Origin of the sequence: uncultured Neglectibacter sp. (assembly GCA_937958185.1) — a bacterium.
Lineage (GTDB): Bacteria > Bacillota > Clostridia > Oscillospirales > Acutalibacteraceae > Acutalibacter.
The window spans coordinates 55,019-111,843 of the sequence record CALFFN010000027.1 but is presented as its reverse complement, the minus strand read 5'-3'; the positions used below and the strand labels follow the sequence as shown (position 1 = coordinate 111,843).

The 56,825-nt window shown below is 52.9% G+C and carries 54 protein-coding genes and 3 pseudogenes (2 of these 57 running past the window's edge); 26 read left to right on the top strand and 31 right to left on the bottom strand.

Going from position 1 to position 56,825, the window contains the following annotated elements:
- Together purF and asnB are read left to right on the top strand one after the other, a co-directional pair.
- Window positions 1-1,197: the 3' portion of an amidophosphoribosyltransferase gene (gene purF / locus AB8996_RS09130; protein WP_369298665.1), read on the top strand. Its footprint begins 216 nt before the window's first position; only the last 1,197 of its 1,413 coding nucleotides appear in the window; its start codon lies beyond the left edge, outside the window; it ends in the stop codon at window positions 1,195-1,197.
- A 17-nt stretch (window positions 1,198-1,214) separates the two neighbouring features.
- Window positions 1,215-2,798: an asparagine synthase B gene (gene asnB, locus AB8996_RS09125; RefSeq protein ID WP_369298664.1), complete on the top strand. Its 1,584-nt coding sequence runs from the start codon at window positions 1,215-1,217 to the stop codon at window positions 2,796-2,798.
- A 119-nt stretch (window positions 2,799-2,917) separates the two neighbouring features.
- On the opposite strand, the gene AB8996_RS09120 is transcribed toward asnB, so the two are convergent.
- The 14 genes from AB8996_RS09120 to AB8996_RS09055 form a co-directional block, all read right to left on the bottom strand.
- Window positions 2,918-4,807 carry an ABC transporter ATP-binding protein gene (locus tag AB8996_RS09120; protein WP_369298663.1) on the bottom strand — a complete coding sequence of 630 codons (1,890 nt, stop codon included), beginning with the start codon at window positions 4,805-4,807 and terminating at the stop codon, window positions 2,918-2,920.
- The gene (locus AB8996_RS09115; RefSeq protein ID WP_369298662.1) at window positions 4,788-6,602 is read right to left on the bottom strand and encodes an ABC transporter ATP-binding protein; all 1,815 of its coding nucleotides are present in this window, start codon (window positions 6,600-6,602) and stop codon (window positions 4,788-4,790) included. The genes AB8996_RS09120 and AB8996_RS09115 overlap by 20 nt, the downstream gene beginning before the upstream one ends.
- Before the next feature lie 620 nt (window positions 6,603-7,222).
- Entirely contained in the window at window positions 7,223-7,969 is a 747-nt protein-coding gene (locus AB8996_RS09110; RefSeq protein WP_369298661.1) for a sensor histidine kinase, read from the bottom strand.
- Between the two features lie 15 nt (window positions 7,970-7,984).
- Complete coding sequence (locus AB8996_RS09105; RefSeq protein ID WP_369298660.1) at window positions 7,985-8,701, bottom strand: LytR/AlgR family response regulator transcription factor; 717 nt, start codon at window positions 8,699-8,701, stop codon at window positions 7,985-7,987.
- A 144-nt stretch (window positions 8,702-8,845) separates the two neighbouring features.
- A complete protein-coding gene (locus AB8996_RS09100; RefSeq protein WP_369298659.1) occupies window positions 8,846-10,051 on the bottom strand; it encodes a metallophosphoesterase in 1,206 nt (401 codons plus the stop codon).
- A gap of 22 nt (window positions 10,052-10,073) precedes the next feature.
- On the bottom strand, window positions 10,074-10,865 hold the full coding sequence (locus AB8996_RS09095; RefSeq protein ID WP_369298658.1) for an RnfABCDGE type electron transport complex subunit B: 792 nt from the start codon (window positions 10,863-10,865) through the stop codon (window positions 10,074-10,076).
- Between the two features lie 94 nt (window positions 10,866-10,959).
- A complete protein-coding gene (locus AB8996_RS09090; protein ID WP_369298657.1) occupies window positions 10,960-11,577 on the bottom strand; it encodes an electron transport complex protein RnfA in 618 nt (205 codons plus the stop codon).
- Window positions 11,577-12,275, bottom strand: coding sequence for an electron transport complex subunit RsxE (rsxE, locus tag AB8996_RS09085; protein ID WP_369298656.1), 699 nt, complete (start codon window positions 12,273-12,275; stop codon window positions 11,577-11,579). Before rsxE ends, AB8996_RS09090 begins: the two co-directional genes overlap by 1 nt.
- Window positions 12,275-12,847, bottom strand: coding sequence for an RnfABCDGE type electron transport complex subunit G (locus AB8996_RS09080; RefSeq protein WP_369298655.1), 573 nt, complete (start codon window positions 12,845-12,847; stop codon window positions 12,275-12,277). Before AB8996_RS09080 ends, rsxE begins: the two co-directional genes overlap by 1 nt.
- Complete coding sequence (locus tag AB8996_RS09075) at window positions 12,844-13,812, bottom strand: RnfABCDGE type electron transport complex subunit D (protein ID WP_369298654.1); 969 nt, start codon at window positions 13,810-13,812, stop codon at window positions 12,844-12,846. Before AB8996_RS09075 ends, AB8996_RS09080 begins: the two co-directional genes overlap by 4 nt.
- Window positions 13,812-15,158 (bottom strand): electron transport complex subunit RsxC, encoded by a 1,347-nt coding sequence (rsxC, locus tag AB8996_RS09070; protein ID WP_369298653.1) that lies wholly within the window; start codon window positions 15,156-15,158, stop codon window positions 13,812-13,814. Before rsxC ends, AB8996_RS09075 begins: the two co-directional genes overlap by 1 nt.
- A 176-nt stretch (window positions 15,159-15,334) precedes the next feature.
- A complete protein-coding gene (locus AB8996_RS09065) occupies window positions 15,335-16,123 on the bottom strand; it encodes a hypothetical protein (RefSeq protein ID WP_369298652.1) in 789 nt (262 codons plus the stop codon).
- Window positions 16,124-16,139: 16 nt separating this feature from the next.
- Window positions 16,140-16,988, bottom strand: coding sequence for an ATP-binding cassette domain-containing protein (locus tag AB8996_RS09060; protein WP_369298651.1), 849 nt, complete (start codon window positions 16,986-16,988; stop codon window positions 16,140-16,142).
- A complete protein-coding gene (locus AB8996_RS09055; protein WP_369298650.1) occupies window positions 16,985-17,371 on the bottom strand; it encodes a GntR family transcriptional regulator in 387 nt (128 codons plus the stop codon). The genes AB8996_RS09060 and AB8996_RS09055 overlap by 4 nt, the downstream gene beginning before the upstream one ends.
- A gap of 220 nt (window positions 17,372-17,591) precedes the next feature.
- Between AB8996_RS09055 and AB8996_RS09050 the strand changes: the two are divergent.
- The 6 genes and pseudogenes from AB8996_RS09050 to AB8996_RS09025 form a co-directional block, all read left to right on the top strand.
- Window positions 17,592-17,720 (top strand): annotated as a pseudogene (locus tag AB8996_RS09050) (sporulation transcriptional regulator SpoIIID); the annotation flags it as partial.
- Window positions 17,721-17,857: 137 nt separating this feature from the next.
- On the top strand, window positions 17,858-18,127 hold the full coding sequence (locus tag AB8996_RS09045; RefSeq protein WP_369298649.1) for a hypothetical protein: 270 nt from the start codon (window positions 17,858-17,860) through the stop codon (window positions 18,125-18,127).
- A complete protein-coding gene (locus AB8996_RS09040; protein ID WP_369298648.1) occupies window positions 18,111-18,389 on the top strand; it encodes a DUF4160 domain-containing protein in 279 nt (92 codons plus the stop codon). The genes AB8996_RS09045 and AB8996_RS09040 overlap by 17 nt, the downstream gene beginning before the upstream one ends.
- A 262-nt stretch (window positions 18,390-18,651) precedes the next feature.
- On the top strand, window positions 18,652-18,855 hold the full coding sequence (locus tag AB8996_RS09035; RefSeq protein WP_369298647.1) for a helix-turn-helix domain-containing protein: 204 nt from the start codon (window positions 18,652-18,654) through the stop codon (window positions 18,853-18,855).
- On the top strand, window positions 18,855-19,103 hold the full coding sequence (locus AB8996_RS09030; protein WP_369298646.1) for a hypothetical protein: 249 nt from the start codon (window positions 18,855-18,857) through the stop codon (window positions 19,101-19,103). The genes AB8996_RS09035 and AB8996_RS09030 overlap by 1 nt, the downstream gene beginning before the upstream one ends.
- A 145-nt stretch (window positions 19,104-19,248) precedes the next feature.
- The gene (locus AB8996_RS09025) at window positions 19,249-19,383 is read left to right on the top strand and encodes a TnpV protein (protein ID WP_369298645.1); all 135 of its coding nucleotides are present in this window, start codon (window positions 19,249-19,251) and stop codon (window positions 19,381-19,383) included.
- Here AB8996_RS09025 and AB8996_RS09020 read toward each other — a convergent pair.
- The 9 genes and pseudogenes from AB8996_RS09020 to AB8996_RS08980 all read right to left on the bottom strand — a co-directional run bounded on the left by AB8996_RS09020 (window position 19,359) and on the right by AB8996_RS08980 (window position 33,713).
- Window positions 19,359-19,529: a hypothetical protein gene (locus AB8996_RS09020; protein WP_369298669.1), complete on the bottom strand. Its 171-nt coding sequence runs from the start codon at window positions 19,527-19,529 to the stop codon at window positions 19,359-19,361. The two genes, AB8996_RS09025 and AB8996_RS09020, sit on opposite strands and share 25 nt — an antisense overlap.
- A gap of 24 nt (window positions 19,530-19,553) precedes the next feature.
- A complete protein-coding gene (locus AB8996_RS09015; RefSeq protein WP_369298644.1) occupies window positions 19,554-20,255 on the bottom strand; it encodes a DNA/RNA nuclease SfsA in 702 nt (233 codons plus the stop codon).
- Window positions 20,248-24,960 (bottom strand): FtsK/SpoIIIE domain-containing protein, encoded by a 4,713-nt coding sequence (locus AB8996_RS09010; protein WP_369298643.1) that lies wholly within the window; start codon window positions 24,958-24,960, stop codon window positions 20,248-20,250. The genes AB8996_RS09015 and AB8996_RS09010 overlap by 8 nt, the downstream gene beginning before the upstream one ends.
- Window positions 24,957-26,423, bottom strand: a complete 1,467-nt coding sequence (locus tag AB8996_RS09005; protein ID WP_369298642.1) for a hypothetical protein — start codon at window positions 26,421-26,423, stop codon at window positions 24,957-24,959. The genes AB8996_RS09010 and AB8996_RS09005 overlap by 4 nt, the downstream gene beginning before the upstream one ends.
- 11 nt (window positions 26,424-26,434) lie before the next feature.
- Window positions 26,435-30,031: a Druantia anti-phage system protein DruA gene (locus AB8996_RS09000; protein ID WP_369298641.1), complete on the bottom strand. Its 3,597-nt coding sequence runs from the start codon at window positions 30,029-30,031 to the stop codon at window positions 26,435-26,437.
- 273 nt (window positions 30,032-30,304) lie between these two features.
- Window positions 30,305-30,529: pseudogene (locus AB8996_RS08995) on the bottom strand (cell filamentation protein Fic); the annotation flags it as partial.
- Window positions 30,516-30,692, bottom strand: a pseudogene (locus AB8996_RS08990) (helix-turn-helix domain-containing protein). The pseudogenes AB8996_RS08995 and AB8996_RS08990, both read right to left, overlap by 14 nt.
- Window positions 30,693-31,086: 394 nt before the next feature.
- Complete coding sequence (locus AB8996_RS08985; protein WP_369298640.1) at window positions 31,087-32,316, bottom strand: ATP-binding protein; 1,230 nt, start codon at window positions 32,314-32,316, stop codon at window positions 31,087-31,089.
- Between the two features lie 290 nt (window positions 32,317-32,606).
- Window positions 32,607-33,713, bottom strand: a complete 1,107-nt coding sequence (locus tag AB8996_RS08980) for a DUF6076 domain-containing protein (protein WP_369298639.1) — start codon at window positions 33,711-33,713, stop codon at window positions 32,607-32,609.
- 309 nt (window positions 33,714-34,022) lie between these two features.
- Between AB8996_RS08980 and AB8996_RS08975 the strand changes: the two genes are divergently transcribed.
- Window positions 34,023-34,334 (top strand): helix-turn-helix domain-containing protein, encoded by a 312-nt coding sequence (locus AB8996_RS08975; RefSeq protein ID WP_369298638.1) that lies wholly within the window; start codon window positions 34,023-34,025, stop codon window positions 34,332-34,334.
- A gap of 78 nt (window positions 34,335-34,412) precedes the next feature.
- On the opposite strand, the gene AB8996_RS08970 is transcribed toward AB8996_RS08975, so the two are convergent.
- Window positions 34,413-34,757, bottom strand: a complete 345-nt coding sequence (locus tag AB8996_RS08970) for a hypothetical protein (protein WP_369298637.1) — start codon at window positions 34,755-34,757, stop codon at window positions 34,413-34,415.
- Window positions 34,758-34,921: 164 nt separating this feature from the next.
- On the opposite strand from AB8996_RS08970, the gene AB8996_RS08965 reads away from it, so the two are divergent.
- The 6 genes from AB8996_RS08965 (at window position 34,922) to AB8996_RS08940 (ending at window position 38,281) form a co-directional block, all read left to right on the top strand.
- Window positions 34,922-35,317 (top strand): hypothetical protein, encoded by a 396-nt coding sequence (locus AB8996_RS08965; RefSeq protein ID WP_369298636.1) that lies wholly within the window; start codon window positions 34,922-34,924, stop codon window positions 35,315-35,317.
- Between the two features lie 144 nt (window positions 35,318-35,461).
- Window positions 35,462-35,659, top strand: a complete 198-nt coding sequence (locus AB8996_RS08960) for a hypothetical protein (RefSeq protein WP_369298635.1) — start codon at window positions 35,462-35,464, stop codon at window positions 35,657-35,659.
- Window positions 35,649-36,071 carry a nucleotidyltransferase family protein gene (locus AB8996_RS08955; RefSeq protein WP_369298634.1) on the top strand — a complete coding sequence of 141 codons (423 nt, stop codon included), beginning with the start codon at window positions 35,649-35,651 and terminating at the stop codon, window positions 36,069-36,071. Before AB8996_RS08960 ends, AB8996_RS08955 begins: the two co-directional genes overlap by 11 nt.
- Before the next feature lie 80 nt (window positions 36,072-36,151).
- Window positions 36,152-36,451, top strand: a complete 300-nt coding sequence (locus AB8996_RS08950; RefSeq protein WP_369298633.1) for a nucleotidyltransferase family protein — start codon at window positions 36,152-36,154, stop codon at window positions 36,449-36,451.
- 146 nt (window positions 36,452-36,597) lie between these two features.
- Window positions 36,598-38,133: a recombinase family protein gene (locus AB8996_RS08945; protein WP_369298632.1), complete on the top strand. Its 1,536-nt coding sequence runs from the start codon at window positions 36,598-36,600 to the stop codon at window positions 38,131-38,133.
- Window positions 38,120-38,281, top strand: a complete 162-nt coding sequence (locus tag AB8996_RS08940) for a sporulation transcriptional regulator SpoIIID (protein WP_369298631.1) — start codon at window positions 38,120-38,122, stop codon at window positions 38,279-38,281. The genes AB8996_RS08945 and AB8996_RS08940 overlap by 14 nt, the downstream gene beginning before the upstream one ends.
- 97 nt (window positions 38,282-38,378) lie before the next feature.
- On the opposite strand, the gene AB8996_RS08935 is transcribed toward AB8996_RS08940, so the two are convergent.
- From AB8996_RS08935 to AB8996_RS08925, 3 genes are all read right to left on the bottom strand, one after another.
- Complete coding sequence (locus AB8996_RS08935) at window positions 38,379-40,034, bottom strand: hypothetical protein (RefSeq protein ID WP_369298630.1); 1,656 nt, start codon at window positions 40,032-40,034, stop codon at window positions 38,379-38,381.
- Between the two features lie 73 nt (window positions 40,035-40,107).
- The gene (locus AB8996_RS08930) at window positions 40,108-40,551 is read right to left on the bottom strand and encodes a GNAT family N-acetyltransferase (RefSeq protein ID WP_369298629.1); all 444 of its coding nucleotides are present in this window, start codon (window positions 40,549-40,551) and stop codon (window positions 40,108-40,110) included.
- Between the two features lie 47 nt (window positions 40,552-40,598).
- Window positions 40,599-41,801 carry a 6-phosphofructokinase gene (locus AB8996_RS08925; RefSeq protein ID WP_369298628.1) on the bottom strand — a complete coding sequence of 401 codons (1,203 nt, stop codon included), beginning with the start codon at window positions 41,799-41,801 and terminating at the stop codon, window positions 40,599-40,601.
- A gap of 232 nt (window positions 41,802-42,033) precedes the next feature.
- Between AB8996_RS08925 and AB8996_RS08920 the strand changes: the two genes are divergently transcribed.
- Window positions 42,034-43,065, top strand: coding sequence for a TRM11 family methyltransferase (locus AB8996_RS08920; protein WP_369298627.1), 1,032 nt, complete (start codon window positions 42,034-42,036; stop codon window positions 43,063-43,065).
- Window positions 43,066-43,149: 84 nt separating this feature from the next.
- On the opposite strand, the gene AB8996_RS08915 is transcribed toward AB8996_RS08920, so the two are convergent.
- A complete protein-coding gene (locus AB8996_RS08915) occupies window positions 43,150-44,178 on the bottom strand; it encodes an aldo/keto reductase (RefSeq protein WP_369298667.1) in 1,029 nt (342 codons plus the stop codon).
- Between the two features lie 303 nt (window positions 44,179-44,481).
- Between AB8996_RS08915 and AB8996_RS08910 the strand changes: the two genes are divergently transcribed.
- A complete protein-coding gene (locus AB8996_RS08910) occupies window positions 44,482-45,009 on the top strand; it encodes a DUF4854 domain-containing protein (protein ID WP_369298626.1) in 528 nt (175 codons plus the stop codon).
- A gap of 127 nt (window positions 45,010-45,136) precedes the next feature.
- A complete protein-coding gene (locus AB8996_RS08905; RefSeq protein WP_369298625.1) occupies window positions 45,137-45,994 on the top strand; it encodes a sugar phosphate isomerase/epimerase family protein in 858 nt (285 codons plus the stop codon).
- A gap of 807 nt (window positions 45,995-46,801) precedes the next feature.
- Here AB8996_RS08905 and AB8996_RS08900 read toward each other — a convergent pair.
- A complete protein-coding gene (locus AB8996_RS08900) occupies window positions 46,802-47,764 on the bottom strand; it encodes a M28 family peptidase (RefSeq protein WP_369298624.1) in 963 nt (320 codons plus the stop codon).
- A gap of 16 nt (window positions 47,765-47,780) precedes the next feature.
- Window positions 47,781-49,154, bottom strand: a complete 1,374-nt coding sequence (locus AB8996_RS08895; RefSeq protein WP_369298623.1) for an MATE family efflux transporter — start codon at window positions 49,152-49,154, stop codon at window positions 47,781-47,783.
- Here AB8996_RS08895 and AB8996_RS08890 point away from each other — a divergent pair.
- The 3 genes from AB8996_RS08890 (at window position 49,153) to AB8996_RS08880 (ending at window position 51,399) form a co-directional block, all read left to right on the top strand.
- Entirely contained in the window at window positions 49,153-49,362 is a 210-nt protein-coding gene (locus tag AB8996_RS08890) for a hypothetical protein (protein WP_369298622.1), read from the top strand. The two genes, AB8996_RS08895 and AB8996_RS08890, sit on opposite strands and share 2 nt — an antisense overlap.
- Before the next feature lie 156 nt (window positions 49,363-49,518).
- Window positions 49,519-49,725: a DUF378 domain-containing protein gene (locus AB8996_RS08885; protein ID WP_369298621.1), complete on the top strand. Its 207-nt coding sequence runs from the start codon at window positions 49,519-49,521 to the stop codon at window positions 49,723-49,725.
- 69 nt (window positions 49,726-49,794) lie between these two features.
- Complete coding sequence (locus AB8996_RS08880) at window positions 49,795-51,399, top strand: peptidoglycan D,D-transpeptidase FtsI family protein (protein ID WP_369298620.1); 1,605 nt, start codon at window positions 49,795-49,797, stop codon at window positions 51,397-51,399.
- Window positions 51,400-51,512: 113 nt separating this feature from the next.
- On the opposite strand, the gene AB8996_RS08875 is transcribed toward AB8996_RS08880, so the two are convergent.
- Window positions 51,513-51,725, bottom strand: coding sequence for a helix-turn-helix domain-containing protein (locus tag AB8996_RS08875; RefSeq protein ID WP_369298619.1), 213 nt, complete (start codon window positions 51,723-51,725; stop codon window positions 51,513-51,515).
- A gap of 127 nt (window positions 51,726-51,852) precedes the next feature.
- On the opposite strand from AB8996_RS08875, the gene AB8996_RS08870 reads away from it, so the two are divergent.
- The 5 genes from AB8996_RS08870 to AB8996_RS08850 all read left to right on the top strand — a co-directional run.
- Window positions 51,853-52,017, top strand: coding sequence for a hypothetical protein (locus AB8996_RS08870; RefSeq protein ID WP_369298618.1), 165 nt, complete (start codon window positions 51,853-51,855; stop codon window positions 52,015-52,017).
- Window positions 52,018-52,218: 201 nt separating this feature from the next.
- Window positions 52,219-54,042: a translational GTPase TypA gene (typA, locus tag AB8996_RS08865; protein ID WP_369298617.1), complete on the top strand. Its 1,824-nt coding sequence runs from the start codon at window positions 52,219-52,221 to the stop codon at window positions 54,040-54,042.
- Window positions 54,043-54,111: 69 nt separating this feature from the next.
- Window positions 54,112-55,773, top strand: a complete 1,662-nt coding sequence (gene pgeF, locus AB8996_RS08860) for a peptidoglycan editing factor PgeF (RefSeq protein WP_369298616.1) — start codon at window positions 54,112-54,114, stop codon at window positions 55,771-55,773.
- Between the two features lie 13 nt (window positions 55,774-55,786).
- Window positions 55,787-56,680: a radical SAM protein gene (locus tag AB8996_RS08855; protein WP_369298615.1), complete on the top strand. Its 894-nt coding sequence runs from the start codon at window positions 55,787-55,789 to the stop codon at window positions 56,678-56,680.
- A gap of 20 nt (window positions 56,681-56,700) precedes the next feature.
- Window positions 56,701-56,825, top strand: the beginning of a protein-coding gene (locus AB8996_RS08850; RefSeq protein WP_369298614.1) for a DUF4091 domain-containing protein. 1,534 nt of this gene lie beyond the right edge of the window; only the first 125 of its 1,659 coding nucleotides appear in the window; the start codon lies at window positions 56,701-56,703; the stop codon falls past the right edge of the window.

Sequence of the window (56,825 nt, the reverse complement as noted above, 5' to 3'; positions counted from 1 at the left end):
GAGGGAAACATCGCCGTGGGGCATGTGCGGTACGCCACCACCGGGGCGGATCAGAAGCGCAACGTCCAGCCCCTGCTGATAAACCACCACAAGGGGCGCATGGCGCTGTGCCATAACGGGAACCTGGTCAACGCCTTTGAGCTGCGCAAGGAGCTTGAGGAGCGCGGCTCGGTGTTCCACACCACCACGGATTCCGAGGTGATCGCCTATCTCATCGTCCAGGAGCGGCTGGGCTGCGGGAGCATTGAAGAAGCGGTGAGCCGGACGATGGACAGGATCGAGGGGGCGTATTCCCTGGTGATCTCCTCCTCCCGGAAGCTCATTGCCGCCCGGGACCCTCACGGCTTCCGCCCCCTCTGCATGGGCAGGCGGGAGGACGGCGCTATCGTATTCGCTTCCGAGACCTGCGCCCTGGACGCAGCCGGGGCGGCTTTTGTCCGGGATATCCTGCCCGGCGAGGTTGCCACGGTGGAAAACGGCAGGCTGCGCAGCGACCAGAGCCACTGCGGAAAATGCCCCAAGACGCTCTGCTCCTTTGAATACATTTATTTTTCCAGACCCGATTCCGTTGTAGACGGCGTGAGCGTCGCGCTGGCAAGGCAGAAGGCGGGGGCGCTGCTGGCAAGGGAGCACCCGGTGGAGGTCGACCTGGTCGTGGGCGTGCCGGATTCCGGCTTGGACGCCGCCGTCGGCTATGCCCGCGAGTCCGGCATTCCCTATGCCCTTGGCTTTACAAAAAATAAATATGTGGGGCGCACGTTTATCGCCCCGGACCAGAAATTGCGGGAATCCGGCGTGGACTTGAAGCTCAATCCCATTCGCTCCGTCGTCGATGGAAAGCGGATCGTGCTCATCGACGACAGCATCGTGCGGGGAACCACCAGCCGCCGCATTATTTCCCAGCTTCGGAAAGCCGGGGCAAGGGAGATACACATGCGGGTGTGCGCGCCGCCCTTTGTGGCGCCGTGCTGGTACGGGACGGATATCGACAGCCCGGAAAACCTCATCGCGAACCGCCACACAACGGAGGAGATCGGCAAGCTCCTCGGCGCGGACAGCCTGGGATATCTCAGCCTAAGCAGCGTCCGGCAGTTTTCGCCGGAGGGGCTGTGCGCTGCCTGCTTTGGCGGCGGTTACCCCACGGCGGTGCCGAGCCACGGGGAAAAGGAACGGTTTGAAGGGAAGATATTTGGGTAACCAAAAGGAGGATATTTATGTGCTCTATCATCGGGCTCACTGAGCGAGGCTCTCTAACGGAGCAGTGGAAGGTCTGCTTTGCCCGCACCCGTTCCAGAGGACCTGATATGGAACGGGTGGAGGAAGTGGGGAAGGGCTGCCTTGGCTTTCAGCGCCTTGCCATCATGGGGCTGGAGGAAAGCGGTATGCAGCCCTTTCATCTGGCGAAGACAGCCGTGGTCTGCAATGGGGAGCTTTACGGCTTCCGCCCCAAAAAGAAAATGCTGGAGCAAGCCGGCTACCGCTTCCAAAGCGGCTCAGACTGCGAAATTCTCCTGCCCCTTTACCGGGAATACGGCGTGAAGATGTTTTCCATGCTGGACGCGGAATTTGCGCTGATTTTATACGACGGCGAGAAAGAGGACTGGATCGCCGCCCGGGACCCCATCGGGATACGCCCGCTCTATTACGGAAAGCTTGAAAACGGCGGCATGGCGTTTGCAAGCGAGCCCAAAAGCCTGCTGGGGCTGGTCTCAAAGATACACCCCTTTCCGCCCGGCTGCTATTATGCGGACGGCGCCTTTACCCGGTATGCCGACCCCGCCGTCCCTGCGGAAACCATAAATGGGGATATTGATACCATCTGCGCCGGGATCCGGGAGCGGCTCATCTCAGGGGTGGAAAAGCGGCTGGACGCCGACGCCCCCCTGGGCTTCCTGCTTTCCGGCGGGCTGGATTCCAGCCTTGTCTGCGGCATTGCTTCCCGGCTTTTGCAGAAGCCGATCCGCACCTTTGCCATCGGCATGGAGAAGGACGCCATCGACCTGAAATACGCCCGGCAGGCGGCGGAGTTTATGGGCGCGGAGCACACGGAGGTCTATATGACCCGGCAGGACGTGCTCAGTAACCTGAAAACCGTGATCTCCCTGCTGGGGACGTGGGACATCACCACCATTCGAGCCAGCATGGGAATGTACCTGTGCTGCAAGGCGATCCATGAGCAGACGGACGTGCGGGTGCTGCTTACAGGGGAGATCAGCGATGAGCTGTTCGGCTATAAATATACCGATTTTGCCCCCTCGCCGGAAGCCTTCCAGCAGGAATCCCAGAAGCGTGTCAGGGAGCTGCACCAGTATGACGTGCTCCGGGCGGACCGCTGCATTTCCGTGAACTCCCTGGAAGCCAGGGTGCCCTTCGGCGATCTGGAATTTGTGCGGTACGTGATGAGCATAGACCCCGCCCTGAAAATGAACACCTATGGTATGGGAAAATATCTGCTGCGGAAGGCCTTTGAAAACGAGAACCTTCTGCCGAAAGAAATTCTCTGGCGGCAGAAAGCGGCGTTCTCCGACGCGGTGGGGCATTCCATGGTAGATGACCTCAAGGAATTGGCGGAGGAACGGTACACTGACGCCGAATTTGAGGAAAGGCGAAAAAAGTACACCCATGGGCAGCCCTTTACCAAGGAAAGCCTGCTGTACCGGGAGATTTTTGAGGAGGTCTATCCGGGGCAGGGAGAGATGATAAGCGATTTCTGGATGCCCAACCGGGACTGGGAGGGCTGCAATGTCACAGACCCCTCCGCCCGGGTGCTCTCCAATTACGGCGAAAGCGGAAATTGACCCATGAAAAAGTAAAAAAGCACGGGACCACACATGGTGCGACCCGTGCTCTTTTCTTTCTATTTGTCCAAACCGGTCAGGGAAGCGGCAAAGGACAGCCTTTCCTTACAGACTAAAGCTCAGCCCAGCAGGAGATTGGATTCCGCCTCGTCGTAATATTGTGCCTGGGCGTCCCAAAGGGCGCGGTAGTGGCTGTTTTCCGCGTTCAACAGGTCGTCGTGGCTGCCGATCTGCACCAGCTCGCCTTTCTGGAAGACGGCAATGCGGTCGCAGAAGCGGCAGGAGGAAAGCCGGTGGGAAATGCACACGGAGGTCTTGTTCCCGGCAATTTGGGAAAATTTGCGGTAGACCTCAAATTCTGAAACCGGGTCCAGCGCGGCGGTGGGTTCGTCCAGCACCAGGAACGGGGCATTTTTGTACAACGCCCGGGCAATGGCGATCTTCTGGGCTTCCCCGCCGGAGACCTCCACACCCTCCTCGTCGAAATCCTTGTTGAGATAGGTGTGCAGACCATGGGGCATTTTCAAAAACCGCTCCTCCAGCCCGGCTTCCTTCAGGCTGTCCCGCACCCGCTGCTCGTCATATTCCATGCTGGCTGCCACGCTCTGTCCCAGCTCAAAGGAAAAGAGGTGGAAGTCCTGAAATACCACGGAGAACAGGTCCAGATATTCCTGATAGTTATATTTCTGTATGTCGATGCCGTTTAGGGTGATAGTTCCCTCCGTGGGGTCGTACAGCCGGCAGAGCAGCTTTATCATGGTGGTTTTCCCGCTGCCGTTCCTGCCCACCACCGCCAGCCGTTCGCCGATCTTCAGCTTCAGGTTCAGGTGGCGCAGCGCCCAGGTATCCGTGCCGGGATATTGAAAGGAAACGTCGTGGAACTCGATGAGATAATCGCCGTCGTCCCGTTTTTCCGTGGGCAGGGTGCCGTTGTACTTTTCATTGTGGATATCCAGGAACTCAAACAGCCGCCGCAGGTGCAGGTTGTTGGCAAACAGCTCGGACACGCTGTGGAACAGCTTCTGGCAGCCGGTGGCGAAACGGTTCACCGCGCCCACATAGGTGACCACCCCGCCAATGCCGATCAGCCCCAGATACGCCTTGGAAGCGACCACCACGTAGACAAACAGCCCCATTACATAGGGCATGGCGGCGGAAACAGCTTCTACAGAGCCTGATTTCACGGCGACCCCCGAAAAAAAGCGGTGCATAGAGGTTCCCGCGTCCTCCATTTCCTCCCGGAGCAGCCCCGCTTCCCCGTAAAGGCGCACGTCCTTTCCCAGCTTGTGGTCGGTGGGGAGCGTCCAGTAAAAATAGCTGAACAGGCGGTTGGTCAGCGTCATGTTTTCTCCCATGCTTTCTACGGTTCTGGCTTCTATTTTGGAGCAGATAAAAAACACCGCAAGGCAGAGTAGCAGCAGGAAAGCCAGAAGTGCCGTGCCCCAGTGGGAAGCGAACACCTCCGCTGCCCCGGTGGGCGCTTTGACCGTAATGGTAAACAGCCCCATTGCCAGCGCGATAGAGGATACCGCTCCCACAAAGCCTTCCACCAGCTCATTCGTGGTGTAAATCAGCCGGAGCAGTCCGTTGCCCGACCAGTTGTGCATCTGTTTGATCTGGTCCAGTTTTTCGTGGACCCGCACGTCCTCCACGTGCTCGTAATCCATGGAAAGCATTTTCCGGGCAAAGGTCATGTAGGCGTCTGTCCAGGAGGTGGCGGAAGCCGCTTCCCCTTTTCGAGTCAGGAAGCTTTTCAAAAGCAGCAGGACCAGGTTGACGCTGACTGTCAGCGCCGCCAGCACCAACAGGCGGCGGCTGTCCCTTGCCCCGGTCAGTTCGTCGATGATCTGCCCGGAAAAATACAGGGTAATTAAAGGGGAAAGGGCGGTCAGGGCGTACTGCCCCGCTTGAAGCAGCAGCTCCTTTCCCTTGCCGATTTGAAAAACCAGCCGGTAGCCCCGCAGCAGCAGGGCGCATTCGTCCCGGAATTTATGCCAAAGCCGTTTCATTTGCTTCCCCTCCCTGTCCTATAGTTGCGTTCTTTTTGTAATAAGCGCTTTGCAGCTCATAAAGCTCGTAATATTTGCCGTGCCGGGAAAGCAGCTCCTCGTGGGTGCCCTCCTCTTCAATATTGCCGTTTTCCAGGAACAGGACCCGGTCGCAGAAGCGGGTGCTGGACAGCCGGTGGGAAATGTAGAGCGAGGTCTTTCCTGCTGTCAGGTCGCCGTATTTTTCATATAGCTCTGCCTCGGCGATGGGGTCCAGGGCGGCGGTGGGTTCGTCCAGCAGGATAATGGGCGCGTCCTTATACAGCGCCCGGGCAAGCATCAGCTTCTGCGCCTCGCCGCCGGAAAGGTCCACCCCGTCGTGCCAGATGTATTTCATCAGCTTGGTTCCCATTCCCCGGGGGAAGCTTTCCACCTTTTCCCACAGCCCGGAAAGCTTCAGGCAGCGTTCCACCTTTTCCATATCCGGGCTTTTGTCCATGGAAACGTTTCTTGCCACAGAGTACGCCCGCACGTCAGATTCCTGGAATACCGCGGAAAACAGAGTGTAGTATTCCTCCCGGTCAAATTCCGTGATGGGAATGCCGTTCAGCAAAATCTGTCCCTCTGTGGGGTCGTACAGCCCGCAGAGAAGCTTCACCAGCGTGGATTTTCCCGCGCCGTTTAGTCCCACCAGCGCCGTTTTTTCCCCGGACCGCAGGACCAAATTCATTTGGCGAATGGTGTCCTGCTTTGCGCCGGGATAGCGGAAGGATACGTTTTGCAGGGTAAGCTCCCACTCATCGGCTTGGGGCAGGGGTCTGCCGCCCTCCCGCCGGAAGGTGTCGGGATAATCGAGATATGCCCGGTAATCCGCCGTTTCCAGATGCACCCGGTGCAGAATGGAAAATTCCGTGAGACAGGCGAGGAACTGGCTGGAAAAATTGCCCACCGCCGAAAAATACAGCACAAAGGCGGCGGGGTCTATTTCCCCCTTGACCGCGCCCCACAGCAGCAGCCCGTAAGCCGCGCCCTCCCGCAGGAAGCCCAGCAGGCAGTCGGCGGCGTCTGCCAGAAAGGCGGCTTTTCCCGCTTTTTCCGCCCAATGGAGCCGCAGCCTTTGAAAGCTGTCGTACAGGTCGGAAAGCCAGCTTGCCATGCCGAACAGCCGCACGTCCTTGGCAAAGCGGTAGTTTCCCGCTTCCTCATGGATATAGCCCATTTTTCGGTCAAAGGGCGCCCAGTTGTCCCGGTTTTTGAACTCCCACTGGTTTGCCGCCCGCCGGGAAAGAAAGCCCAGGGAGGTCAGCGCCGCCACGCCGAGGACAGCCAGAGGGCTGTATGCCCACAGCACCGCGCCGAAGAACAGCAGCCCAATGAACCCAACCAGCAGCCTGCGCATGACGCGGTAACCCTCTTCCGACCCGGCGCTGTTGTTATAGAGATAATTTCCTGTTTTCGCCCGAAGGTCAAGGAACGCCTGTACCTCTTCGTTGGGATAATCGGTGGTGATTTGCTTCAGGCATACCATCTGGTTCATCTTCATGCGGGGGAAGGTCAGATAGGCAAAATCCGTAAACCGGGTAAGCCCTGTGCACCCCGCCCCGCAGAGCAGAAGCCCCAGGGACCAGCCGGCGATCTCCCCAAACAGCGCTGCAAAGCTTGCCCCGCCCTGCAGCAGGGCAATGACCCGGCTGGGCAGGATCATGGCGATGGCGGGCATTCCCAGCTCCAGTAAAATATAGACCGGATACCAGAAAAACAGCATGGGGGTGGTTTTCCACGCCATTTTCAGCAGAAAGCCTACATCGCTTGCCATGGAATAGGCTGGCTTTTTTGTTTGTTTCGGTTCTTTCACAGCGATTCACTCCTTTCACCGCAGAATGATTGCGGGACAATCATTTCGGTGGGCACCTTCAGCGCTTATCTATAATATAATCCCCTTTCCGCCAGAAAAGGGGATTTTTGCACGAATGGTATTCTCTGAAGCACCAATGGTATATAGAATACGATAAGAAGTTGCACAATTTTTCAAATTATGCTATATTCAATTTGGAAGTCTGCTGAAATGACAGGCGGTCTGGCTACACCTCTGAAAGGAGGTGAGGCATTATGCCGATTACATTGACGATTCACGTTTTTGGTTTTACCATAACCGTCAAGGTAAATAGCAAAAACCGCCACTCTGGCAAGTGACGGTTTTTTAGAAGATATTAAACTGCACTGAGCCAGACCGTCTATCGGCAGGCTTCTACTATGATTATATTCGATTTAAGAAAAATGTCAAGCCTTTTGATTGGCAGTATTTGCTTAGATACTAAATGCCGGATACCAGAAAAGGACTTAAAGGAAAAGACAGAAAATCAAAATAGAAAAATTCTGCTGGTTGCTGTGGACTTTTTTGCCCTTATTCAGCATCTAGTATCCAGAATCCAGCATCTAGAGCGGCAGCATCACTTCCGTGGCAAAGACGTTTTCCTCCTGCTGGCGGTTGACATAGCCGCCGGAAAGCTTGGCGGCGCGGTCGATCTGGGAAAGCCCGAAGCCGTGGCGGGCGTGGGCGTCCCTGCCCGGCTTTGCGGAAAGGAATTTCCCGTTTTCCTGTTTGGCCTTGCCGGGGGCGGAGTTCGTCACGGAAATGTAGAGCTGCCCCTTCATGGGGGAGATGTACAGGCGGAGGAACCCGCTTTTGGGGTCCGGGAGCCGCAGGCACGCTTCCATGGCGTTGTCCAGGAGATTGCCGAGGATCGTGCACAGGCGCACGTCCGGGATACTGCTTTCCCTGGGCACGGTCGCCTTGGCGCTGATATTCAGCCCCTTGGAGCCTGCCAGCGAAAGCTTGCTGTTGATAATGGCGTCCGCCATGACGTTCCCGGTGCGGATCACCTCGTCCACCTGTTCAAAGGAGCCGCTGAGGGTCTGCAAATAGCGGTCCAGTTCGCCATACTGCTTCAAGTCCAGATACGCCCGCATGGTCTGGGCGTGATTGCGCAGGTCGTGGCGCATTCCCCGAATTTGCTGATAAAGGTTTTCCACCTCGCCGACCTGCCGGGACAGCAGATCGGACTGGAACCGCTCCACCTGCCGCTGTGTCCTGCGCAGGGTCAAGAAGCGGGTCAGAAGCACGGCGGCAGTCAGCAGCGCCGCCGCGCAGACGGTCAAAACAATGAGGAGCCAAGGCTTCATAGAAAATCCCCCTCCCTAAGCGTCATTCTTGTAAAAGCGCACAAACGCGGCGTTGACCTCCGCAAACAGCCTGCGGCTGATGGGCACTGCCGCGCCGCTGTCCAGAATGAGCTGCTCCTTTTGCAGCCTCTGCACATGGCGCAGCCCCACCACGTAAGAGCGGTGGCACTGCACAAATTCTCCCGGCGCAAGGGCGCCCAGCAGCTCTCGGAACCCGCTTTTTACCTCTGTCGTCGTCCCGTCTGCCGTGGTGAGCAGCACCCGGTGCCCGGCTGCTTCCAGCACGGCGATCTCTTTCTGGCTGAAGCGGGCTTCTTCGCCGTCAACGGTGGTCAAAAGCAGGACGCTTTCCCGCGCGCTGCGCTCCATAGCGCGGTCCAGGCAGGAGAACAGCTTTTCCCGGGCAACGGGCTTTCTCAGGTAATGGAGCGCTTCCACCTCGTAGCCCTCCTCCACATAGTCCGGCACCCCGGTGATGAACAGAATGGGCAGCCTGTCTCCCGCCGCCCGCAGCTGCCGCGCCAGCTCCATGCCGCTGATCCCGGTCATCTGGATATCCAGCAGCAGCGCGTCCCAGCGCTTTTCTTCCTCCCACCCGAACAGAAAGGCTTCCCCGCTGGGGAACAGATGTATTTCCACAGGCTCGCCCCGCAGCGCGCTCCACTCCTTCACATATCCCCGCAGCAGCTCCGATTGCTCCTGCTCGTCGTCACAAATGGCGATCCGTCGCATGAGAAGCCCCCTTTCCGCAATTTTCTTTATGATAGCAAAAACGCCCCGGCTTTGCAACCGAAACGCCGGGAATGTGCTTCAAAAGGCAAACCGCCCGATAGGGAGAAGCCTCCGTACCGGGCGGTTTTGTATTGCTTGCGCGAATTAAAAATCAAAGGAAAAATCCTGATGATTTTGAAACCCGTCCTCGTAAATGCTGGTAAGATATTGTGAGGAACGGTTTTCCGTGCTTTTCAGTTTTTCGTACGGCTCGTCGTTCCACAGTTCCTCCGTAACGTGCCCGGCAAAATATGCCAGGTTCACTTCGGCAAAAAACCTGCCCAGCTCGTCGGCTTCTCCGCCTTCCTCCGCCAGGGAACAGCAATGCTGCCAGTGGTAGTCGTGAGCATACTGGGTATAGGGGGTTTCCACCTGTACGGCATGGTAGGAGGCCGACCTGCCGGAAAAGGTGAGCCGACCGTACTGCAGGGGGTACATGAGGAGGGACGAGGTGGCAATATCCCGCAGCCCGGCTTCGCTTTTCGAGGTGTGCTGAATGTGCATATGCCCGCTGAGATTGCAGAGCACGCCATATTTCTCATAAAGCTCCTGCAACGCGGAGCTGTTGGCGATTACATAGCCGAAGCCGAACAGCTTACTGTGGGCGATCAGGTTCTGGTGGCTCACCGCCAGCACCCGGCAGCCGTCCCGCTTTGCCGCTTTTAACTGCTTTTCCACCCAGAGCAGTGTCTCTTCCGCCGCGATACCGGCGGAGCCCGCTGTGTTCACGTCTACCAGCAGCACCCGCAGCTCCGGGGTCAGCTGGAACACATAGCTCAAAGAAGCGCTGTCCCGGCTGAGGGCGGCGTTATAGCCGAAATCGCTGTAAATTTCCGCAAATTCGCCGCTGTCGATGCTGTCCACCAGGGTGTAGCTGTCCCCCTGAAAGCTGGCGGCGTTTTGGTTTCGCAGATCGTGGTTCCCGGGAAGGACCAGCACGGGGATCTCTGCGTCCCGAAGGGGTTTCAGCTTTTCCGCCAGGGCTTCATGGCTCTGCCGGGCGCCGTTGAAGGTCAGGTCGCCGGAAAGGATCAGCACGTCGGGGGCTTCCTCCAGCACCTGCTCCAGAAAGGCGTCGGTGATCTCCTCGCAGTATTCCATGGTCTTGCCGTCGCCATGCTCCAGCACCTTTTGAAAATACTCCCCATGGTCGGTAAGCCCGGGGGCAATGTAATGTAGATCGGAAGCCACCGCGATATTGGCGTTGACCGGCGGGGCTGGCTTCTCCCGGAACACCGCGAAAAGCGCCGCAAAGACCATAAGGCACAGCGCCGCGCAGATGGCGATTATCACTTTCCTTTTTCTGCTCACGAAATATCCCCCTGTTTTGCCGTTACAGCTCCAGCAGCGTGATCACGTGCCGAGGGCAGGCTTCCACGCATTTGCCGCAGCCGGTGCATTTTGCCGGGTCCACCTGCGCCAGGTTATTCTGAACGGAAATTGCGCCGTATTCGCAGGTCTTTTCGCATTTTTTGCAGCCGATACAGCCGATCTTGCACACCTGCATGGTGTTCCTGCCCGTATCGCAGTTGGAGCAGCGAACCACCGCCTGTTTTTTCAGCGGGACAAAGCTTATCATGCCCTTGGGGCAGGCTTCCACACATTTGGAGCAGCCCCTGCATTTTTGGGGGTCGATTTTCGCCACGCCGTTGCACACGGTGACAGCGCTGTATTCGCAGGCATTGACGCAGTCCCCCATGCCCATGCAGCCGTAGTGGCAGCTGGTGACGCCGCCCGCCAGAAAGGTGGAAGCGGAGCAGCTTCTGATGCCGTCGTAGACCATCTTGTCCGTGGTATTGTCATAGCTGCCCATGCAGCGCACCAACGCGGTTTTATATTCCACCTGCACGTCCCCGGCGCCCAAAAGCTCGGCGCACTGCTTTGCCACCGCTTCGCCGCCGGGAGAGCACAGCCCGGGCTTTGCTTCCCCCTTGGACATGGCGGCGGCATAGCCGGAGCAGCCGGAAAAGCCGCAGGCGCCGCAGTTCGCGCCGGGCAGCAGCTCTTCCAGCGCTTCGGCGGTTTCGTCCTTGGGCACAGCCATCACAATGGACGCCACCGCCAGCACCACGCCGGCAAGCAGGCCGATCATGCCGACGATCAGAATGGGAGTGATAAAATTCATAGGGTACTCTCCTTTTCTAAAACAGACCTAAGAGAAGCTTCCGCAAAAAGCGCATTGTTCTCTATCGTGTTCCTCTTACAGCGTTTGGGAAGCTTTACAGCAGCCTGTCTACCAGACCGTTGAAGCCCAGGAAGGACACCGCCACCAGAGACGCCGCCACCAGTGTGATGGGCAGCCCCTGAAAGCATTCGGGAATGTCGCAGTCCTCCAGCCGCTCCCGGACCCCGGCGAACAGCACCATCGCCACCAGGAAGCCTATCCCGGAGCCGAAAGCGTTGACAAGGGACTGCACATATCCAAAGGAGGGGTCGGCGGCGCCTTTTTCCAGCACCAGCATGGTAACGCCCAGCACGGCGCAGTTGGTGGTGATAAGGGGCAGGTAAATGCCCAGGGAATTGTACAGCGGCGGCATGTACTTCCGCAGCACCGTTTCCAGCAGCTGCACCAGCGCCGCAATGACCAGAATGAACACGATGGTCTGCAAATACCCCAGGTCATTGGGCACCAGCAGATAGGTGTACAGCGGCCAGGTCACCGCCGTGGAAATCACCATCACCACGGTGACGGCGCAGCTCATGCCCACGGCGGTATTCAGCTTTTTGGACACCCCCAAAAAGGGGCATATCCCCAGAAATTTATTGAGCACATAGTTTTCTGTAAGAATGGCGGCTAGGAAAATAGCGACCAGGCTTTTGATGGTTTGACCGTCCATTATTTTACCGCCTCCTTTTCACAGGGTTCATTTTTATCCTTCATCGAGCAAGAAGCGGCTAATGGGCAGCCGCCACAGCCCACGCTTTCCGGGGCTTTGCCGTTCTTGGAAAGCTTCCCTGCCAACGCTACCAGCATACCGAACACGAAAAATCCGCCGGGAGGGAGCAGGAAGATGATGATGGGCTCCATGAAGCCGGAGAGAACGGGCAGCCCGAATACCGTGCCCGCGCCCAGCAGCTCCCGAATGATCCCCATGCACAGCATGGCGGCGGTGAAGCCCACCCCCATGCCCAGCCCGTCCAGAACAGAGGGCAGCATTCTGTTTTTACTGGCGAACATCTCCGCCCTGCCCAGAATGATACAGTTTACCACAATGAGGGGCAGGTACACGCCCAGCGCTGTGTCCAGCGCGGGGGAAAAAGCTTTGATAAAAAGCTGCACCACCGTGACAAAGCCCGCGATAATGGTGATAAAGGCGGGAATGCGCACCTTATTGGGGATCACATTGCGCAGAAGGGAGATCACGGCGTTGGAGCACACCAGCACAAAGGTGGTGGCAAGCCCCATGCCGATGGCGTTCCCGGCGGCGGTGGTCACCGCCAGAGTAGCGCAGCAGCCCAGCACCAGCCGCAGGACGGGGTTCTCCCTGATAATGCCCTTGGAAAATTCCTTCCACAGGCTCTTTTTTTCGCCCATCAGTTATTCCCCCCCTCGGAAGCATAGGTGTTCTGATAGCTTTCGATCGCCTGATTCACAGCGTCAGTTACGGCGCCGCTGGTCATGGAAGCGCCGGTGATGGCTTCCACCTGCCCGGCGGCGGGGGTCTGGTACTTTACCAGCTCCAGCCCATGGGGCGGTGCGTCCTGCAGGAACTGGGCGCGAAAGTCCTCCTTTTCGGCGTTTGCGCCCAGCCCCGGGGTCTCTTCGTGGCTCAAAATGACCACCCCGGTGATCTTTCCCTCCGTGTTGATGCCCGTCATCACGCTGACGTCCCCGCCGTAGCCCTTGGCGGAGGCTTCAAACACGTAGCCGATGGCAGCGCCGCCCTCCGAAGCTGATCCAATATAGTGCGAGCCGTCCGGGGCTTCTTCAAAATAGCTTGCTCCCGGCAGCACCAGCGCCCGGGACTCTCCGGCTTTTTTTTCCGCCTGTTCGGCAATTTTTTCTTTCGTCAGCAGGTTGGTGCCCGCCAGCGCCGCCGCCACGATCACGCAGATCAGGGTCAGCACGGCGGTGGGCAGCAGCACTTCCTTTATGCGGCTTTTCACGGCGTACCACCTGCCTTTCCTTCCTTTTTTGGCTTCCCGACCCCAAAGGGCTTGGGTCTGCATGCCCGCTCAATGAGGGGGGTGAGAATATTCATCAAAACGATGGAGTAGGAAACGCCCTCGGGCAGGGAGCCAAACTCCCGAATGAGCATGGTGAGTATTCCGCAGCCAATGGCAAAAACCAGCCGTCCCTTGAAATACAGCGGGCTGGTGGTGTAATCCGTCGCCATGAAGAACGCGCCCAGCATCAGCCCGCCGGAAAGCAGATCGACCAGCGGGTTCCTGCCAAGCAGGGCGGAAAGCGCCGCCGCGGTGGCAAGATAGGTGACGGGGATCACAGGGCTGATGACCCTGCGAATTATCAGATACAGCCCGCCAAGCAGGATCGCCAGCGCGCAGGTCTCTCCCAGACAGCCTCCGTGAGCGCCTAAAAACAGCTGCAGGTAGGTCGGCGCGCCCTCTCCGCCGTTCTGCCAGAAGGAGACCAGCGGTGTGGCGGTGGTGGTGAGTTCAGCAGGGGAGGAATAGTCAAACGCCGCCGTCCAGTGTGTCATGCGGGCGGGAAAGGAATTCATCAGAATAATGCGGGCGGTAAGGGCAGGGTTCACAAAGTTCTGCCCGATGCCGCCGAACATCTGCTTCACCACCACAATGGCGACCACGCTGCCGAATACGGCGATCAGCGGGGAAATGGAGACAGGCAGGTTCAGCGCCAGCAGAATGCCCGTTACCACGCAGGAAAGGTCCCCCACGGTCTGGGGGCGCTTCATCACCCGCCGGGAAAGGTACTCGCTTAAAATACAGCTTGCCACGCAGGTGAGGATCAGCACCATCGCCCGGAAGCCGAAGATCACCACTGAGGCGATCATGGCAGGGGCAAGCCCGATGATCACGTCCAGCATGATGTTCTGGGTAGTTCTTTTCCCGTGAAAATGAGGGGAGGAGGAAACGATCAGCTTTTCCATTACTTTTTGCCTCCTGACTTTCTGAGATAGCTTTTCCCCAGCCGGATCGCCTGTACCAGCCGTCTCCCGGCGGGGCAGACGAAGGCGCAGCTGCCGCATTCCATACAGGTCATGATATCCAGCTCCTGCAGGGCGGGAAGGTCTTTCTTGAGCGCTGCCTTTTCCAGCTTGGTGGGCGCAAGCTTCATGGGGCAGGCTGCCACGCATTTGCCGCAGCGAATGCAGTCGGTAGGCTCCTGCAAGGCGGCTTCCCGCTCATCGAATGCCAGAATGGCGTTATTCTGCTTCAAAACAGGCAGCTCGTCGGAGGTGATGGCAATGCCCATCATGGGACCGCCCATCAAAAGCTTTTTCGGTTCGGCTTTGTAGCCGCCGCAGAACGCGATAATGTCCCGGATAGGCGTGCCGATGGGCACGATGACATTCTGGGGGCTCCGCACCGCCGAGCCGTCAATGGTCACCCGCTTTTTCGTCAGGGGCATTCCCGTGCGCATATAGCTTGCCAAAAAGGAGATGGAAGCAATGTTCATCACAAGGCAGCCCACGTCCGCCGGCAGCTTGCCGGGAGGGATCTGCCGCCCGGTGCAGGCGCGCACCAGCACCTTTTCCGCGCCCTGGGGGTACCGGCTGCGAAGCGGGAACACCCGCACCTCGTCCAGCGGGTCCATTTCCTGATTGTCCGCGATCTCCTTTAATTTTTCGATCACATCGGGCTTGTTGTCCTCCACGGCGATGAACACCCTGTGGACGCCCAGGATTTCCTTGACCTTGTAAATGCCGTCCAGCACATTTTTTCCGTTTTCCAGCGCTTCCCGGTGATCCGAGGTGACATAGGGTTCACATTCCGCCGCGTTGACGATCAAGGTGTCCAGCGCCTTGTCCTCCGGCACGTTCAGCTTGCCGTGGGCGGGGAACCCTGCGCCGCCCAGCCCTACCAGCCCGGCGGAGCGGGCGGCACGCACCAGCTCTTCCCGGTTATGTATGGCGGCAGGGGGGTAAATGCCGGGATCCGGCTCCATTTTGCCGTCGGAATCAATGACGACCGCGGCGGTCATCTGCCCGCCGGTCAGCATGATCTCCGTGACGTCCGCCACCGTGCCGGAAACGGAGGCGTGGACAGGGGCGGAAAGGTACGCGTCGCTGTCGCCGACCACCTGCCCCAGGTACACATGATCGCCCTTCTGCACCACGGGGGTGCAGGGCGCGCCAATATGCTGCTGCATGGGCAGGATCACCTGCGCCGGGGGCGGCAGCACGGCAGAGGGGGTTTCCCACGTATTCTTGCAGTGGGGGACATGGGCGCCGCCATGGGTATGGTAAGGGCGTTTTGGAAAGTCCAAAGCCATTGATTCAACCAGCCTTTCTGTGAGGTGCGTATATTATTCTATTGTATCGGAAAAAGCCTGTTCTTGCAACCGATATTTTTTGCTTTTTTGCAATCTTTTTCATTTCTCCCTGCAAAATGACAAAAAATCCCTCCAAAGGCAAATTGCCCTTGGAGGGAAACACGCGAGAACAAGGATCAGCGGCGCAGCTTTAACGGCGCCCGCCGCATCAACAGCCAGACAAACACACCCAGAATGGAGAAGAGGATCAGCCCTGTTACGGAAAGGTTCCACGGGGAGCTGAACACCAAACGCCCCAGGGAGACGGCAAAATTCAAGAGCATCCGGGAGATCGCCCAATCCGGGTGGGCATAGAAAAGCTCCGACAAAAGGGGAAGCCCTATCATGAATCCCGCGCCCAAGCTCACGCCGAGAATAATTTTCCCCAGCTTGTTCAGCCGATAGAACAGCGCGCCGGTGAAAGAGCCGATGCCGCAGAAGCCCAGCAGCAGAAAGAAGCTGAATATCACGGACGCCAGGGCGGTCACCACAGGGGGCAGCCCTGCCACATCGCCGGCAAACGTGGTTTCCAGCAGGGAGAGGGACTCGATGTGAGCGAAGGGCAGCAATCCCAGCAAACGCAGCAGCAGGGTCACGGCTTCGTCCAGCACCGCCATGCAGAGGCACATCGCCGCCGCGGCGGGAAGCTGCCCCAGAAACTGGCTGCGGCGGGACACGCCGTTCTGGATACACATGGCGAAGCCCTCCCGGAAGTGGGATATCATGGTGACCGTCACCGCAAGGCAGGAAATGGCGGTGACCCCGTTGGTGGTCAGGGCAGGTCCATCCCCGGCTTTTCCGATGTAAATAAATGGCACGCTGAGCAGGATCGCGAAGAGTTCTACGGCGATAATGACGGGATAATAGCATTGCAGCTCTTTTTTGTAAATGCCGAAATGATAGCGGAACGTAGAAAAAATTTGCATGAAAATTCCCTCCTTTTTAGGAATTGGTCAGCAGAATGAAAAGCTTTTGCAGGTCTATCCCGGAAAATTCCAGCTCCGGCGCGGCGGCTGATTTCTCCGGCTTGCCCTCCACACAGGCGGAGCGCAGCCCGCCGATGACCTCTACGTCCAGCACATTTCTGCCCTTTATGTAAGCTTCCACTGCGGCGGCGCTGCCGGAAACCGTATAATAGCCGGCGGTCAAATCGTCTTTCGAGCAGGAATTCAGCACCTGACCGTCCTTCAGGATCACCACGTCTTCGATGAAGCGGGCGGCTTCCTCGATCAGATGGGTGGAGATCACGGCGGTGAAGGGCTTCTCCGCGTACTTTGCCAGCAGCAGCTTGTAAAACAGTTCCCGGTGGTTGGCGTCCAGCCCCAGCACGGGTTCGTCCAGCAGCACGTAGGGCACGTTCACGGAAAGCGCCAGCACCAGCTTGAAAATGGAAAGGTACCCGGTGGAAAGCCCCTTTACCTTGGACTTCAGGTTCAGCTGGAAGCTGTCCGCCAGGTGTTTGGCAAACTCCTCGTCAAAGGCGGGATAGAAATTTTTTGTCCAGCGGAAGGCTTCCCGCACCCGCATGGCTTCCGGATAGCAGGTCTTCTCGCTCATAAGATAGAGCTTTGCCTGCGCGGCGTCGTTTTCCATGGCGGGAGCGCCGTCCACGGAAATACTGCCGGAATCGGGAAATTCCCGGTTGGAGATCACGTTCAGCAGGGTGGATTTCCCCGCGCCGTTGCGCCCCAGAAGCCCGCACAGCTTCTGGTCGCCAAAGGTGAGGGTGGCGCCCGATAATGCCCGCACCTCGCCGAAGCTTTTGGAAACCTGGTTTACCGCAATGCTCATTTTATTTCCTCCTTTTCGGCTTGATAGCCTTGTTGAATGATGCTGCAAAGCTCCTCTGCGGAAAGCCCCAGTCTCCGGGCTTCCGCCACCAGAGCGGACACATAGGTGGGAATAAAGCTTTCCCTGCGTTTTTCCCGCACGCGCTGCCGCGCGCCCTTTGACACGAACATTCCCACGCCCCGCTTTTTGTAAAGGATATTTTCCTCGACCAACAGGTTGATCCCCTTCAGCGCCGTAGCAGGATTGATGGTGTAGCGCAGGGAAAAATCTGTAATGGAGGGGATCTGGCTTTCCTCCGGGAACGCCCCGGTAAGAATGCCGTCCTCGATCCCCTCGGAGATCTGCTGGAAAATTGGCTTTTCCGAATTGAAATCCAGATTCATGGCCTCAACTCCGTTCTAGTTAGTTAGTCAAGTAACTAAGCAATTAGCAGGATACCAGAACCACCGCCCGTTGTCAAGTGTTTTTGAAAAAATTTTTTAGGGGAGGGGGGAGCTTTGACAGGAAAAAGCCCAAAAAACGAAGCGGAAATCCTCTTATCTGTACTAACCGCTTTGTTTTCCACATAGAAATGAAACACGTTAGGAAGCAAGGGGTGTTCTTATGGCGAACAATGTAATAGACGACAGGGCGACAAGGCTGGGGGAATTTATCGTAGAAAACAACGCCACCGTCCGCCGGGCGGCAAAGCAGTTTGGGGTAAGCAAAAGTACGGTACATACAGCAGTAACGATTCAAAACGATTCTTATGGGTGGTAAGATAAGAAAGGAAAACCCGGGCGGCGCTCTACGAGGAGCGCCGCCCGGCTTGCTATTTTCAACTTTACCGTATATAATAAGAGCAAAGAGAAAAGGGGGGATTCCCTGTGATGTATCCATTTTTAACGCTGGACGACGGCACCGAAATCGTCCACTCTGAAATGCGCCCGGACAAAACGGTCAAGGTCTATCTGGAAAAGCCTGATGAAAAGGACTGCTTCCATCATGCTGTGTGTATCCTCCCCGGCTATGAGTGGCAGGATATCACCGGGTTTTCTGAAAAAGAAATTGCCCGTTATCGGGAGGTCATTCAATCTACAGCTCATTTGATTCTGCAATTCGCCCAGGATGGAGGCTTTGACAGTGCCGCAGGTTTTTAAGATCGGCTCTTACTGGGTCTACTTCTGGGCAAATGAGAACGACCCGCTGGAACCGATTCATGTTCATGTCTCAGAGGGCGCACCTTCTGAAAATGCCACAAAGATTTGGATCACAGCGGCTGGAAAATGCTTCCTGTGTCATAACCATTCTCAAATTCCGGAGCGGACGCTTCGGAATATGATGAGGATCATCGAAGCACGCAGCGCTGAAGTGATTGAAAAATGGCAGAGCTATTTTGGCTCTGTTACTTATTATTGCTGATAATTGCACAGTTAGGAGCTAAATAAATAACCCGGGCAGCGCTTGCGATAGAGTGTTGTCCGGGTTCTGTTTTTACTGTTATGCTTGACTTGGTGAGTTTGCCAAAACTCTTTTTATATATTTTATACCCTATAAGGTATAGCCCAGAGATGGCCGCATAAAAATATACCTTATAGGGTATAATAATGTTAGAATTTGCTTGACAGCATACCCGTTAGGGTGTAAAATATGAGCGAATACAATGTGTGGAGGCAATAGGATCATGAATAAAATAGCTGAGTTTATCAAAGAAAACAGAAGAGCAGTCGGCCTCACCCAAGAAGAGTTTGCAGTGCGTTCCGGTCTTGGGCTTCGCTTTATCCGAGAGCTGGAGCAAGGCAAAGAAACTGTCAGAATGGATAAAGTCAATGTCGCTCTTTCCATGTTTGATATGGAAGCTGTGCCGGGCAGAAAGGGTGAGAAATAATGGATGCTTTTCGAGTAGCCTATGTTTATAAAGGAAATGCGCATTCGCAAGTAAAAACCTCCTTTGGTACAATGACAGCATCAAAGGGGCTTATTTATATGGAGAAATCACTACACGAGCAAATGAGCGGCACCTGCACCATACAGGGAGATTATATTCTGCCGGATCTGCACTTACGCGAAGAAGATTTCCGTCCCATCGGCGTGTGGGGGCGAATGAGTGCCGGTGGCACTCAAGCTATGAGCTGACCGAACCGGCAGGAGAGACCGACAACGGCTGCGGTACTTAAAGCAGCATCATAGGGTGCTATATTATAACCTGCTTACCTCTGGCTAGCTCCATGACCGCCTTGTCGATACGGAGGAATACGCACAGTAACTATTTCTTCGGTTGGTGGAGCAATACACTCACCAAGAGGGGCTGACAGAGCAATTCAGGGCAGATGCGCCAATGGAGTGGGTACAGAGGACGAACAATATCCAGGCGAGAGTACGAGAAGTTGTTCATTCGGAGGTGATCTGCGCATAATGGCTTTCTGCGGTAGTTTCCTTGGCAGGGCCTTTGCTTAAGCTCGTATGCTTTCCTATGCGGCGTTCTTCTTCGGTTAGACCGGGAATAAAAGTGTCGATGTTGAACACTTGCCAACAATGCACAGAGCCTCCGTCGATGCCCATTTGGGTATCGGCTGAGGCTCTTTTCTATATCTGAACTGGTATTTCGTTTGTAATTAGAGGCAAGCCATCATTTGAAAGGCGACAGCAAAACCCTTTAACGATTAAACCACGAGCAACACACTCATTTAACCGTTCAACAATTTCAGTGCCTTGAACCAGGTTGATCTCTTTGATATAAGGGTTAAGTGACACTATGATAAAATACCCTTTGTACCCAGCATCAAGAAGCTCGGATATCGTTTTTAGCTGCGTGAATGTGCGTTCGGAATAAACTGTCGGGAAAAATGCTGTTTCGCCTGTTGCAATAACGCTTTTCACCTCGATTATGGTTTTGGAGCATGGAATATAAAAATCCGCTTTATAACCATTAACATCCCTTTCTTTCCGATAATCCTTCCGTTTTCCTAAGAAGGAAAATTTGCGTTTCAGGAAACTACTGTCGATTGCTTTATTTGCCCAAGAGGTGTTTAGAATTATATAGCTTCGCTTGTGTTTAACGCCTATTACTGAGAATTTTGTTCTGCCCTTCGTCCTCTTGTTTTTAAGCAAAAGGACACTTTTGCCTTTTAGGTCAAGAAAATTATCTAATCGACAGGATGATGCAATGTAGCAGACTTCCTCTGTACCATCAGTTTTGACAGTACAGAGGAATCTATTTTTGCTTTCGCTTATGAATTCTCCAATTTTGAGTTTGGAAGGGTGTGTAGTAGCTATAGAATCATTCATTGAGCCGTTTTATTCCTTCAATGATTTCATCCAGTTCGTCAATAGATATAAAATAACCTTGCGCTCTTTCGGTCTCCGCGCCATTCTTATAAATCATGTCGCCATGCTTCTGCAAATATTGTGCGCCACCTTCCTCTAAGATCATTCGAGAAGAGTTTGCGTCATTTACGCGCAGTGCAAGTCTACCGCTAAGTTGAGATTTAATATTGGACGGAACAAGGGTTGCTGCTGGACGCTGCGTACACAGCACCAAATGAATACCTCTTTTACGCCCAATTTGCGCAATTCGTTTTACCGGTATGAAGAATGCCTCTTTCTCCTTCTTTGTCTCAAGTTGATCTGCCAGATCAGCAAACTCGTCGATAACAACGACCATCGGTGCAAGCTTCGGGGTGCATTTTTGATTATATTGTGAAATGTTAGCAACTCTTGCATCAGTCAATATTTTCTCTCGACGCTCAAATTCTGTGAACACTACACTTTTAATGAGTTCTGTTGCTTCCTCAGCATCAGAGATTACCTTGCCTCCAACCAAATGCGGAATTCCCTCAAAATGGACAAAGTCTTCCAATCCGGAGGATGACAAAACGATTTGCAGATCATCTGCTGTCGGATGCGTTTTTAGCAGAGATGCCAGCATGGTAAATAGGAATACTGTTTTGCCAGAACCGGTACTGCCGCCCACAAGAAGGTGAGGCAACTCAGAGATATCCTTGATAATGTCCTTTCCTTCTGGTGTTCTTCCAAGAGGAAAGTACAGCTTTTCGGGAGAATCGACAACTGGAAGCTTTTTAATAACCTCTGTGAAGGATACCATTTCACGGCTTAATCTTGGCACATCAAGAATGAGTTTATCGGAATTTTGAATCTGTTGAATCAACACGCCAGATCGCTTCATTTCTCTTGAAATATCTTCAAGGTGATTGTTTAACGCAGCCAAACCTTGACCACGAGCAAGCTTAAAATAGATTCTGATAACGTTCGGCCCTACAACAGCCTGATTTGCAGCACAGCATTCCTTGAGTTGTATGTGATAATCTCTACACGATTTTTTGAAGTCAGATACCAACTGTTCAATTTCTTCAAGCGGAATAGAACTTTTAGGAGGAACTCCGCCTGTGTTCTCTGCCACTGTGGTATCTTCTCCAATATCTTGGCTCTCTGCGGATTTTCCAGAAGTCTCATTGGTAGAAGAGGGGGTATCATCATTTGTTCGGAATGCTCCTTGAGTGTTGTCGGAGTTGTCAAGCATATCTGCAGTCTGCTCTTCTTCCTCGGTTGTTTTCGCCTCTGTTTCATCGAAATCAACTGATGTCCAAGCCGGAATAATGCCTTCGCAATTACCCAACACCTGTTCCTGAATCTCCTTCGATGTTAGTTCGACAAAGCGAATAGGACAATCATCGAACTTTGGATTTATGCAGTCTACTGGCTTCTTTGCACCAGTTTCACTTAACTTGACATGGACAAGCACTCCGGAAATATCAATTTTGATGTTTCGCTCTCTGGAGGGTGCAAAAGCTTTTTTAAAGATTTTACTCCATTCTTTTTGCCATTCAGAATCATGAATGTCGCGAAAGCATTCAGAAACAATTTGATATTTAAGGATTTCGCGTCTCGCAGAAACAAACATGTTTAAGGCATCTGTTTCGACAAGTCCAAAGATCTCTTGGAGCATTCTAACGACGGCAGAAACCTGATCGGCTGCATGTCCAGCAAGGTGCTTCTCACTAGTCTTTTCATCAACAGTTATGATTGCATCAGGGGACTCGTCTCTTGTTTTAACCTCTATCGGCTGTACATGAAGTGTCTGCTTTTCTTCGTTATAATACAAACCAATCAGGTCAGCTCTATCATTCGGGTAGTGGCTGTCGTTAAGCCATTGACGCGCATCTGGCGTGTCGAGAGAGGCAACAAGAGAATTCTTGTGCAGTTTGGAGTACCATGTAGCTGCAAAGACTGTTCCGATAAGCCCTTTTTTTCGATTATCGATAGCCTGCGTATCCGCACCATAACGAGGGATGCTGATAAGTCCTTCGGACGAAATATGTCCAAATTGTGACAAAATGTCGATGAGGGTTTCCTTCTTCGGATGAAGGTTGTACTGTCTCAGTAAGGATTGATACTGGCTGATAATGCGCGAATTACGAGAGCTCCAAATGCTAACCATTCTTTTTCCGTATTGCTTTTCTCCGATAGGGATTGTATCAATCGGAAGATAATTACTCGTTGTTCTATCCGCAGCAATCAACCACTGCGTATTGCTATCTCGAATAGTTGACAGAACGGCACTAATATCAGCCTCTGGATTATATGTCGGACGAGGACTTCTATCATTCGAGACAATATCGGCAAAGCGTAGCATTTTGTGATAATCGCCAATCATTCCAGACTCCATGTTTGAAGACGGGAAGATTTCGCCGCGCTGAGTAATCTCGTCAAAGTCATAATCATAAGTGACTACCAGTGGGCTAATATAGAGGTTCTTTGTTGTAGGACCATATTCAATCGAATAAGAGGACTGGTCGAAATAGAAAGCAAGATGCACAGGGCGGTCATCCAGAACGCGTTTAATCTCTGCAGAGGATGCAAGGTTCTGAATGCTAATCGCAATCTTGCCTGATTTGATATATTCGCCAACCTCATAATCAGAAATCATGTAGTCGAGTTTTGTCAACTCACTATTTCCGTTTTGTGATCTTGTTAGGTATGCGTCGTATACAATTCGGCTGCAAATTCCTTTCTCGATGCTCTCTTTGAATGCCTTGAGAATGCTCGGCATATCGGGAGCATCAACAGTACAAATGCGTACCTCTTTGCTGGTATATGGAGCAAACGCTACCCAGCGAGAAAGGACTTCCGGTATAGACTGAGTTCCATCATACCCTAAGTATCTGTTGGTTTTGTTTTCGTATGTTGGAAGCATCTCAATACTTCCAGAGCAAGGAAGCTCGGCACTAATGCTATTTGTGATAGACTTATCAACAACAATAAAATTGAGCATCTGAGGCAGATTGGAAATTGCCTTCGTCAAATCGTTGGCATCCTCTTCGCCCATCATATCCCTATGGTTTTTGAGTTCTTTGAAAACCTCATAATAACGCCACAGGAACAGAGGATGGGTCGGAAGAAGGAGCCCTTTCCACTCTGTCGGTGTTTTCACATACAAGACATCTAACAGAAGAAGAGACCTTGCGATGAATACTGTTCCCTTAGGGCTAATTTCGTGCATGGCGATCTCGTTTCTGCAATATACACGAAGCAGATTAGTCCATGCAGTCATATAATCGTCAAGAGCTATTCCAAGCCTTTCATTTATACCAAAAGACAGGATAGGATGGTACATTACCAAATCGAGCTTGCTTACCAAAAAGTTTCTTGCCTCGGAAAGCTTTTCAAGAATAGGAGTAAAGGCTTCTACATTCTCTAATTTCTTAGCTGCAAATTGTTTGTCAAATCTACGAATAAACTCAAAGAGTGATGATCCATCGAAGCTGGTTTTGGAATCACCCTGCATTGGAACAAAGGGAATAAACGACTCATAATCTGATGACATTGCATCACGAAGAACACCTTCCTCGGTAAACATTACGCCTCCCCAAGCATCCTGATTACAAGCAGTTCCTATAATCCGTCTAAACTGAGAGCTGTGATTGTCAAGAACAATCGGACGATTTTCAAAGACACCCCCGATGGTTGGGAAACTGTCTTTATTTTCTTCGCTGCTTTCGTCGTACCTTTTTTCAAGTTCATCGAAGAAATCCCGCAAGGTTTCCAAATCCTCATCCGTAGGATCAACGATGATATCCGCAATGAGTTTATCGATTTCCTTAGTCTTCAAGGGCTGGATGGAAATAGGTTCCTTGCCACCGTTGTTAGGATCGTTTTGACCACTCGTGTCTTTCTTTTTCTTTGATTTGGGAGCAACAAACAGTTGCTGCACAATATCGTAGGACAACTGCTTCAAGGTGTCCTTTCTGCCATATTTGAAGTATTCCTGCAGATGTCGATATGCAGTTTGCAGTTCGGTGTTGTTTTCTTTGCTGCTTCGAGTCAACGCACTGCTGATTTTTTTTCGTGATTCGTCGCTCAACTGCCCGATGATAATAATCAGTTCCCTATTGCGAGATAGTCTTTCCTCCGGCTTAATATTAGTGTTTAAGATGTCGTAGTCACAAAGCAAACCCAAATGCCACATATTCATAGGAATTGCATTATTCGCATCAGGGCACAGACAAACTGCCTCTATAAACTCATAAAAAATATCGAACGAATAGTACGATGATGTTTCTTTGAGCGCATTCCAAAACTTTTCACAAGGAGTATTCTGCGACTCAGCAATGCGTTCTTCTATGAGCTGTAGCGACAAATCTCTTGTTGTTACTTCGTCAAACTCAGCAAGTGAATGTAGTTTATCACTGTCGCTCTTAACGAAGACGATGATTTTTCCTGCAAGAGCAGGTTTACTACGCCATCGGACAGCATCCTCAATCATGTGAGATACTGCAATCATATCAGTTTCGTGGACTTCGTAAATATTGTAGCCGACTGCTGAAACATAATACTTGGTTTCATTATTTCGAGATAGCGTTTCAACGGCAGCGACAGGATCTATTTCAGTAATTCCACGAACGATCACACCAACCTTGGCGTTGCCAAGCTTTGCGCTCAAGACATTGACAAGTATTTCTTGTTTTGTTTTCATTTAGAAACACCTCCCAGTCTGATTTGTAATATACCATCAGCCATAATATCTGCAAAGTTAATGGCTTCAAGAGTTTTTGAGAAATGGTTAAAGTTACTGCGGAGGGCATCCGTGTCCGCAGAAATTATACTCCCGGTAGCCTGAATCTTTTCCATGTCTGTTTCATCGCCACCGATAACAATACCAAATCTTTTCCAGAGTCTCTCCTTTAACTCTGCGGCAACTAAAGTCTCATCTGGTTCTACGCAGGAACGCATAATCATTTCCAACATATCCTGAGAAACAACAAATCGTTTGTTCACATGGAGATTGGTAGGAGGGTAAAGCAACCCGGCGTGTGTGCCTATTTGCCGGAGATACACAACCGGATGTGAGGATGCTTCAAGTGCAAGCATGTCGTAAATGGTTGTTCCAAACACAAGCAGCGCATCTTCTTCGGGAAGATCTCTTGCATCTGTCTTTGCTAAGTCCCACATTCTTGCTAGTTCGACTTTTCCAGCTTTAGTTTTGCCTTTTTCGTCAAGCATAGGTGCATCCATTACCAGCAGATCGTTTTTGGTTATACTGTCTTTTTTCAAGCCCTGTGCATATCCCCAAGCATAGAATCTCGAAATCGCTCTATGAATCTGAGTATAAGACATTACTGAAGCGCGTGCAACACTGCTGGAAGCTTCACTAGAAAAGTCCAGTAGGAAGGGGCGTTTGCTTCCTCCGCAGTAGAAGGATTCCAAGGACGCCAAATATCGAATAAGAATATAAATGCAGAAGAAATTGAATATGCGAAGCTGCGTTAGTTGGTTAGGATGACTGCGTAAGTGCTTGCACAAGCAGTTTCCAGCAGCAGCAAGTCCTTGTGTGAAATCATCGAATGCTGCATTGGGTGCGCTGAGTATGGCAACCTCATCAAGATGATCAGATGTTATGGCTTTAGTGTCAGTTTCTGCGACAGGCTCGAAAAGTATGCTGATGGGGTCATTCCCGTTGTCCAAAATATCCTTAATGTGATTGCAAAGCTCTGGGCAGTATTTGTTGACCAAACTGCCAACAAATTCTCCTGCATCTTCATATAGTGCCGGACTTGTAATAAAGTATTTGGAGCCTGCACTATATGAAACCATGCCATCATCTGTTCCAGAGAACACGCCATTATCTGCAGCAAGGAGTTTTTGAAGTAGATTTCTAAAAGAGACCAAATCATCATCTCGAATACCGTCATCAAGGGCATCAGATTCATGCAACATTTCCTTGACCTTTTCGAGAGTGTTGTTTTTTGGTGTCTTTCCCTTAGCATCACTTACATAGGAAAGGCGTTTGATGTTCTGCGTATTAACGCTTTCACCATAGATGATACGAGAAGCACCACTATATATATGAACAGGCTTGACGCTTGAGCCATTCGGTCTAAAGCCTACAAAGCTTTCGTCTACTTGCTCTCTCATCCTTTTCAAGTAAATGATATCCATGATCTCCCTCCTTATCTATGATTTTTCCTTATCGCGATACTGGAATAGCGGTTGCTTTCACGGTCAATCGAAACAACAATCTCCCTTTTCCCTTGAACATCAAACAGGGAGAGATTTACATCGTCTTCATTTTCTAAATCGTTTTCGCTTTGGAGTTGTTCGACAAATCGCCAAACCTTCTTCACTGTGTCGGATTCCATAAGCAACACCGGAACGCCGCGCTCACCCTCAAGTAGAAGATTGTACATATCAAAATCGATTTTCAAGAACACCTCAGATATGCCTTTTTTCTCGAGGCGTACATAATTCTGTACCATTTTGATACCATTCTCCATGACAGAATTAAGTTTTGGGCGACCAATGCGGAAATCTGAACGTTTCATTTTGCCGGTGGAAATAAGTATCTTGCGAGGTGCATTGTTATATCGGTGACTTGTCCAAATCTCTAATTCGGAATTGTTTGAGGATGTTCCGAAAAACGCATTTAGCTTTTGAATAAGGTCCTTAATAATAGCCTTATCCTCCATGCATAAGAAACGCTGGAATTTGATAACAGCATCATCACTGATATCTAACAACACATTTCCGCAGGAATTAAAGAAATAAAACTGCCTTTTTCGCAGAGCAAACAGTTCAGTGTTGTTGGGATTCAATGCCTCAGGAGAAACGCTGTAGCCAGAAATCCAAGTTCCCGGTTCCATTGTGTTCATCAAGACTTTCTCATCCCAAACGGGGTGGGAAACCTTCGCCGGATCAAAGGCTCCTCTGATAGCGTCGAACAGACGTCCTTCACCTTGATAGATGAGATTGCACAAATCATATTTGTTTTGGCTTGAGGTGGTGGTGAGGGCAGCGCAATTTCTATTTCCGAACAACAGGTAGGAAACAAACGACTGCAATTCGCGCAAGGTGGCATGATATCCCTGCAACGCAACTTGAGTCAGAATAATATTAAGCCGTTCTTGGAACAAGTCGCTTTGTATGAGTTGTGCATTTTTAACCGCAGGACAGAGATCTCTAAAATGACAAGTATTGCATTGTTCATAATGCTCCGGCTTCGTCATGTTAAGAATAACACTTTTTACAATCGGAGGATCGAGGGCTTCACGCTTGCTTAAATCAAAAACAGATACCTCATCATTTTCAATCTGCTCGTCATGGAAGACCGTAGCTTGGATCATCTGATCCTTTGCTCGGACGATGGGCATGAATGCTGAGAACTCCTTCGCCAATGCGAGCAAAACGGCAGCGTTAATTGCAATTACAAAGGGGCGCGCTGCGTTCTTAGCGGACAGCCATTTTTCATAAATAGATTTATTGGTCATTGTGCTTGCATCAAGTTCAATGATAGGATCAACCTCAAGAGTATCCAACTGCTCTTGAAGGACTCGGATAATATGTGTTTTACCATCACCGGGATTTCCGGTAAGAACGACATCTTTTCCTGTACTCACGGCTTCAATGATAGCTGAATCCAATTCTGTAACAACATGAACTCTCGACAAAAATCCATAGTCGATGAAGTCAGCATATCCGCTGCTACCACGGTAGAAATCGCGTATAAAGTCGAGCTCAGTTTTATCAGATTGTATTTGTAACATCTTTTCAGGCTCCTTTAGTTTTTCGAACTTCCATTCCGATGCTTTTTTTAAGTCAGTGCTTACCAAAAATTGTTCCTTGTCAAAGTGACGAACTCGTTCAAAAACAGGGGTGTAATTCAAGCGGCTTGCTACCCAACGGTTTAACCAGAAATCAATAATTTTTTGGGTTTCTCCGGCATAGTCGTTGGTATCAAAGTAATAGTTCGGTGACTCATCAATTCCGAGTAGATAATTCATTGTGTTGCTTGCCAATTCAGCTCCGTATACTATTCTTGACATAGCATGTTTCGAAAATTCCTTCGTATCGCTTTCATCGGATTCAAGAAGTTCTCTAATAGCCATAGTCATCAATCTCATTTTTGGACTTGCGCCTTCTCCGAATACATGATTGATTCTTGAAAATCCGTCGCTTGTTGCTTCGGTAAGACACATGGTGGTTGCTTTACTAATATGAAGTGTTCCAAAGCCAACGGTTTTTCCAAGCTCTTTCCACCTGACATCGTGGGAAGAATTGAAAATGTTTCCCGGAATTTTTAAACGATTATATTGACTTGAGCCGACATAATACAAGGATGTTGTACCTACATACACGAGGTCAGCTGGTCTGCAAACATCTTCGCCCTTTAGACGGCTGGCAATTTCGCTTCTTTTGTTAGAGTAACGATCTCGATAGTCACTAATTACCTGCGGGGATGTCGCTAGTAAAGCTACAAGCTTGCCACCAAGAATCTCGTTGTACGGAGGAATAGCACCGCAAACATTTAGTTCCATCATGCTTGAGCCTATATGCTTTGTTTTTTGAGCGATAAGTGCCGTTCTAATGCAAGACTTACCATTGTCACTATCACAGAAAGCACTCCAAAGCTCGTCAAACTTTTCATTACTCAGCAAATCTAATAAGGCCTTTTTGGCTCCAAGCAATTTACCAAGTTGATCAGCTCTTTTCCTCCGATACAGTGCCTGTTCAATTTCCGTAGAGATACTACCCAACTCACTTTTTTCTTCTGAGATGGCATCAGCATTGCCTCCTTGATATGCCTTTAGCAAATCCTGGCGTTCTTCTTCTGCTGACAAAGCAATGTACTGCAGTTTACGGATAATATCGTCAGATGGAGTAACAATGTTCTCCAAAGAGCACAGATCAAAATAGTCAATGCCTTGAATGCCATCCTCTAAATATTCAAGAAGCCTTTCAAACGCTTTTTTTGCTATAACGGGACTTCCTTCATCTTTTAGTTTATCGATAAAGGAAGGGGCGTTCCAGCCAATATAATCATCGCGGCAGGTTATCTGTACTGCTGTGTTTTCTAAGGATGCAATTCCCATGACAGCGTGATTCGGGTGCGCTGCATCTCGGATAAGATACTGCATTGTTCTGCCGGGGGTGGTTTCTGCAGGAGTAGACCAAGACAAACGGAAATATCTCCAAATCTCTGAAAGCTTTTGCCCGGTATATTCGTCGCGTTCATTTTCTCGAACTAATTGCAGATATGGCTTGATTGCCTCTCCAATCGCTATCTTGTTCTCGGAAATTGCACGAAGCCGTGCATACAATTCTTTTCCATCTGCTATTAAGTGACTAATTGATTTTTTGGTTGCAGTCTCACGTTCCATTCGATTTATGAAATCAGAATATATCTGCAATCTTTCAAGACGGCTATCCTGCATCCAACTTCTTAAAAGACTCTTCATCTCAGATAAAGAGTTGCCTTCAAGCTCACTTTTATCCAAAGTAGGAAGGCGCATCTCCAACACACCTTCTCGATAGCATGTTTTCCAAGAGGCTCTAATTAAATCACGAAGCAGCATCCAGACTGCTCGATATTTTTTTCTTTGAGCAAGATTTACAGTACATTCTTGTTCAGCCCAGTGAACCTCCTGCGCGGCAATTTCCTCCAGCACAGAAGTCCTTGTATTCTCATCGATTTGCTGAACAACTGTATAAAATCTTGTTCTAAACTCTCCCTCCAATTTGGGTCGGAAGGGGATAGATTTATTCGTCATCATGTTTTAATCATCCTGTTCGTTTCAATATTTGTTTGTCGGTATAACATTGTAGGTATCAGCAAACAAATATTGCTACAATGCCATGATATGGTTCTGTCCCTTTTACAATGTATTCGCTTTTTTTCTGAGTTTCCGCCTTGTTCGATAACATCCATAATGTCATCCACTTTACAATCAAGGCATCTGCATATTTGGCAAGTGTGTCTGTGGTGATTGCTTCGTCATAGCTTTCAAACTCATATTATCACCTTCGATTCTCACAATTCTTCCGCCCTAACCCTCGTAGTGGTAGCTGTGGTCGATGCCCTTCATGTAAACCTCACGGCTATCAACCTCATCGGTCAAAGCACTTCTCAGCAGATGCTTGATTTCAATGTCTTTGATCGGGCTGCGTTCCATGGCAAGCAGGTAATCTTCCTTGTCTACCCGACTCCAGTCCACGACCTTGTGGAGATTCGCCTTGAAAATCATATCCAGCCAGATGCTAGTGCTGCGACCGTATCCAGGCATCCACTTCGCTGATTTTGAACTTCCACAGCCGCCCGATCTTGGCTGCCCGCATATTGCGGCGGTCGATCCAGTCGAGAACGGTATCTCAACTGACACCTAGGTATTCCATCATTTCCTTCATGGAGACCCAGCATTTGATATTTTGATCTATCAGAAAGAAACATCCTTTCTTCAGGATACAATTCACCAAAATACATGATACCACATTTTGACAAAGTCTACAATGATTTTTATTGACCCACAAAGAATTGTGCAATCCTGCGAAGTTGCGACTATATTCTGGCAGAGTAAAGACCAACAAATTGAAAAGGCTTGAGCGGCAACAGTAATCTCCCAGAGTTTTTCGCTCGTTTCATTTTGCTATGACCAGCCAATTTAGTTGCACTCTTCCGCCGGTGCTCGCACCAATCGTCGGAGTAAAAATCCGCCAACCATCAGAAAGACATAAATCATAGCGACTTGGAAGGCAATTAAGGTAGCGATTGTAAACTGTATATGAAAAACATTAAGTGCCGGGCAAACTCGTTGCCTGACACCATGTGCAATCAGATCATCCAGATTGGAACGATGAGATTGTCTCTGTCGAATGCGCCGAACTGGTCTGCCATGCAGAGGACTGCGCCTGTGCCGAGCTGGAGTGGAGATTTGTCGATTACATGAAAGGTTTTGACAATTCGTTTGTCAGGGGTGGCAGTTTTCTTGATTTCGAGGGGACAGAGCTTTCCGTCTCCCTCCATGATGACGTCGATTTCCTTGGCATCACGGTCCCGGTAGAAATAGAGATACGGCTCACGACCAGCATTCTGATAGCCCTTCATAATCTCGGACACAGTGAAGTTCTCAAGGAGCGCTCCACTCATGGCACCGCTTTCGGCGACCTCGGGTGATGACCACTTGGTTAGATAGCATACAAGCCCTGTGTCATAGAAATACACTTTCGGCGTTTTAATCGTGCGTTTCAACACGTTGTTCGAATACGGATGCAAAAGGAAGATAATGCCTAGGGTTTCGAGAATATCAACCCACGCCTTTGACGTTTGTACATCAATATCCGCATCATCAGCAAGCGCCTTGTAGTTAAGCAGCTGCGACGTTCTTGCCGCAATTGCCGTGATAAATCGATTGAACTTCAAGGCATCCACGGTGCCGGAAAGCTCCCGCACGTCACGCTCCACATAGGTGGAGATATAAGACGAGTAATACATATTGCGGTCCTCGTACAGTCCCGATGCGATCCCAGGCATGGAGCCCCGCCAAATGCGCTCAAAGAGGGCGGGTGTATCAACCGGCGCTGCTTTTTTGCTCTCAGCGAGAAGCTGATCAAAGTCGGTTGTAAACGGCACGCAGTCGGCGCCGATGATTTCCCTTTGCGATAATGGCGACATATGAAGGAGAGCAACGCGACCGGCAAGTGATTCCTGCACACCGCGCATCAGGCGGAATATCTGAGAGCCGGTCATCCAAAAATCACCGGAATTGTGATGTTCGTCGATATGCATTTTGATATATGTGAATAGCTCCGGCGCATACTGCACTTCATCAATCAGGACAGGCGGTTTGTGAAGCTGCAAAAAGAGTGCCGGGTCGTTCTTGGCCATGTCGCGCACAGAGAGATCGTCCAGCGAGACATACTCGCGCCCGATGCCTTCTTTTTCCGCAAGGGAACGAAGCATCGTGGTTTTACCAGCCTGACGCGGCCCGGTCAGAAGAATTGCCGAATAGGACTTCGACAGTTCCAGCACTCTCTGCTCCATATGACGTGCGATGTAATTCATGTATTACCTCCAAAATGAACATTTTACGGCTGATTTTAGTTTTGATACTATTTTAGCCGAAAAAGAGGCTTTCGTCAAGTTGCTTTGCGGCTAAAATTTTGAAATTGATAGTTTTAGCCGATGTTTTTGCGTGACGGAATGGAAACGGGCAATACTCAGAACAATATACTCCCTCCATGTTGACAGCGCCGTATTCCACTGTCTCTCATTGAGGGGGCATTTTTATCTTTCCCAGGTGTTTCTACTTTTTGGCTCAGTCATCTATCACAATAAACATTACCTTTCAAGCATTATAGCTCTGCAAGTTTCTTTCTCATTTCAGCGTCAGAAAGCTCCCCGCGCTCGGCTTGTTCTTTGATCTCCTGCGCATACGCCACTTGCCGATTCCACTCTGCCAGTGAGATCTTGCCGCGCAGCTTTCTTGTTTTCAGGCGATTATATGTCCTATCATACTCCAGCCTTGCAGGGGTCTTCCCCTCCGGACTGGTTTCTTTTTTGTGCGCTCCGACCTTACGGCAAGTTCGCTCTGTTTCTCCGGGCGCGACATGATTGCAATAGCAGGTATTGTACCCACTTTCCAGCAGGAAATATCGACCGCAGTTATGGCAGCGCCGAGGTGCGTTTCCATGCATTAATCCCCGGTAGAAGTCTGTATAAAGGAATGCTGCTGCGCTTTTGAATACCAACCGTTCGGCAATCACATACTCCTTTTCGTTGTCAGGGTTTCGCATGGTTGAATATTCAATTAAGTTCTCCTGCACCGGAGTGAATCGATAGAACGGAGAAACCTCTGGCCCGGGGAATGATTTTTCTAACATGTCCTGGGTCCTTTCGTCGGTCAAGAACTTGTAAATTCCCACAGCATAGTGCTCGGTATTCCGTTTGACCAGGCCCTCGAAATAGAGGTCGAGCATGATGGAAATGTATCGTTGAAACACCCGTAGCTGATCAGGGATCGAAGCCAACAGGGCATAATAGTCCCACAGCATTTGGTTTTCAACCGAACCAACTTGCATCGCTCTTTGAAACTCATCTCGGTTCTGCCAAAGAGCAGTCAGGAGATGATAGGCCGTCTCCTCATCGAGCTGTAGAAGGTTATATACCGGGAGCTTGCGTATCTCCTGCAGGGCGGCATTGACCGATTTCTGAATATCCGATAACAGAAAATAATCTTTTGTAACCCGTGGATCAAAGAACTGTCCCCTGACTTTTTTGATGGCGATTGCACAAAGGTTGTGAATATGTACAAGCTCTTGTGGATCCAAATTCAGAACCTGCGTGGTCAAAGCTCCCAAAGGAAAGCTATGCCCCTCCAGCATAACTCTGTCCTTCCAGAAAGTGACTGTGAACTCATGAAAATCTCCATGATCCTCAGCAATCGGTTTTGTTCTCAGCATTTTTGTCTCCTGTATCCGATAAGATTTTCAAATGTACCCGACCTTCGTCAAACCTCTTGTGCAATTTCATTTGCTCTGCTAACATAGATTGTAGCCGATAGGAAAGCAATAGTCAATCGGAACCTTGAAAACTGAATGACCGTCCGAATGGGATACGACCGTGCCAAGACCTACTGAAAAGCAGCGAGCACAGCGACGCCGGGGTGAGATTCCCGGGCAGGAACGACATTCGGGTAGAAGCGGCAAAAGTTTTGCAATTGATGTACGGCAGGATTCTGCTGATGCAGAACCGCAGAACTTGAAAATTAAATGAACGGAGGTTTGCCTATCGAGAACGAAAAATTTTTCAAAGTACCCAACGGCATTTTTGAGTTTTCCCTCAAGCCTTCAGAGCTTGCGGTCTACTGCTGTCTCTGCAAATTTCGGAACAACCGGACCAACTCCTGCTTCCCGTCCAGGAAAACGGTGGCAGGACTGTGCGGGGTCAGTGTGAAAACCGTGGACGCTGCTTTGAAACGTCTCTGCGTTCTGGGTTTGATTCAAAAGCGGAAACGACAAGGGCGAAAGGGCAATTTTTACAGCAACGAGTATACGATTCCCAATCCGGGTGAAAGGGTGTAGCTGCAAAACTCTCTCTGTGTAGTAGCTGAGACTTCCTGTTAACTAGACGAAGGGACAAGACTGCTGTTAGGGTAAAAGCTATAGACAGAAGAGAAAGAGAAAAGCCGACTTTGAGGTTTGCAAAAAAGTTTTGCGGTTGATCGGCGGGCGTTTTTTCTTTCTTCTGCTTTCTCTTTCAAAACTCCACAGCGCAGCGGCGTTTCTTGGGCGCAGAAAGGCCCCTGTGAGCGGTTTTATTTCCAAACTGGGGTAAGGCACCACCGAGCAGGTCAAAAACCGAATTTGCGCCCTTGTACCAAAAACAACGGCGAGATGATTTTCGGTTTGCGCAAAACTTCCCCGCTCTGAAAACCCATTATTTTGAAGCAGGATAAAGGCGATATCAACCTGAGGGTTGACCTCGCCTTTTACAGCGGCAGGCAATGCCCGTCGCTAAGGGATTTTCGGGACGTCAGGACTGATGAAAAATCAATATCAAAAAAACGGGTGGGTTATCAAGCTTTTGCTCCTGACCCCCCAAAAACGCCGAAACAGCGCCACATTGCCAATATCAAACACTTATCAACGGAAAGAAAGGAAGCGTGACTTTGACCAAAAACAAATTTTTCTCCTTTGCCGGGGACGAAGCCCTGGCAAAGAAAATCGAGTACAATCTGGAGAACGCAAACGCCCGTTCCAGAAGCGAGTTCATTGTACAGGCCCTGGAATTCTACATCGCCTATCTGCAAACGAAGGAAGACGGCTCCACCCTGTTTCCTGTTCTGGACAATGCTCTTGACGGCCGCATGAGTGTTCAGCAACACCAACTCTCCCGAATCCTTTTCAAGCTGGCGGTGGAGGTCGCCATCATGAGCCACATCGTGGCGGGGACCAACGAGGTGACGGACGGGCAGCTTGCTTCGATCCGCAGGCTCTGCGTGGACGAAGTCAAACGCCTGTCCGGCAGGTACAGCATGGAAGATGCTGTGCGGTTCCAGAACTGAAATTCCAAACGAAACGGAGGAATGTCTTGACCAAGATCTTTATTTTCCCACCCACGCAATCGGAAAAGCCTCGGTTCTATTCCGGGGACAAGCCTCATAGCTATGTACCAAAGAACGTGCCGGGAAGGAGGCTGTGCTGCCGAATTGCGTGAGAAAAAATTAAATTTCCGATTTCATGATCCCAACTCCGAAGCCCGGATCGCCGAGTACATATTGGAGCTTTTCTTTGAAGTAGACAGAGAAAAGGTGGAACAGGCGATTCAGGCGGCAGACTTCGACGATTTGGAAGACTGTGAAGCTGCAAACGAAGAATCCAAGGAAGACCCGACCCTTGCCCTGTAAGGACAAACTGCCGCTTGCTATTTCTCTTTCTCTGAGGTACAATATGGTTGTAAAAAGAGGAATCCAAGTTTTCAGATTTTGTTTGTGGGCGGCAATGGAAGGTGATTACATGAGTAAAACTGTTTTGACAACACGGGAAATTGAATTGGCCGTTGCGCCGCTTTTGAAGCGCTATCGTGCTGAGAAAGCCATTTTGTTTGGCTCTTATGCCCGGAACGAAGCCACCCCGCAATCGGATATTGATCTTGTCATTACCGGTGGGACAGAATTCGATCCCACGGATGTCTTCTGCATTGCTGATGAACTCTATCGGACGCTTGGCAAAAACGTGGACGTCTATGAGCTGCGGGAAATTGACACAAGTTCAGATTTCTATCATACGATACACCGTGAAGGAGTGCAGATTGCATGAAGTACACCGATGAACAACGGCTGAATCAAAGCATAAGAAATTTTTAACGGCTTTCAGAATCAAAACTGGAGGAAAAGCTTATGCCCGCCATGTATTCCATAGACGAACTGAAACGGGTGCTGCACCCGGTGTTTTCGCAGCACGGTGTAAGAAGCGCTGTGCTGTTTGGCTCCTATGCAAAAGGACTTGCCACCCCTCGAAGCGATGTCGATATTCTGGTAGACAGCGGTCTACGGGGACTGGCATTTTATGGGTTGCTTGAGGGCGTGACCTCCACTTTGAGCGTACCGGTAGATTTGATTGACGTAACACAGCTTGAAAAAGGGGCACCTCTGGAAACGGAAATCCGCCGGACAGGAATAGCCATTTATGAGCAATAAAAACATTTTAAAAAATCCTGAAACGTGATTATTCTGTCTAGCGGGGCGGCAAATGCCGCCCCGCTATTTTTTGCTTGCTTTTCAGACAAACATGTGGTAAAATCCGTTGTAACAAAACGATTTCATTCTATCGGTGAGGTATCTCTATGAACATTGCCGCTTACTGCCGGGTGTCCACGGAAAAGGAAGACCAGTTAAACAGCCTGGAAGCGCAGAAGGAATTTTTCGAGCAGTACACAAAGCGCACCGGGGACGTGCTGGTGCGCCTGTACGCCGACGAGGGCATTTCCGGTACAAAGACGAAAAACCGCAAGGAATTTTTGCGCATGATGGACGACGCCCAAAAAGGCTTGTTCCAGATGGTGGTGGTGAAGGACATTTCCCGCTTTGCAAGAAACACGGTGGATTTGCTGCAAAATGTGCGGAAGCTGAAATCGCTGGGCATTGAAACCCAGTTTCTCACCGCCAACATGACCAGCATGGGCAACAGCGAATTCGTGCTGACCATCTTCGGTGCGCTGGCGCAGGAGGAAAGCGCCAACACCTCCAAGCGGGTAAAATTCGGCAAAAAGATGAACGCTGAAAAGGGGCGGGTCCCCAATATCGTCTATGGATACGACAAAACGCCGGGAGATTATTTCCATCTGGAAGTCAATCCCACGGAAGCCGATACCGTGCGAAAAATCTATCACTGGTATGTGGAGGAAGGGTACGGCGCGGCGAAAATCGCCAATATGCTCAATGAAAAAGGGCTGCGCACCAAGCGCAACTGCCAGTGGAGCCAGAACGCCATCTGCCGCATTCTGACCAATGAAATTTACACCGGCAAGGTCATCAACGGCAAGCAGGAGGTGGCGGATTTTCTCACCGGCAAGCGGGTGGAAAAGGAAGAAACAGACTGGCTCGTGGTGGACAAGCCGGAATTAAAAATCGTGGAGCCGGAGCTTTTTGAGCGGGCGGGGCAGATCATGCGGGAACGGGGACAGAAATTCCAGGTGGAGAAAAAGCGCCAGAGCAACCGTCATCTGTTTTCCACGCTGATCAAATGCAAGGAATGCGGCTGGTCGTTCACCCGGACGGTACGCACCTATAAAAACACCTATATCCGCTGGGTCTGCTCCGGGCATACCGGCAGAGGGGCGGACAGCTGTCCCAACGCCACCACCGTGGACGAAAATGAATTGATCGAAGCGCTGCAAGCATATTTTGCCCAGCTGCTCCAATCAAAAAAGAACGTGATTCAGTATGTGGTCAAGGAATTTGAGCGGGTCTACAAGGCGAAAGATGAAAACGCCGGCTATGAAAAGGAGCTTTCAGCCCAGCTTGCGAAGCTGCAAAAAATGCGGCAGAAGTATATGGACCTGTATACCGACGACCTCATCAGCCGGGAAGAGCTCAATGAAAAGCTGGGCGGGACAAGGCAGGAACTGGAACGGCTGGAGAAGGAACTGAAAATTGTGGGGTACAATATCAGCAAGGGCGACCAGCTGGAGCGCATTTTGCAGAATACCTTCCAGACCATTGAGGATATTGCCGATGTGCGGGAAATGACAAATGCGCAGTTAAAGCAAATCATCGAGAAAATCGAGGTGGACAAGGACGGCAACGTGGATATTTACCTCCGGCTGCTGGGGGATCTGGGACTGCCGGAAACCGTTTTAATTCGTAATGACCGTACATAAAGATGTATCACAGCGGCTCAAGTATATTGACAACAGCCTGTACCGGGACGTAAAGAACGTGCTGGCGGTGAACAAGGCGCAGAGGCATATTCGCGGGGGGCTGGCGACAAAGCGGAAATATGAGGGCGCAGGGCAGAAAAAGAGCTGACGCCGATCCGATCGTATTTTCCTATGCAAGCTGTTCCGTTGCGCGAAATAAAAAAGCAGCACCTGTCTTTGGCAGGTGCTGCTGATTTTTGCGGATATCATTTTTCTTCTGCAATTTCTAACGGTTCTGCTTCCGCGGCTTTTCTGTCCGCCTTTTTCCCGAACCGCTTTTGCAGGGAGATTTTTGTTTCACGCAGACCCTGGGGCAGATGGCACATTCCGTAAACCGCGAGGAGAATAAAAACAGGGGTTTGATGGAAGCGGTAGCGGGCGCCGCCCTCAAACAGGAGCTGAAACGCGGTCAGCCCCATAATGGTCAAGCGCAGGATGGCGGCAAATTTGTCCCGATAGCTGTCGCGGCAGAAGAACAGGGGCAGCACCCAAAGCGCCAGCAGAATGATCCAGAGAGCCTGCAAAAATTGCAGGTAGACCCTAAAGCCGCTCCCAAAATTGTCCGCCTGGGCGGCGCTGGACTGGCTGAAAGTGTCCTGCAGGGCAACGCTCAGGGGGTCGGTGTTCAAATACGGCGACCTGACCCACATATCCATATAGGCGCTGTGGAAAATTCTCCGTCCCTTTTGGAGAAGGAACCTGCCGTAGCCCACTATGCCCATGGCTTGCAGCCTTTCGCCGCTGACCTTGAGATTGTAGGCGACTTTTTCCTTTTGTGTTTTCAGGCTGCCGGTGGCGGCGTAGTCCTCCCCGCTCCAAAAGCCGCCGGTGTCCAGGTTCAGCCCCATCATGAGATAGTGGGTAGGCGGCGTTTGCATGGATTCCCGCATTTCGTCGGTAATAGAGCCCGCCGTCAGCTTCCGGGCACAGAAATTCATGCCCGCCGTGCAGAGGACCAAAGCCAGCAGAAAGCACCCGGCGCGCTGCGCCATGTGCAGCAGGCGCTTTTTGTCAATTTTGTGATAGAACAGCTCTGTCAGCGCAATGGCGATCACCACGATAACGGTCTGGGGCTTTATTTTGTAGCCGACAGCCGCCAAAATGCCCATCAGAGCGGTGATGGCACAGGCAGACGATGTTTTTTTCGGCAGATACAGATACAAAAACAGCAGCAGCATGGGAAAAACCATGCCGAAGGTGTCGGAATAGGGGCATACGATGCCGTAATGCAGCACGGCAAGGGGCAGGCTCAGTACGAAGACCATCAGCGCCGCCTTGTTCCCCATCACCTTTTTGGCGCAGAGGCAGGCAAGCACAATGGACAAGTCCACCAAGAGAAGGCTGCACCCGGTAAGCACCGCCATCAGGTTGGAAATTCCCAGGAACCAGGCTGCCTTGAACAGAAAGGCAAAGACGAACACCAGCAGCAGATTGTTGGGAAACTGGGCGAAATATTCGGGATTTTCTCCCAGCGAGCCGGTTTGCGCCATGCTCTGTCCGGCGAAGTAGACGGAGTTAAAATCATAGTCGATCTTGCCGTAGATCGCCTTTGCCAGCCGCAGCTGGGCAGCCATCAGGAACAGCCCCACGCAAACGCCCAGAATGATTTTGCCGCGTCTGGAAAGGGATATGCTGTCGATCCCCTTGGAGAAGCACCAGAGGAAAAAGGCGGCTGCCGGCAGGAAAAAGAGCACAAGCGGCAGCAGCTCGCCGGCGTCGGTGAAGCAGAAAATCAGCATGGGCGTGAAAAACAGCGCCAGCAGCCCGCCCAGCAGTACGCTGAGCACAAAGAATACTTTGCCGGAAAACAGCCCCCCGGGCTGTTCTGTGTTATTTTCCCGTTTTTGAAGCAATTGTTCCATAAAACCCTCTCATTGTTTCCTGTCCCGATGGGCGGTATTTTTATAAGCTCCTGTGCTTTTCAAGCTGTGAAAATCAGCAGGTGTATTTCATTTCCAGCATATTGTTCTCGACCAGCCCGGTTTCCACAAAGCCGACAGACGCGTAAAGGCGCTTTGCGACCTCGTTCCCCAAAAGGACGCCGGTATATATTTCCCCGGCACGGAAGGTTTCCGCAAGATATTTTATTGCGAGCAGCAGCGCCTTTTTTCCATATCCCCTGTTTTGATAGGATTGGTCTATCAGAAACTTCCACAGGGTATACTGTTTTCTCGGCTCGTAATAACCGAGCATCAGAAAGCCCACAGGGGTCTGGTCCGCGTAGATCGCAAAAGGGAACGCGGTTTTCTGATAGACCCACGCCTGCGCCAGCGAATGGGCGGGAGAAGAAACAAAAGCCCTTTGTTGCTCCGAAACGCTGAGCCGCAAAACGTCTTCCAGATTATCCTGATTGATTTCCCTGAGCGTTACCATTTCCATTCTCCCATTTCCTCCAAAGTCGATCCGGCATTCCACAAAAAAGCGCTTCACGGGATTTGAAAATAATCCGGCAGACCCGGCACTGCGTCGGAGGGGTTCTGGATCAGGGGGGTCAGGTACTCTATCAGTTCCTGCCGAATGTCCATATTTTCCGCGTCGATCCAGGACAGGGGCACCGTTTTTTCCACGTTCGCCACATTGCCCACATCGGTACAGCCGTAGCGGATCGTGTACGGCACGTTGGATTCCCGGACAAGGGTCGCCATGACGCCCGTTTTGCCCGCCAGCGCCAGGGAAACGGCTTCCGCGCCGATCTGGGCGGCTTCTGTCAAATCCGTTTCCGAGCTGAGATGAGCCGCGCAGCGCTGCAAAACATTCAGCTCGATGGGGCGCACCTTGCAGCCGATCTTCTCCAGCAGCAGATGACCCAGCGAATGGGCTGCGCCGGAAAGCTGCCGGTGCCCAAAGGCGTCCAGCTTGCTCTGGGCGGCGACATAGGTGCCGTCTTTGTAGCGAATGCCCTCGGAAACGGCGATGATCAAATGCTTTTTTTCCGCCTGCAGTTCCCTGACACGGCGGAGGAAGGTTTCCTCGTCAAAGGGCACCTCCGGCATGCAGATGATGTGGGGGGCTTCACAGCCCGGTCTCCGCGCCAGCGCGGCGGCGGCGGTGAGCCACCCGGCGTTGCGCCCCATGATCTCCACCAGCGTCAGGGAATCAGGGGTGTAAATCTCGCTGTCGCAGAAAATTTCCGCCATGGTGGCGGCAATGTATCTTGCCGCCGAGCCAAAGCCCGGGGTGTGGTCGGTGCAGGCGATGTCGTTGTCAATGGTCTTGGGAATGCCCACCACCCGGATATCCTCCTGAAGCCCGGAAAAGTAGGCGGAAAGCTTCTTTACGGCGTCCATGGAATCGTTGCCGCCGATGTAAAAAAAGGTTCGGATATCCCAGCGGTGAAAGATTTCCCGCAGCCTTTCATAATCCGCGTCCGGCTGCTCCGACAGCCGTTTCCGGCAGGAGCCCAGCGCCATGGCGGGGGTCCTTGCCAGCCGCAGGTAGTCGTCTTCCGTTTGCAGCAGAGGGAGCAGGTCTACAAAATGTTCCTGCAAAATGCCCTCCACGCCGTTTTTTGCGCCATAGATTTCCCGAATCTCCTGCCGCCCGGCGGCAAATTTCACCGCCCCTGCCAGCGAAGCGTTGATGGCGGCGGTCGGTCCCCCGGACTGCGCGATCAGCATATTCCCCGTCATACCCATTGTCCCCTCAATTCCCGAATCAATTTATCCGCTTCTATTGTAGCACAGAGGGACAAGGAATCCAACCCCTGTTTTTTGCCTTGCGCTTTTGGGAAACGATGATATAATAGACGCTGGATTCTGGATTCTAGATGCTAGAAAAGGAAAAGCTGCGGTCGGGTGGATTTGCTCGCAATCTGTGCAGAGACGCTGCACGAGCGCTCACCGCAGGTGGGGGGAAAAGGGCATGAATCATTTTTTCGGGACATTTATTTCCGGCACGGGGGAGATCGTGGAAGCCATGCTGGAACAGAGATTGCAGGACTGCCGTATCCTTTCCCTGCTGGACGGCGCGGTGGAGTTTGAAACCGCCACGCCCTACAGCGATTTGAACCTTTTCTGCTGTAATAACCTGTTCCAGGTCGTCCACCGGGGGAGCCTGCCCGGCGCCGGCAGTCTGAATGCTTACCTCAAAACGCTGCTTGCGGAGGAAGCGGCGTGGGCGGATATCAAAAATTCTTCCTCGAAGATACGCACCTTCCGGCTGGTGACTTCCCGGCAGAACCAGCTGGTCTCCGTGGACGCTTCCCTGCGGGGCAGGCTGGAACAGCGGCTGAATAAAAAGACGGGGCTGCGGCTGGACAGGAGCCGCCCTGACACGGAATTTTGGGTGCTGTCCCGCAGCGAGGGAACGGCATATTTTCTAAAGCGCCTTTCCAGGCACACGGCGTATGACAAGCTGCTGGACCCCGGCGAGCTCCACCCGGAGCTTGCCTACATGATGTGCTGGCTCACCGCCCCAAAATATACCGACGTGGTGGTGGACCCTTTCTGCGGCTATGGGGCGATCCCCGTCCAGCGCAGTAAGCGGTTCCCCTTTGCCAGGCTCTATGCCTTCGATAACGACCCAAAGCCCCTTGTACGCGCCCGGGAAAAGCTGCCCCGGAAAAACCCGAATATTGTTGTGGAGCGCCGGGACGCGCTGGAGCTGGGAAAGCTCCTGCCCCCGGAAAGCGTGGACGCCGTCATCACCGACCCTCCCTGGGGGCTCTTTCAGGACGTGGGCATGGCGCTGGACGAATTTTACCGGCGGGCGCTGGGGCAGATTTTTACCGTCCTGAAGCCCGGCGGCAGGCTGGTGTTTCTCACCGCCAGGGGGGAGGAGCTTTCCGCCGCCTTACAGGGGCTGCCCGGTCTCTCCCTGCAAAAGGAATACCATATTCTGGTTTCCGGCAAAAAAACCGGATTGTACGCTTTCGAGAAATTAGTTGTCAGCTGATAGAAAAGAAAAAAAGGAAGCGCTTTGCGCTTCCTTTTTTAACTGTCAATTGCTAATTGCTAATTACTAATTACTAATTTCTAATTACAGCTTCACCTTGCCGGACAAAATGTTCTTGTAGTCCTCCAGATTCTGCTGGAGCAGGGTGGGGGTGTCCAAGCCGTAAGGGCACTTTTTCTTGCACTGGTTGCAGTGCAGGCAGTCCTCAATTTTCATCATCATTTTCTGGCTTTCCGGGGTCAGCCAGTTGTCGGAGGGGCTGCGGCGGATGAGCTGGCTCATGCGGGCGCACTGGTTGATGACGATGCCCGCCGGGCAGGGCATACAGTAGCCGCAGGCACGGCAGAAATTGCCGATCAGCTCCTCCCGGTCGTGGTCGATGACCGCCTTGATCTCCGGGTCGTCCATGGTGGGAGGATTGTCCATATAGCTCAAAAATTCCTCCAGCTCCTCCTCCTTCTGAACGCCCCAGATGGGCAGGGTATTGTCAAACTGCGCCTGCCAGGCGTAAGCGGCGGCGGAATTGGTGATAAGCCCGCCGGAAAGCCCCTTCATGGAGATAAAGCCCACGTTGTTTTCCCTGCAGAGGTTCACAAGGGCGATGTCCTTGTCCGTGGCAAGGTAGCAGAACGGGAACTGCAGGGTGTCGTACAGCCCGCTGCGCACCGCCTCCTCCGCCACGTTCAGCCGGTGGTTCGTCAGCCCGATAAAGCGTATCTTTCCCTGCGCCTTTGCCTCCTGCATGGCTTCATACAGCCCGCTGCCGTCCCCCGGCTTGGGGCAGAAGGAGGGGTTGTGGAACTGGTAAATGTCAATGTAATCGGTTTTCAGCAGGCGCAGGCTGGTGTGAAGCTGCTCCCAGAAGCCCTCCACGGTGGTGGACATGGTCTTGGTGGCGAGAAAGATCTGGTCTCGCACGCCGGAGAGCGCCAGCCCGATCTTTTCCTCGCTGTCGCTGTAGGCTCTGGCAGTGTCGAAAAAGCGCACTCCAGCGTCGAATGCCCGGCGCAGCAGCTTCCCGGCGTAATCAGGGCTGACCCGCTGAATGGGCAGGCAGCCAAAGGCGTTCTTGCCCACGGTGATGTTGGTTCTTCCCAAAGTGACTGTTTGCATGAGCTTCATCCTTTCCGTGCTGTTTTTTCATAGCGCGCTGACCGTTCCGCAGCAGCGTATGGCGCTGCTATCACTGTAACATAGTATATAACTTAAAGTGGGGGTGAAGTCAAGGGCATTTTCCGCCGGGAGGGCTTCAGAGAGTTTCCCAGCGGAACGAAAAATTTTGTTAAGATTTTGTCCAGAAGCTACAAAGAGTAGAAATTCCCTTGACTTTTCCATGGGGCAGAGGTATACTCAAAACGGCTTTTCGGCAGGAATGCCGGGAAGATATCTTACTTTTCAGGAAAGGTTTGAGGAACAATGAAAAAGTATTTGATTCGTACGCTCGCCTGCGGACTGGCGGCAGCCTGTGTTCTGACCCTGGGCGCCTGCGGCGCGAAGAACGACGGCAAGGCTAAGGACGGCAGCACGTCCTCCGCTACGGTCAGCTCTGCTGCTCCTGCCAGCAGCGCGGCGGATTCTTCCGCGGCAGCTGGCGGCTTGAACGCCAGCGGCAAATATGCCACCGTGGAGGATTTTGTAAACTCCGACATCATGCAGAGCCAGCTGGAGTCCATGAAGAAGACCCTGGAAGGCTCCGGCGCCAGCCTGGACATCACCGGCGAGGGCAACAAGCTCATCTACACCTTTGTCTATGATATGGGCGATATGGATACCGATGCCATGAAGGAAGCGCTGCAGCCCGCTATGGACGGCATGGCTTCTCAGTTTGAGACCGTCGCTTCCTCTCTGAAGGCTGCTGTTGATGTGGACGCTCCCGTGGTGGAGGTCATCTGCAAGGCGGCTGACGGCACCGAGCTGTTCTCCAACGAGTACAACGCGAAATAAGTACAAAGCTATTGTGAAAAAATGGACGGAGCCGTCGGCTCCGTCCATTTTTTGCGTGAAATCTGCTTTACAAATCCCGTTGTGTGACGTATAATGGTTTTTATCCAAATAAAGGGAGGGGAACAGTATGGACAGGCTGTGTTCTTTTTATGACCACGCGGTTGACGTTGCCCGGCAGGAGAAGCTCACCATGGTGGAAGCTTTGGACAACCTGAAGGTGTTAGGCATTGAGAAGCTGGAGGTGTCCCAGAACAACCTGCTGGGCAGGGAAGACGAGGTGGGCAATGAGCTTGCCCAGTGCGGCATGGGCATTTCCAGCATTCCGTCCTATTTCGACTTTGGGCGGGACGCCGATGTGGAGAAGCAGGCGCTTCCCACGCTGGAAGCCGCCCGGTACCTGGGGGCGAAAAGGCTGCTGGTGATCCCCGGCTTTTTCCGGGAGGGGGACGATGCCGAAAGCCGCGAAAAGCAATTCCGGGGCATGATAGACGGGGTAAACCGTTTGGCGGACCTGGCGGCGCGGTACGATGTCTCCCTGATGATGGAGGATTACGACAGCGCCCTCGCGCCCTTTTCCACCATCGAAGGGGTGCGCAGGTTCCTGGATAGCTGCCCCGGGCTTTCCTGGTGCTTTGACACAGGGAATTTCCGCTTTTCCGGGGAGAGCGAGCTGGACGGGTACGAAATTCTGAAGGACAGGATCGTCCACGTCCATTTGAAGGACCGCAGCTATCTTCCCACGGAGGAGAACCCTCCCATGCCCACGGTGGACGGGCAGCGCCTGTATCCCTCGCCGGTGGGAATGGGTGACGTGAGGCTGGGGGAGGTCATGTCCCGGCTGAAGGCGGACGGCTACCAGGGTGATTTTTCCGTGGAACATTACGGCACAGCCTACATGCTTGGCTATCTTGTCCTTTCCACGATGTGGGTCCTGCAGCAGTTTGGGATCACGTACTGTCCGGACGAAGAAAAAGGGGAAAATTAAAATAATTTTGTCGAAAAAAGAAAAGAAGCCTTGCATTTTCAGGCTTCTTGGGGTAAAATAGCGAATGGAAACATAAAAATAGCGGCAGGACGCGGGAAGCGCCCCTTCCCACGTCCCTGCGAAGAGTGACGTCTCCACTCAACACAACAGTCTTACGACTGCACCAGTTCATAGTATAACCCATTCTCTCTTCCTTTTCAAGCTCTTTTTCCATGATAAACTTCTGGCGTAGGAATGGGAAAAACAGGCTGTGTGATACGCTTCTGCAAACTCAGGCGGTGTTGAGTTTTTCACTCGATACTGCTTTTTTATGTTTCCGGCGAAAAGCAGCGCGGCGGGAAGGCTCCAAATAAAAAATTTGGTGGGTATTCACACTTTGCCTTTCCGCTGTGGCTGTGCCGGAAAATTTTTTTCTGTACGACATACAGGCACGAAAGGGAGGACTTTCGTGCAAAATGCTCTAAGGGGAGGTTTCCTGTCCCGGTAAAGCGTCCGCAGATTGCGCGGCGCCTTGCCGGGGTAGGAGCTTTTCTTTTTTTGCGTGCCGCCTGCGCCGGGAACGCGCTTCCGTGTGGGCGGGCAGGGACGGGAGGCGTAGGAGTTTTGAGTAAATAACTCTAAAACTGCAAATCAGAACTCGTTCCTGTTTCGCAGAGCATGGCACATTATAGAGCAAATAACTCTAAAATGAAACACGGGACGAGAATTTCCCTGCGCAAAACAGGGAGCTTTTAGAGTAAATAACTCTAAAAGCTCCCTCCCGAAAGGCAGGACCGTATTTTACAGCGGCATTGATCCCGCTCTTTTTTATGCCCGTTCAAACTCGGAACAGGGTGTTCCGCTTTCCTGCCCGGACAGGGCGTCCGCCAGCCGCCGGGCGCTCTGCCGCAGCCACAGGATATTTTCTTCTTCAAAAACAGTGTCCTTCTTTGTATGGATACGGCTCATGTACAGCCCCAGGAATTTCTTTTTCCGAAACGCGGCAACGGCGGCGTAGCAGGGAAAGCCCATCTGATCGGAGGGGTACAGCGTCCGGGAGGCGCGCTCCCACAGCACGGTCTTCCCCACCGGGACCTCCGCCATGAAAGCGGCTTTCAGGGGCGCTTCCCACTCCTTTTGGGCAGCTTTGTTCCAAATCATCATCAGCTGGTCGCCGTCGGAAACGCAGTCCAGGTTGATAAGCAGCGTTTGCCCCATGGCGGCTTTGTGGCGCTTCAAAAACTGCCGGGAGCCGAAAAGCCCCAGCTCCTCGTTGTCGAAAAACACCAGCGCCGCTTTTTTGCGTTCTTCCTCGGTCAGCGCGTCGTAAATTTCACACAGGGCGATGACGCCGGAGGTGTTGTCGTTGGCGGTATGGGGGTTGGGCTTCCCGGCGAAGAACAGCATCAGCATCAGAAAGCACACCGCCAGGGAAATGAAATATGCCGCCAGCGGCGAGTGGGTCAGCCTTGCCGTCAGGAAGGACGCAAGCCCTACCGCGAGAAAAAGGACAACGCAGATCAAAAGATTATAAAGAATGTACAGGGGAACGTTTTTCGGCGTGAGGAAATTGGGGAAGGGCAGGGTGGTGCAGGTATCGTAATGAGCGGAAAACACCACCTGGGCGGTATCCGGGTCGCCCAGCACCAGGTTTTTGCTGCGGGCAAGCCCGCCCTCCTCCATAGTAAGCCCCGGCAGGCGGCTCTGCAGAAATTCGCGGAAGGCAGCCTTCTGCTTTTTGGTGTTGCGCACCTGCCAGTGCTCCAGAATTTCCCGGGAAAGCTCAGTCATAAAAAATCTCCTTCTCTTATTCTGTTTTTTCCTCTCCCAAATGGTGGATCTCCGTGCGGTACAGCCGCAGGAAAAAGAAGATGCTTGCCAGCAGGGAAATAGTTTCCGCAATGGGGAACGCCCACCATACGGAGCCCACCACCCCGGTGAAGCGCGCCAGCAGCCATGCCGCCGGGACCAGTACCGCCAGCTGGCGCATCAGGGAAACGATCAGGCTGTAGGTGCCCTTGCCCACCGACTGGAACAGGGTGGAGCTTACAATGCCCAGCGCCGCGAAGGGGAAGCAGGTGCAGATGATCCGCAGGGCGGGCACGCCGATCTCCAGCAGCTCCGAGTCGGCGTTGAAGATCGCCAGCAGCAGCTCCGGCAGCAGCAGGAACAGCGCCATGCCTGCCAGCATGATGACAAGGGCGATCAGACAGCCCAGCTTCAGGGCGGAAAGCAGGCGCTTCTTGTTTCCCGCGCCGTAATTGTACCCCATGATGGGCAGCAGACCCTGGGTCAGCCCGAACACCGGCATGAACACAAAGGACTGCAGCTTGAAATACAGCCCGAACACAGTGTAGGCAATGGTGGAAAAGCCGGACAAAATGCCGTTCATCGCCATGTTCATCACCGTGCCGATTGCCTGCATGACAATGGCGGGCAGCCCCACCGCGTAAATATCGTAAATGGTGCGGAAGCTCAGCCGGAATTTTTTGAAGGTGACCCTGATCTCATGCTTGCCGAACACCATAACGAAAATGCAGACCAGCATGGAAACGATCTGCCCCGCGACGGTGGCGGCAGCCGCCCCGGTCACGCCCATGGCGGGGAAGCCGAAATAGCCGAAAATGAGAATGGGGTCCAGCACGATATTGGTGATGGCGCCCACCAGCTGGAACACCATGGGCCAGATCATGTTGCCCGTTGCCTGCAATATCTTTTCCAGCATAACGGAAACAAAGCAGCCGAAGGAGAGCATGCAGCAAACGGAAATGTACTGGTCGCCCTTTTGGACGATCTCCGGGTCGGATTCAAACATCTGGAAGAAGGGCGTGGTGAAAAACGCGCCGTACAGGGCGAAGACCAGAGAGGTGGCGATGCCCAGCAGAATGCCGTGGGAGGCGGCGGAATTTGCTTCCTCCCTGCGCCCCTGCCCCAGCCGCCGGGAGATCAGCGAGGTGACGCCTACCGCCGTGCCCACCGCGAAAGCGATCTGCAGGTTCTGGATCGGGAACGCCAGCGATACCGCCGCCAGCGCCTTTTGATTGATCTGGGACACAAAGTGGCTGTCCACGATGTTGTACAGCGCCTGCACCAGCATGGAGAACATGGCGGGCAGCGCCATGGAGAAGATGAGGGGCAGCATTTTTGCCGTGCCCATTTTGTTTTGCGAGGGTTCGCTCATGGAAAACATCCTTTCTATTCGTCAAAATTCTGCTTTTGGCAATACCGCGCGGCTCGGGCGCGCCGGAATCCTGGCAGGGCGGCGCACAGGAAGCTTTTGTGAACTGCAGGAATGCTTTGCCCAAAGCTTTTTACGGTCTTTCCAAGCCCGCTATGACGGCTTTGCATTTTTCAAAAAAGCACATACTTCCCATTTTAATAAAGTATAGCACATTTCGACACGCTTTTCAACGGAAAAGCGCGCTGTATAAATTCCGCTGCCGTGTGCAAAATAAGTGCGAAACCAGAAACTTTATCAAAAAAGAAAGGATCGGGGCAGGGGATTGCCCGGGTCTTCTGGATTCGAGAAAGGAAGTGGCAAAAGCATGACCGTACTGGATCGTATCGCGCTGGCTTTGACCATTATCGGCGGTATCAACTGGGGGCTGGTAGGCATTTTCCAGTTTGATCTGGTCGCCTGGCTCTGCGGCGGACAGGCTTCCGTCATCGCACGCATCGTCTATGTAATCGTGGCGATCGCCGCCCTGTGGTGCATTGCGCTGCTGTTCCGGGATGACAGGGAAAAAGCTTGACCCAAAGGGAAACGGGCGGTGGCTGCCGCCCGCTTTCTTTTGCCCATTTTGCCGAAAGGGGAGAATTTTTTGAAACGAAAAAGCTATGGGGTATTCCTTCTCCTGGTGCTGCTGCTGGGTGCGGCGGTGTTTTCCATCGCCAATGTTTCCGGCAGCGCGGAGTATGTGGCGGCGGCTCAGGGGCAAAGCGTCTACCGACTGGACGTGGCGCAGACCCGCGGCGTGATCTATGACTGCCACCTGCGCCCGCTGGTCAACGAAAACCGCAAGTGGGTGGCGGCGGTAGCGCCTACCATAGAAGCCATCGGCGCGCTGGAGAAAGCCACCGGCGGGAAATACCGGCAGCGGCTGGCGCTGGCGCTGGAAGATGGCAAACCGTTTTTAATGGAGCTGGAGCGCAGCCTTACGAACCCCTGTATCGACATGTTCAGCGTGCCCCAGCGGTACGGCGACAGGCAGCTTGCCCCCCATGTCATCGGTTATCTGGACAGCCTGGGCAGTGGCGCGGCCGGCATGGAGCTTGCCATGAACGACGCGCTGGAGACCCATGCCGGGCAGGCGACGGTGTATTATCAGGTGGACGCGCTGGGGCACGTGGTGGCGGGGGGAGACCGGCAGGTGTCGGATACGCTGAAAGAGTCCCGGGGCGGCGTTGCCCTGACCCTGGACGCGGAGCTGCAGGCGGCGGTGGAGGAGCTTGCCGCCCCATTGGAAAAGGGCGCCGTGGTGGTGACGGAGGTGCCGAACTGTGAAATCAGGGCGCTGGCAAGCTTCCCCACCTACTCTCCCAACGACCTGGGCGCGGCGGAACACACGGACGGGGCGCTGCTGAACCGGGCGTTCTGCTCCTATGCCCCCGGCTCGGTGTTCAAGCTGGCGTGCGCCGCCGCCAAGCTGGAAAACGGAGGCGACCCGCTGGAGCCTTACGAATGCACCGGGGCGGTCAATGCAGGGGGGATGCTGTTCCACTGCTTTGACGGCAAGGCCCACGGGAAGGTGGACCTGAAGGGCGCGCTGGAAAAATCCTGCAACTGCTATTTTATCAACTGCGGCAGGAGCCTGGGCGGGCAGAATATTCTGAGCATGGCGTACAATATGGGCTTCGGCACGGAGCAGGAATTTGGGCGGGGGCTGTTTGCGGACGCGGGAGAGCTGCCGGAAGCGGACCTGCTGGAAAACCCACGGGCACTGGCAAATTTTTCCTTTGGGCAGGGGGACCTGTCCGTGACCCCGGTGCAGCTTTGCGGCATGGTAAACGCCATCGCGTCGGGAGGGACGTACCGCTCCCCCAAGCTGATCTCCGGCACGGTGGACAGCGAGCTGCGCCTGACGGAAACCTCCTCCATTGCCGACAAATCCCTGCGGGTCATGTCCGTCGCCACCTCGGAAACATTGCGGGACTGTATGGAGGGCGCCGTAAAGGAGGGCACCGCCCAGCCCGGGGCGCCGAAAAACTGCCTTGCGGGGATCAAGACCGGGACAGCCCAGACCGGCGTGTATGAGGGCGGCGAAGAGCTTCTCCATTTCTGGTACTGCGGCTATGTTTGCAGCGGGACGGATCCCCGGTACTGTATCACCGTGCTGAAGGAATCCTGCGCGGACGATGGCGGCGTGACGGCGCAGGTGTTCCGGGAGATCGCCGAAAAGCTGGGAGAGACCATGACAGGGGAATAGCTCCTGTCGGGAAAGGCCCGGCAGAAAAGGGCAAAAGAAAAACGCCGAAGCTGTCGAAACTCGGCGAATGAAGCTGATTTTTTGGGAAATCAATCAAAAACAGGCGAAAAAAGTTAAAATATGTTGCCGTCCGGGACATGCTCCATGATCTCCGAAACATCGCAGCCCAGAATATTGCAGAGCTTATCAATGGTGTTGACTTCCACATTCCTGTTGTGGCGCAGCCGGAACAGCTGTCCCCGGCTCACGTTGTGATAGGTGTAAAGGTGGTATTCGGTGATCCCCTTTGCTGCCATGGTCTGCCAGAGTTTGTCGTATTTTATCATTTTTTCCTACCTTTTGTCGAGCGATTTTCCTTGCTTTTTCTCCATTATGCGATTAGTATGGGGAAAGAAATAGTACCCGTATACGGATACTGAGCGCAAAGGAAAATTTATTTTGGCGGAATTTTGTATGAAGTATGACAAAATGTACTACACCGTTTTCAACGCAGTCACGGACGCGTTGGAGATCATCAGGGAGCTGCCGGAAAGCCCGGAAAAGGAAAAGCTGATCCTCATATTGACCCAGTGTCAGAAAACCGGCGAGGACATTTATCTTGCAGGGGGAAAAGCCTGAATTTTTTCCGCCCGGCTTTCCTGAGATTGTAAACTTTCACAAAAGACGGCTGAGAGGGGACAGCCGTCTTTTCTTTTGGAAAAAGTTGTGCTACAATAGCAAACGGAAAAATTGTTGTTATGCGGCTTCCCTGCCCTTTTTATTTGATTGGCAACCGGTAACGAATCCCTGACACCTTACGGAAAGGAATGTGACATAGAAATGGGAACGAGAGAAAATTTGAGGAATGTTGCGATCATTGCGCATGTTGACCACGGCAAGACCACGCTGGTGGACCAGCTCCTCCGGCAGAGCGGTATCTTCCGCGCCAATGAAGCCGTGGCGGAGCGCGTTATGGACTCCGGCGATCTGGAGCGGGAGCGGGGCATCACCATTCTTTCTAAAAATACTGCCGTCATGTACCAGGACACGAAAATCAACATTGTGGACACCCCTGGCCATGCCGATTTCGGCGGCGAGGTGGAGCGCGTGCTGATGATGGTGGACGGCGTCCTGCTGCTGGTAGACGCCTTTGAGGGCTGTATGCCCCAGACCCGCTTCGTATTGAAAAAGGCGCTGGGTCTGGGCAAAAAGCCTGTGGTGGTAGTGAATAAGATCGACCGCCCCGGGGCGCGCCCCGCCGAAGTGGTGGACGAGGTGCTGGACCTGTTCATCGAGCTTGGCGCAAACGACGACCAGCTGGATTTCCCTGTGGTGTACGCCTCCGCCAGGGACGGCTACGCCACCCTGGACCCCAACGCCCCCGGCACGGATATGACCCCGCTGTTTGAAATGATACTCCGGGAGGTCCCTGCCCCCCAGGGCGATCTGGAGGGCCCCACCCAGGTGCTGTTTTCCAATATCGACTACGACGATTATGTGGGGCGTATCGGGATCGGCAGGGTAGAGCGCGGCAGCATTCAGGTGGGCGAGACCGTCACCATCTGCGGCGGCGCGGAGGACGTGCACAAAAACGCCAAGGTAGCGAAGCTGTACCAGTTTGAGGGCTTGAAGCGGGTGGAAGCGCAGTCCGCCCAGCTGGGCGATATCATCGCCGTGTCCGGCATTGCCGATTTGAATATCGGGCAGACTGCCTGCGCGGTGGACCATGTGGAGCCGCTGCCCTTTGTGAAAATAGACGAGCCCACCGTGTCCATGATGTTCATGGTGAACAATTCCCCCTTTGCCGGGCGGGAAGGAAAGTATGTGACCTCCCGGAACCTGCGGGACAGGCTGTTCAAAGAGGTGGAGACCAACGTCGCCATGCGGGTGGAGGAAACGGACACCACCGATTCCTTTAAGGTCTCCGGCAGGGGAGAGCTGCATTTGTCCATTCTGATCGAGCAGATGCGCCGACAGGGGTACGAATTCCAGGTTTCCCCGCCCAACGTCATTTACAAGGAAAAGGACGGTCAGAAGCTGGAGCCCATGGAGCTTTTGATGATCGAGGTGCCGGACAATTACGTGGGTGCCGTGATGGAAAAGATCGGCTCCCGCAAGGCGGAGCTTCTGAACATGGGCAGCCGGGAATCCGGCACCACCCATCTGGAATTTAAGATCCCCGCCAGGGGGCTGATGGGCTACCGTTCCGAATTTTTGACCGACACCAACGGCAACGGCATCATGAACCACGTGTTTGACAGCTATGAGCCCTATAAAGGGGAGATCCAGCAGCGCACCCAGGGCTCCATCATCGCCCATGAAGCAGGGGAATCCACCGCTTACGGGCTGTTCTATGCCCAGGACCGCGGGCGTATGTTTATAGGTCCCGGCGTAGAGGTGTACGAGGGAATGATCGTGGGCGCCAACCCCAAGAACGAGGACATCACGGTGAACGTGTGCAAGAAAAAGCACGCCACCAACACCCGTTCCTCCGGCTCCGACGAGGCGCTGAAGCTGGTGCCCCATTCCGTGCTGAGCCTGGAGCAGTGCCTGGAATTTATCGCCGAGGACGAGCTGGTGGAGATCACGCCCCAAAGCGTGCGTATGCGGAAGACCATTTTGTCCAAGGAGCTGCGCATGAAGCAGGCAAGCAGGAAAAAATAAGCGGGCGCGGGGTAAAATTTCGCCGCCGGGCTGGGGAGGGGCTTTGTTCTGGATATCGTAATTCTGGATTTGGAATGGAATGCCGCCTACAGCCGGCGGAGTAAGGGCTATATCAATGAAGTGATCGAATTCGGCGCGGTAAAATGCAGCGCCGATCTGAAGCGGAAAAGCACCTTTTCCTGCTTTGTAAAGCCGCAGGTCGGCAAGCATATCAGCGCTCTGATCTCCAATTTGACCAGTATCACCGACGAGACCCTGACCGGCGGGCTGACCTTCATGGGCGCTGTCAGCAAGTTTCGGAAATGGGCGGGGGACTGCCTGCTGCTCACCTGGGGCACGTCGGACATTCTGGCGCTGATCGAAAACTGCCGGTATTTCAGCGGCAGCGGGCAGGTCCCGTTTTTGAACCGCTACTGTGACCTGCAGCGCTATACCCAAATGCAGATGAACATTAGCATGGCGGTGCAGATGGGGCTTTCCAGGGCGGCGGAGCTGCTGGGGCTGGATTTCTCCGGCATGGAGCACCACCGCGCCCTGGACGACAGCCTGATGGCGCTGGAAATTTTCAGGCGGGTGTACAGCGAGAAGACACTGCCGGCTTTTACGGCGGTGTGTGACGAGGATTTTTACCGCCGCATCACCTTCAAAACCTCCTATCTCTGCGATTTGAACGACCCGCAGGTGCAAAAGAGCCATCTGCTGTTCGCCTGCCCGAAATGCGGAGGGGAAAGCAGGCGCACTACCCACTGGGTATTGAAAAATAAGAGCTTCCGGGCGGAATTCCGCTGTACAGGCTGCGGGCACGCTTTTGACGGGAGGCTCACTATGAAACAGAAATATGAGGGATTAGCTGTGAGCAAAAAAACCTTTCCTTTGCCCGTGATCGAAGCCCCCAGAAAAGCGGAGCCGGGCGTTTTGGGCAATCTGCGGCTGGATATCAAAGACGGCGTGGGTCTGCTGCGTTTTCCAGGGCTGGAAAACAGCACCACGGCAAACGCTGTGTTTTCCACCCGGCTGGGCGGCGTCAGCGATAAAGAATTTGCCGCCATGAACCTGGGCTTCGGCAGGGGGGACGAGGAAGAAAACGTAGCGCGGAACTACCGGCTGTTCTGCGGGGCTGCCGGGATTGACAGCGAATCCCTTGTCGCCGGTGCGCAGGATCATCATGTGAACATCCGCCGGATAACGGCGGCGCACCGGGGCATTGGCATCTGGCGGGAAAAGGACATGGAAAGCATTGACGGGCTTTGCACCGACGACCGGGGCGTGACGCTGGTCATTTACTGTGCCGACTGTGTGCCCCTGTATTTTGTCGATGAAGCCCACCATGCCATTGGGCTTGCCCACGCGGGCTGGCGGGGAACGGTTTCCGGCATGGCAAGGGTGATGACGGAGCGCATGGCAGCGGAATTTGGCACCAGGCCGGAGGAGCTGTACGCCGCGATCGGACCCTCCATCTGCCGGGAATGCTTTGAGGTGGACGAACCTGTGGCGGCGGAATTTTTATGGCTGCCGGACGCGGAGCGGTTTGTGACAGGTCCTGAAGAAGATGGAAAATACCATGTGGATTTATGGGAATGCAACCGTCGGTTCATGCTGAAGGCGGGTATTCTGCCGGAGCATATCACCGTGGGGAACGTGTGCACCATGTGTGAAAGCGACCTGCTGTTTTCCCATCGGAAGACCAGGGGGCAGCGGGGCAGCAACTGCGCCATGCTTTCGCTGCGCTGAGATGGGGGAGCCTATGAAGGAACTGGCGCACTGCACCCTTTGCCCCCGGCGCTGTGGGGCAAGGAGGGAAAAGGCAGGGCAGGGCTTTTGCAAAAGCGGCTATGAGCTGCGCATTGCCAGAGCCGCCCTGCATTTTTGGGAAGAGCCGCCTATCAGCGGCAAAAACGGCTCCGGCGCGGTGTTTTTTACCGGGTGCCCCCTGGGCTGTATCTACTGCCAGAACCGGGAAATCAGCAATGTGGCGGCACCACCGGGAAAAACCCTGTCCCCGGCGGAGCTGAGCGGCATTTTTTTTGAGTTGATCGAACAGGGCGCCCACAATATCAATTTGGTGACCCCTACCCATTTCATGCCCCTGATCCGGGAAGCCCTGCTGTACCGGCCGCTGCCCGTGCCGGTGGTATACAACACCTCCGGCTATGAAACGGTGGAGGCATTGCAGGCGCTGGAAGGGCTGGTAGACATTTACCTGCCGGATTTCAAGTACGCCGAAAGCGCCCTTGCAAAAGCGCTTTCCCACGCGGAAAACTACCCGGAGGTCTGTATCAGCACCATTGGGGAAATGGTGCGGCAGGCAGGCGCGCCCGTCTATGAGGAAAACGGGCTGATGAAGCGGGGCGTGTTGATCCGCCATTTGATCCTGCCCGGGCACACCAGAAATTCCATTCAGGTGCTGGAACAGATCGCGGAGCATTTTCCCGGTATCCCCGTGAGCCTGATGGCGCAGTATACCCCGCCGGAGCAGTTCCCGGAGCAGGAGCAGTTCCCCGAGCTGACCCGCGCCGTCACCAGGCGGGAGCTGCAAAAGGTAGAGGACAGGCTGTTCTCTCTGGGGCTGGACGGCTTCGTGCAGTCCAGAAGCGCCAGGGGGCGGCAATATCTGCCGGATTTTCACCAGTTTGACTGATCCAGGAAAGGAAGCGCAGTATGGAACAAATCCAAATCTTTCAATGCTCGTCTCTGGAAAAGGTTTTCCCCAGCGATACCGGGGAGTTTTTTCCCTGCCGCCGGGCGACCGCCCTGCAGGGGGAGGAATACGCGTACCAGATCGT

Excerpts from the sequence above, each read along its gene's own strand:
- AB8996_RS08915 (WP_369298667.1), bottom strand. The coding sequence starts at position 44,178 with ATGCAAACAGTCACTTTGGGAAGAACCAACATCACCGTGGGCAAGAAC.
- AB8996_RS09115 (WP_369298662.1), bottom strand. The coding sequence starts at position 6,602 with ATGGCAAGCGATGTAGGCTTTCTGCTGAAAATGGCGTGGAAAACCACC.
- AB8996_RS09010 (WP_369298643.1), bottom strand. The coding sequence starts at position 24,960 with ATGAAAACAAAACAAGAAATACTTGTCAATGTCTTGAGCGCAAAGCTT.
- AB8996_RS09110 (WP_369298661.1), bottom strand. The coding sequence starts at position 7,969 with ATGAAGCCTTGGCTCCTCATTGTTTTGACCGTCTGCGCGGCGGCGCTG.
- AB8996_RS08870 (WP_369298618.1), top strand. The coding sequence starts at position 51,853 with ATGAAGTATGACAAAATGTACTACACCGTTTTCAACGCAGTCACGGAC.
- AB8996_RS09060 (WP_369298651.1), bottom strand. The coding sequence starts at position 16,988 with ATGAGCATTGCGGTAAACCAGGTTTCCAAAAGCTTCGGCGAGGTGCGG.
- AB8996_RS09090 (WP_369298657.1), bottom strand. The coding sequence starts at position 11,577 with ATGGACGGTCAAACCATCAAAAGCCTGGTCGCTATTTTCCTAGCCGCC.
- AB8996_RS08895 (WP_369298623.1), bottom strand. The coding sequence starts at position 49,154 with ATGAGCGAACCCTCGCAAAACAAAATGGGCACGGCAAAAATGCTGCCC.
- AB8996_RS08975 (WP_369298638.1), top strand. The coding sequence starts at position 34,023 with ATGAACGGAGGTTTGCCTATCGAGAACGAAAAATTTTTCAAAGTACCC.
- AB8996_RS08925 (WP_369298628.1), bottom strand. The coding sequence starts at position 41,801 with ATGACGGGGAATATGCTGATCGCGCAGTCCGGGGGACCGACCGCCGCC.
- AB8996_RS08885 (WP_369298621.1), top strand. The coding sequence starts at position 49,519 with ATGACCGTACTGGATCGTATCGCGCTGGCTTTGACCATTATCGGCGGT.
- typA (WP_369298617.1), top strand. The coding sequence starts at position 52,219 with ATGGGAACGAGAGAAAATTTGAGGAATGTTGCGATCATTGCGCATGTT.
- AB8996_RS09000 (WP_369298641.1), bottom strand. The coding sequence starts at position 30,031 with ATGATGACGAATAAATCTATCCCCTTCCGACCCAAATTGGAGGGAGAG.
- AB8996_RS08930 (WP_369298629.1), bottom strand. The coding sequence starts at position 40,551 with ATGGAAATGGTAACGCTCAGGGAAATCAATCAGGATAATCTGGAAGAC.
- AB8996_RS09120 (WP_369298663.1), bottom strand. The coding sequence starts at position 4,807 with ATGAAACGGCTTTGGCATAAATTCCGGGACGAATGCGCCCTGCTGCTG.
- AB8996_RS08935 (WP_369298630.1), bottom strand. The coding sequence starts at position 40,034 with ATGGAACAATTGCTTCAAAAACGGGAAAATAACACAGAACAGCCCGGG.
- AB8996_RS09065 (WP_369298652.1), bottom strand. The coding sequence starts at position 16,123 with ATGCAAATTTTTTCTACGTTCCGCTATCATTTCGGCATTTACAAAAAA.
- AB8996_RS08855 (WP_369298615.1), top strand. The coding sequence starts at position 55,787 with ATGAAGGAACTGGCGCACTGCACCCTTTGCCCCCGGCGCTGTGGGGCA.
- AB8996_RS09075 (WP_369298654.1), bottom strand. The coding sequence starts at position 13,812 with ATGGAAAAGCTGATCGTTTCCTCCTCCCCTCATTTTCACGGGAAAAGA.
- AB8996_RS09095 (WP_369298658.1), bottom strand. The coding sequence starts at position 10,865 with ATGAATTTTATCACTCCCATTCTGATCGTCGGCATGATCGGCCTGCTT.
- AB8996_RS08940 (WP_369298631.1), top strand. The coding sequence starts at position 38,120 with ATGACCGTACATAAAGATGTATCACAGCGGCTCAAGTATATTGACAAC.
- AB8996_RS09105 (WP_369298660.1), bottom strand. The coding sequence starts at position 8,701 with ATGCGACGGATCGCCATTTGTGACGACGAGCAGGAGCAATCGGAGCTG.
- AB8996_RS08985 (WP_369298640.1), bottom strand. The coding sequence starts at position 32,316 with ATGAATTACATCGCACGTCATATGGAGCAGAGAGTGCTGGAACTGTCG.
- AB8996_RS08910 (WP_369298626.1), top strand. The coding sequence starts at position 44,482 with ATGAAAAAGTATTTGATTCGTACGCTCGCCTGCGGACTGGCGGCAGCC.
- AB8996_RS09045 (WP_369298649.1), top strand. The coding sequence starts at position 17,858 with ATGTATCCATTTTTAACGCTGGACGACGGCACCGAAATCGTCCACTCT.
- AB8996_RS09030 (WP_369298646.1), top strand. The coding sequence starts at position 18,855 with ATGGATGCTTTTCGAGTAGCCTATGTTTATAAAGGAAATGCGCATTCG.
- AB8996_RS08920 (WP_369298627.1), top strand. The coding sequence starts at position 42,034 with ATGAATCATTTTTTCGGGACATTTATTTCCGGCACGGGGGAGATCGTG.
- AB8996_RS08900 (WP_369298624.1), bottom strand. The coding sequence starts at position 47,764 with ATGACTGAGCTTTCCCGGGAAATTCTGGAGCACTGGCAGGTGCGCAAC.
- AB8996_RS09005 (WP_369298642.1), bottom strand. The coding sequence starts at position 26,423 with ATGGATATCATTTACTTGAAAAGGATGAGAGAGCAAGTAGACGAAAGC.
- AB8996_RS09015 (WP_369298644.1), bottom strand. The coding sequence starts at position 20,255 with ATGAATGATTCTATAGCTACTACACACCCTTCCAAACTCAAAATTGGA.
- AB8996_RS08980 (WP_369298639.1), bottom strand. The coding sequence starts at position 33,713 with ATGCTGAGAACAAAACCGATTGCTGAGGATCATGGAGATTTTCATGAG.
- AB8996_RS09020 (WP_369298669.1), bottom strand. The coding sequence starts at position 19,529 with ATGGGCATCGACGGAGGCTCTGTGCATTGTTGGCAAGTGTTCAACATC.
- AB8996_RS08905 (WP_369298625.1), top strand. The coding sequence starts at position 45,137 with ATGGACAGGCTGTGTTCTTTTTATGACCACGCGGTTGACGTTGCCCGG.
- AB8996_RS08890 (WP_369298622.1), top strand. The coding sequence starts at position 49,153 with ATGGAAAACATCCTTTCTATTCGTCAAAATTCTGCTTTTGGCAATACC.
- asnB (WP_369298664.1), top strand. The coding sequence starts at position 1,215 with ATGTGCTCTATCATCGGGCTCACTGAGCGAGGCTCTCTAACGGAGCAG.
- AB8996_RS09035 (WP_369298647.1), top strand. The coding sequence starts at position 18,652 with ATGAATAAAATAGCTGAGTTTATCAAAGAAAACAGAAGAGCAGTCGGC.
- AB8996_RS08875 (WP_369298619.1), bottom strand. The coding sequence starts at position 51,725 with ATGATAAAATACGACAAACTCTGGCAGACCATGGCAGCAAAGGGGATC.
- rsxE (WP_369298656.1), bottom strand. The coding sequence starts at position 12,275 with ATGGGCGAAAAAAAGAGCCTGTGGAAGGAATTTTCCAAGGGCATTATC.
- AB8996_RS09055 (WP_369298650.1), bottom strand. The coding sequence starts at position 17,371 with ATGAATCTGGATTTCAATTCGGAAAAGCCAATTTTCCAGCAGATCTCC.
- AB8996_RS08945 (WP_369298632.1), top strand. The coding sequence starts at position 36,598 with ATGAACATTGCCGCTTACTGCCGGGTGTCCACGGAAAAGGAAGACCAG.
- AB8996_RS08950 (WP_369298633.1), top strand. The coding sequence starts at position 36,152 with ATGCCCGCCATGTATTCCATAGACGAACTGAAACGGGTGCTGCACCCG.
- rsxC (WP_369298653.1), bottom strand. The coding sequence starts at position 15,158 with ATGGCTTTGGACTTTCCAAAACGCCCTTACCATACCCATGGCGGCGCC.